Genomic DNA, 51,497 nt, shown 5'->3' with positions numbered 1-51,497 from the left:
CCTGATACCAAACTTACTATCAGTACCCCTGATAATAGCTTCGGTTTGAACCATACCAACGGCACAGTTAATCTGAAAACCTATATTGGTGGAGGGACAGGTTATATAGGAACCACTACTCCAAACAATCTAAACCTTACGACTGATAATATAGCAAGAGTAACTGTTACCTCTGGAGGAAAAGTAGGTATGAATATGTCCTCTCCCGGAACTACACTTGATGTGAATGGAGCTATTACCAACCGTGAAACTGCTTTAGCTGTTAATGGTAATGCGGTTACCGTTCCTGCCAACGTGAGCCAGGTACAGATTACCGGAGCTGCTACAGCCAATGTGGCAATTTTTGCACCTGCTGCTCCCAACCCAGGGCAAAGATTAATTGTCTATAACAATACCACTGGCGGATTCGGGGCAACACTGGACGGGGTTACCGTTCCTAATGGAAAAGTATTGGAGTTTGTATTCAGTAATTCATTCTGGAGATCTACAGATGGAGGCTCCGTTGGAGCCGCTTCGACTAATATTTATTCCGCAAACGGTACTCTTGCGGGAAACAGGACCGTCACTACCGCAGGGAATTCGCTTTCTTTCACCAATGGATCTAATAGCTTTTCCATTGGAACAGCTGGTACTGAAGGTATTGTGAGATCAGTCGGTTCTTCAAGAGGATCGGTTTTAGCCACCGGAGGAGGTAATACTTTATCGATGTATGCGGATGATAATGGAAAAGCAGTGATGATGACATCCGGTAGTAACACAGGGATGGACATAGGCGCAGCCACAGCAGATCCTGTAAATATTCTTACCAATAATACGCAAAGAATTGTTATAACCGGCTCCGGAAATATAGGGATAAACACTGCTACTCCTGATGTTTCTGCTTTGCTGCAACTCAATGCGAGTAACAAAGGGTTTATGTTACCCAGAGTATTTTTAACATCAATAACAGATGCCACTACTGTTGCTACCCCAGCGAACGGACTTTTGGTTTATAATTACAATGCTGCAACGGCACCCTATGGAACGGGAATCTATTATAATACAGGAACAAGTGCAGCTCCAAAATGGAGTAAATTAGCCCCTCAGACAACTGATTATCAACTTTTAGGAGTTTTTACCGATGTTGCAACATCTCCGGTAAATCAGACAGCAACAGGTAGTGGAGTTATTGTAGATGATCTAAATCTGGGGTTATCTGTTTCCGTTACAGTTCCTGCCAATAGCACAGCTAAAATTGTTGTAGATTATAGCGTTCCTATGGGTACTACAAGTTCTGCCGGAGCAGAACTTGGTTACTATGGTGTGCGTTTTCTCAGAAATGGTGTAGAAGCGCCAGCAGGCTCGAGAAAATATACTATCCCTGAAGGCGGTAACGGCTCTCAAATGGTTTCCACTAGTGGAAAATATTCAGAGACCTATAATAACACCAGTGCCTCTCCTGTAGTAATAACCTACACTTTAAACGGATATGCTGAAAGTACAAATCATCCAGTTAGGTTTAATATGTGGGCCGCTTCAGGAGCAAACTTCAATTGGGGGGTGGGCTCTATAACTGCTACAGCTTTTGCTAAAGATAATTAATATAAAAGATCAATAATTACATTTAAAAATAACCCCTGAAGCGTACTTCAGGGGTTATTTTTATTTTATAGATTCAGTCAATATAGTATTCAGCTTTATTGACTAATCCCTTTAATTAATACCCGAGATTATTGATTAACAAAGGTTTTCTTATTGATAGCTCTTTAATAAGTTCAGGATGACAGCTCAAATACCAGCCGAAATTTTTAAGCTTTGTCAGGATGAGCCTGTCGAAGCTATTATGACTAAAAGGATAGGCAATAAGTTTATATAAGAAGTCATTGGGTTTTATTTTTTGGGGATAAGCTAATATCATATCCCCCTTCAAAAGGGTAAAAAGTAAATACAGTATGATTTAAAACAGATATCATTTCATTAATTATCTACAAGAGACTTAAGGAATTGATATAGGTCTACATCTGATCCGAGGTTGAGTTTTTTTCTCAATCTGCTCTTTTTTATTTGTACGGATCTGTGCTGCATAAAAGTAAACTCAGCAATGTCTTTAGAAGAAAATCCTAACCAGATTAAAGCACAGAATGCAAGATTATCTTTAGTTAAATCAGGATTGATTACCAAAAGTTTTTGAGAAACATTCGGATAAACTTCATGAAACTTTTCCAAAAAACTAATATCATTATTTTTAGCCAAATGAATTAAATCTTCATGCACTCCTGAAATTCTTCTCTCCAATACTTTAGTTTCATCTTCTTTTCTGGAAATTATTTCTTTACTTTCTAATATCACCTTCTTTTTTTTATTATTCTGATAATATAAATAAACCAGTAATACTAAAATCAAAGAAACTACAAGGGTGCTATAAATGAATATCGTTTTTTTGAAAGATTTATTTTCTTCTGTTTTTTCTCTTTCTATTGTTTTTATAGACAGCTCTACTCCTTTTGTATGCGAGTTTTCCAAACTGTCTTTTAATTTTATATAATACTCCAGATATTCTTTTTCCTTTTCTAAATTTCCGGCATTTTTATAGCATGATATTAAAAGCTTATATATATTTTTAGTATGATCAACAGTTTTTAATTTTTTATTGTACTGAAGAGCCTGATTTAAATATACAATTGCCTTTTCATAGTTTTTTTCCTTAAAAAAATATTGTGCATAGTAGTAATAAAATACAGATATCTGATAGCTGTTGGGTTCATGTTTCTTTGTACTTATTATATGCATTCCCTGATCCAGATAAATTTTAGCTGAATTTTGATTGGGTTGATATTCGATATAATGATTCGCAATTTGAGAGGTCGTGCTTAAGCTTTCATATAATAAAGATGATTGTTTTAAATAATAGAGCGCTGAATCCAGATCTTTTTTCTCATAAAGATGGTTTGCCCGTAAAGTATAAACATAAGATAAAAACTTTTCCTTTCTATCCTTATCCTCAATTTTATTTCCATAATACCCTGCTTTCGAATTATACCTCAGACCTGTATCGTACAGTTTCATGATATAATAAGCCTGTGAATATTCCTGATAGAGCTTAGCAATTGTAAAAAAATCAATCTCATTTTCGTTTTTATGTAATATGCTCTCTGCTATATTTAGATTTTTTATACTTTCTTCTGCATTTCCTAAATTCCAGCTTTGATTTGCAATATTAATATGAGCCCAAATTATTCCTCTCGCATAATTTTCTTTTTTCATTTTTTCTAACATCTCCTTATTCCAAAGAATAATTTTTTCTCTCGGGATATTATTTTTGCCCATTTCTTTAGGCTTATTCAAGAGAATCGAATCATACTCTCTATATTTTAGATTTTGAGAAAATAACAAAACAGATGAGAAAAAGAACCCAACAACAGTTAAATGTTGAAATATATATTTAAAGTATTTCATTGAATGCTAAAATAAAAATTTTTTATAAAAAACCACCAAATCAATTAAATATGAAACAAATTTAGTGTATAAGAATATTTTTATCAACCATATTGATTTAAATTTACATATTTTTAATCTTATTCTGAATATTATTTTATTAGATTCATTGAAGTTGGGAAATTTGTGAACCGGATAAGGAGTAGAATTTGTAACAAAAAATGAAAAGTCTGTGTATAAAAAACCGCTTTAAACGAATGTTTAAAGCGGTTTTTATTATTTGTTAGTATTGGTAATCACTAATTATTTTACTTCTTCAAAGTCTGCATCCTGTACATCTTCAGCTCCAGCGTTTCCACCAGGGTTCTGAGCGCCTGCACCTGCATCAGCACCTGGTTGTTGACCAGCTGCATATAATTCTTCAGAAGCTGCCATCCATGCTGCGTCTAATGCTTCAGTTTTAGCTTTTACATCATCAGCATTTTTAGCTTCGAAAGCTGTTTTTAATTCTGTATGAGCTGCTTCAATAGCTGCTTTTTTGTCAGCAGAAAGCTTTTCACCGAATTCTTTCAATTGTTTTTCAGTCTGGAAGATCAATCCGTCAGCTTTGTTGAATATTTCAACTTCTTCTTTTCTCTTAGCATCTGCAGCAGAGTTTTCCTGAGCTTCTTTCTTCATTCTTTCGATTTCTTCGTCAGAAAGACCTGAAGAAGCCTGGATTTTAATAGACTGCTCCTTGCCAGTTCCTTTATCTTTAGCAGATACACTTAGGATACCGTTAGCATCAATATCGAAAGTTACTTCAATTTGAGGAACTCCTCTTGGTGCCGGTGGAATATCCTGAAGATCGAATCTACCGATTTCCTTATTATCGTTGAACATTGGTCTTTCTCCTTGTCCTACTCTGATGCTTACAGCCGGCTGGTTGTCAGAAGCTGTAGAGAATACTTCAGATTTTTTAGTTGGGATCGTAGTGTTCGCTTCAATTAATTTTGTGAATACTGAACCCATAGTTTCAATACCTAAAGAAAGCGGAGTAACGTCAAGTAGTAACACGTCTTTTACGTCACCTGTTAATACACCTCCCTGGATTGCTGCACCAATTGCTACAACCTCATCCGGGTTAACACCTTTAGATGGTTTTTTACCGAAGAATTTTTCTACTTCTTCCTGGATAATCGGGATTCTTGTAGAACCACCTACCAGAATTACTTCGTCGATATCAGAAGTAGATAAACCAGCATCTTTTAATGCTTTAGCAACAGGCTCCATAGATCTTCTTACAAGATCTGCAGATAATTGCTCGAATTTAGCTTTTGTTAAAGTCTTCACTAAGTGTTTAGGACCTGTAGCAGTAGCGGTGATATAAGGTAGGTTGATCTCAGTCTGAGGAGAAGAAGATAACTCAATTTTTGCTTTTTCAGCTGCTTCTTTTAATCTTTGAAGAGCAATGGCATCAGCTTTTAAATCTACCCCTTCTTCAGCTTTGAATTCATCAGCCATCCAGTTGATGATCACATCATCAAAGTCATCACCTCCTAAGTGTGTATCACCGTTTGTAGATAATACTTCGAATACACCGTCTCCTAAATCAAGGATTGAGATATCGAAAGTACCACCTCCAAGGTCATATACTGCAATTTTCTGATCTTTATGGTTTTTATCAAGACCGTACGCTAATGCTGCTGCTGTAGGCTCGTTGATAATTCTTTCCACTTTAAGACCTGCAATTTCACCCGCTTCTTTCGTAGCCTGTCTCTGTGCATCGTTGAAGTAGGCAGGAACAGTAATTACTGCTCTTGTTACTTCCTGTCCAAGATAATCTTCAGCAGTTTTCTTCATTTTCTGAAGAGTCATTGCAGAAATTTCCTGTGGAGTATATTCTCTATCGTCGATTTTTACTTTTACAGTATCGTTTGGCCCGGCAACTACTTTATAAGGTACTCTTGTGATTTCAGAAGCATCATCTTTAAAGTGTGTTCCGATAAATCTTTTGATAGAGTAAACCGTTTTTGTTGGATTCGTTACAGCCTGTCTTTTTGCAGGATCACCTACTTTTCTTTCTCCGTCTTCCGTAAAAGCTACGATAGAAGGAGTAGTTCTTTTACCTTCTGCGTTAGGAATTACAACAGGGTCTTTACCCTCCATTACAGCAACACAAGAGTTGGTTGTTCCTAAGTCAATTCCAATTATTTTACTCATAATATTTTATATTTTTTCTATTTTTAATTTTATTTACACTCTCAATTTCTCAATATCTGTACCATTTGAAAAATTATGACAAAATGACACAATAAAAATAAAAACCCTTATAAAATGGGGTTTCGTATGATTCAATATGGAAATTTTTTCCTGCAAAAGTTTATCAGAATGCCATCAATAGGACTTTTAGTACTTTTAATTGTTATTTTGAGATTTTTTCTTATAATTTTCTATATAGAAACCATAAACTGTCATGGCTTATCAGATATATTCTATCATTTTCTCCATAAAAAGAAGATCTTATCAATATCAATCGTACAAAAACACACAGATTATCAATGTGATTACCATCAATCTCATCGGTTAATTCACCAATCTTCAAAAATTAATCAAAGTTTAACCTAAGAAATAGAGGAAGAATCTTTGCGAATTATTATTTTTGATAAAACATACACATTTAGAATGTCAATACACTTTAATCCCCGAGATATTACATGGCTTGCCTTTAATGAAAGAGTTTTGCAGGAAGCCATGGATGAAAAAGTTCCCTTACATTTAAGAATACGTTTCCTTGGAATTTTCTCCAACAATTTAGATGAATTTTTCAGAGTGCGTGTTGCCGGATTAAAGCGTGCCATGGATTTCAAGGAAAAAGTAATTTCTGAATCGTTCTATCAGCCGCCCAGCAAAATCCTTCAGCGAATCAATGAAGTTGTAATGAGACAACAGCTGAATTTCGATAAAACCTGGAAAAAGATCCAGACCGAAATGGCTGATCATAAAGTTTCCATTAAAAATTCCAAAAATCTGACTGCAAAACAAAAAGAATTTGTCAGAGAATATTTCGATGAAGTAGTAGAAGCCAATGTGATTCCGATTCTTCTTCACGAAAATACGCCTATGCCCTATCTGAGAGACAAAAGTCTTTATCTGGGAGTAGCCATGAGAAAAAAAGACTGGCAGTATTCCAGTAATTATGCAATTATTGAAATTCCTTCCCGTTTTGTAGGAAGATTCGTATTGCTGCCAACGGAAGATCCTGAAGAAAGAAATGTAATGCTGTTGGAAGATGTGATTACTTTCAATCTGCCCCATATATTCTCTTATTTCGGATATGATGAATTTGCGGCCAATGCATTTAAAGTAACAAAAGATGCCGAGCTGGATCTGGATAATGATATCAGAACCAACTTCGCAGAAAAAATAGAAAAAGGACTTAAAAACAGAAGAAAAGGGAAACCTACCCGTTTTGTTTTTGATAAAGATATGGATAAAGCCCTTTTGGAGCTCCTTATCAGAAAACTGAACCTGACTAAAAAAGACAGTATCATTCCCGGAGGAAAAATTCACAATTTCAAACATTTCATGGATTTCCCCGATGTTTTTGAAAAGTATGAAAGACCTGTGGAAAGAACTTCTTTTACCCATCAGGCTTTTGAACATGGAGAAAGAGTGACAGATGTTATTTTAAAAGAAGATGTACTTCTTACTTTCCCTTACCACAAGTACAATCCGGTGATTGATCTTCTTCGTGAAGCGGCGATGGATCCGGATGTAAAATCAATACAAATTACAGCGTATCGTCTGGCAAGCAGCTCAAAAATCATTAATGCTCTGATCTACGCTGCCAGAAATGGTAAAGAAGTAACGGTAATGCTGGAACTTCAGGCAAGATTTGATGAAGAATCCAATCTGAAATGGAAAGATATGCTGGAACCTGAAGGGATTACCGTTCTTGTTGGCATTCCTAATAAAAAAGTACACGCTAAACTTTGTGTCATCAAAAAGAGAGCACACAATAAAACCATACAGTACGGTTTTGTAAGTACCGGGAATTTCAACGAAAAAACAGCCAGAATATATGGTGATCATCTGCTGCTGACTGCTGACCGCGGCATCATGGCGGATATCAATAAAGTCTTCAATGTATTGAAAAAACCGAAAGATGACTTTATTCCTATTTTGAAAACTTGTAAAAATTTATTAGTTTGCCCTCAGTTTATGCGTGAAAAGATTGTTCACCATATTGATAAAGAAATTGAAGAAGCCAAAGCAGGCCGAAGAGCAGAAATCATCGTTAAAGTAAATTCAATGAGTGACCGTGCTCTGATTGAAAAAATATATGAAGCTGCTAAGGCCGGGGTGGTAACCAGAATGATTGTAAGAGGTATCTATTGTGCCGTAAACCAAAAGGAATTCAAAGAAAAAATAAAAGCCATCAGTATTGTAGACGAATACCTGGAACATGCCAGAGTAATGTATTTTTACAATAAAGGGTCCGAAGATATGTACATTTCTTCAGCAGACTGGATGACAAGAAACCTTGATTACAGAATTGAAGCAGCCGCTAAAATTACTGACAAAAACCTTAAGAAGGAATTAAAAGAGATTCTGGACATACAGCTTAAGGATAACGTAAAAGCAAGGATTTTAGACAAAAAACTGAGCAATGAATACGTAAGAAATGATAAACACGAATGCCGATCACAAATAGAAACCTATAAATATTTAAAAGCTAAAACAAGCAAAAAATGAAGATAGCAGCGATAGACATAGGGAGTAATGCAGCCCGCCTTCTTATCAATGAAGTAAAGATCAATAACAGAAAGCCTGAGTTCATCAAGCTAAACCTTCTCAGAATTCCCCTGAGACTGGGAATGGATGTTTTCACCATAGGAAAGATAGGTCCGGAAAGAGAAAAAATGGTCATTGATTCCATGAAAATCTTCAGTGACCTGATGAAAATATATAAAGTAGAACACTACAGAGCCTGTGCTACCAGTGCTATGCGTGATGCTGCCAATGGTAATGAAATTATCAATCTGGTAAAAGATACCTCGGGAATCAATATCGAAATTATTTCTGGTGATGAAGAAGCCACTTTGATCTACGAAAATCACGTTGCAGAAGGTCTTGATAAAGAATTTGCCTATCTATATATTGACGTTGGTGGAGGTTCTACAGAGCTTACCTTCTATGAAAATGGTAAAATGGTCTATGAAAAATCTTTCAATATCGGAACGATCCGCCTTCTCAACAATCTTGTTACAATGGACAACTGGAAAGAAATGAAGGATGAAATCAAGAAAAATATTGTCAGTAAAAAACCAATTGTTGCCATCGGATCAGGAGGAAACATCAACAAAGTATTCTCTATGAGTAAAACCAAAGACGGAAAACCTATGTCTTTGTCTCACCTGAAAAAGGTTTACAAAGAATTCAATGAACTTTCCGTAGAAGAAAGAATGACCAACTACAATCTTAGAGAAGACCGTGCAGACGTACTGGTGCACGCACTGGGAATTTTCAACAATGTGATGTCATGGTCTGATATTAACAGAATTTTTGTTCCTAAAATCTCTGTAGCAGACGGACTGATCCATAATATTTACAGTCAGCTGCAGCATAAAACATAATCATAAGCAATACTATTGAAAGCCAGCCGTTTTGTGCTGGCTTTTATTTTGGCATCTATTTCCAGCAATGACATTGCGAGGAGCGAAGCGACGAAGAAATCTATACAGTCTCTTCTTTTATTAAGTTTTGGCTATTTGTCATTTTTAAAGATGGATAAAGCCCACCCATATTGAATTTTAACATCATATCTTTTATCTTAATAAAATTTTTCTGAATTTTTAAAGTAAATCTCCATCCCTATCCGTCATTCCTATATCAATAGCAAAGCAAATGAACCCAATCAAAATAATTCTTACAGGCGCTACAGGAATGGTAGGTGAAGGTATTTTAATGGAATGTCTTGAAAATCCAGAAGTTTCTGAAATCCTGAGCATAAGCAGAAAACCCTCTGGAAAAACACATCCCAAGTTAAAAGAATACCTTATCCCTGACTTTCTTTCAATCGCCCTTCATGATGAAAAACTGAAAGGGTATGATGCCTGTTTTTTCTGTGCAGGAATCAGCAGTATAGGTATAAATGAAGAAGACTACACCAAAATTACTTACGATACAACCCTTCATTTTGCAAAAGCTGTTTTGAACCAAAATCCTGAAATGGTGTTCAACTATGTTTCCGGGGCAAGCACAGACAGTACAGAGAGCGGAAAACTGATGTGGGCACGCGTAAAAGGCAGAACGGAGAATGATTTGAAAAGAATGAATTTCAGAGGCACATATAATTTCCGTCCCGGATTTATGAAACCTGTTGAGGGTCAAACCAATGTAAAATGGTTTTTTAAACCTTTTATTTGGATTTTCCCTGTATTTTTTCAGTCAAAATCATTAACTTTACAGGAGGTAGGTAGAGCAATGATCTATGTGACACAAAAAGGATACCCTACATCTACTTTAGAAATTAGAGATATAAAAAATTTAGCACTATGAGAGGCATGTTAAAAAGAATTGTTCTGGTTATTTTTGTACTGTTGCTTGTGACTGCTGTTTCAGGATATTTTTATATGCAGAAACATCCTTTGGAAGGAAATAAATCAGAAAGGATTTTAAACTTTTCCGGAAAATCAGAAAAATAATCTCATTCTGAAATTTCTCATTCGAATATCATCTTATCTTTATCGGAAATAAACCTATTTTTTAAACATTTCTTAAAATTCCATTAAAATAATTGCGAAACATAAAGTTCATTTTTGTATTCATCTAATTGAAACAAAAAATGATCAACAACTACCTATTAAAAGGGTCTGTAATTGCCACATTCTTCTTTCAGAGCAGTCTTTTCGGGCAGACACTGATTCATTACTGGAATTTTAACAATAATACTTCTGCGGCTACTGTTACCACACCCACTTCTACTATGGTGAATGGTTCTCTTGCAGCTTTGGCAGGAGGTACAAGTATAATTGATTTTGCCGGCGGTACCGGACAGAATTTCAGCCTGCAAAATTTAAATGCCAGAAATGGTGATGGTTCAGGTACCCACTTAAGATTTAATAATCCGATTGGGGGAGCTTTGCAATTTAATCTTCCTACAACAGGTTACAATAATGTCATTATTAAGTTCACGACCAGAAGATCCGGCCAGGGAGCGGGTACACAGGCCTGGTCTTACTCCACAGACGGAAATACTTTTATACCATTCCAGACTGTGAGTCCTCAGGATGCCGATCCACAGCTTGTAACTCTTGATTTTTCTGCTATACAGTTAGCGAATAACAATCCTAATTTTAAATTAAAAGTAGAATTTTCTGCAACCGGAGGCGGAACAGGAGGAAATAACCGTTTTGACAACTTTACAGTAGATGCTACTCCTGCAGGTAGTCTTGACACTACTCCACCAACGGTTACTTATCTTCCTGCTAATAGTAATAATAATGCTTCAACTACTGTAAACCCTACGTTATCTTTTAATGAAAATATAAGATTAACAGATAATTCCGCAATCAATAATTCTAATGCACAGAATCTTATAGATTTCCGTCTGGGAAATTCTTCAGGTACACAAGTTCCTTTCACCACGACTTTTACTAACAATACCATTACGGTAATTCCTGCTTCCGGACTTGTGCCAGGGCAAACCTACTATTTAGCTCTTAAACCCAATATGGTAGAAGATTTTAATGATAATGGAATTACGGCTGTTACTTCCAGTACTTTTACCACTGCCGGAACTACAATTTCTTTGGAAAAGAATTTCGTCAAAGTCAATGAAAATGCCGGAAATCTTACATTAAAAATTAATATTAACAATCCTTCGACCTCTTCGGTAAACCTTGTTGTAAAACCAACACCTTTCAGTACAGCAGACAGCAATGATTTTACACTGGCCAATCAGACTATTAACATCACTCCGTCTACAACGAGTTATACCGTTAATATCCCTATTATTGATGACACAGTGTCAGAACAGCAGGCCGAATATTTTGTTGTGAGTCTTGAAAATCCTGTTGGAGCAACTATTTCAGGAGACAATTCTGCAACCGTTTATATTGTAGACAATGATAAACCGGCTCCGGTTCCTTCCCATCAGATTCAGCTGAATTATCTCCTAAGTTTTGATCCTTCAGGAAATAATAACAGTTCTACGGAAATTGTAGTTCATGATCCGTCAACACAACGCTTATTTACGATCAGCTCCATTACGGATGTTTTTGATATTATTGATTTCAGTAATCCTTCAATACCCTCAGTCATAAAAACAGTGAATATGGCTCCTTATGGAGGTATTACAAGCATCGCCGTGAAAAACGGAATCATTGCAGCCGCATCTCCTAACACTGATCCTCAGCAAAATGGATCTGTAGTCTTTTTTGACATCAACGGTAACTTCCTAAAGCAGGTAACTGTAGGAGCTTTACCGGACATGGTAACATTTTCCCCTGACGGGACAAAAGTAATTACTGCCAACGAAGGTGAGCCTAATGATGCTTATACAATAGATCCTGAAGGTACCATCAGTATCATTGACATTTCCGGAGGTGTCGGAAACCTTACCCAAAGTAATGTAACGACTCTTAACTTCAATAGTTTTGATTCTCAGATAGCAGCATTAACAGCTACCGGTTTAAGAAAAGTAAGAACGAATAATACCCTTTCTCAGGATCTGGAGCCTGAATATGTAACCATCAGTGCCGACAGTCAGAAAGCATGGGTTACGCTTCAGGAAAACAATGCGATTGCTGAGATTAATCTGGCTACCAAAACGATCACAGGCATCTGGGGATTGGGCAAAAAAGACATGAGCATTCCGGGTAACGGATTGGATGCTTCAGACAATAATGGTGAGGTGTTAATTTCCAACTGGCCGGTAAAAGCCTATTATGTACCGGATGCAGTACAAAATTATAAGGTAGGAAACACCAACTATATTGTAACCGCTAATGAAGGTGATGAAAAAGATCTTTCAGGATTCAGCGAAAGAACGACTGTGGGAGCTAATAATTATACTTTAGACCCTGTATCTTTCCCTAATTCAAGCATCTTAAAAGCATCTTATAATCTTGGAAGATTCAGGGTTTCCTCTGCGACAGGAAATACAGACGGAGATACAGAATTTGAAGAAATTGCAGCATTAGGAGCTCGTTCATTCTCCATTTTCAATGCAGATACCAAGCAGATTGTTTACGATAGTGGTGATCAGTTTGAACGGTATATTGCAGCTTATCAGTCCTTAATTTTCAATGCGGATAATGAATCCAATGCTGTCAAAAACCGAAGCCGTGCTAAAGGTCCTGAACCGGAAGGAGTGGCATTAGGAAATATCAACGGGCAGACTTATGCTTTTATTACATTAGAAAGAACAGGAGGTGTTATGGTTTATAATATTACAGATCCTAATAATCCTACTTTTACAGATTATAAGAATTCGCGTTCTACCTCCGCATACGGAGGAGATAATGGTCCAGAAGGAATCATTTACATCGCTCCTGAAAATACGACTACCCATAAAGGCTATGTGATTATTGCCAATGAAATCAGCGGAACTTTATCCATGTATGAAGTAGCCACGCCTGCAACACTTGGATCTGGTGAAATAAAAGCTGAACAGGCGACCTTCAATATATTTCCAAACCCTGTCAACAAAGGAAATACGCTTTATTTCAACAGAAAACAGAATTATGAATTGTACGATATGTCCGGAAAATTAATCAGAAAGGAAAAGAATGCTTTAACCATAAGCACTTCCAATCTTTCTACTGGGGTTTATCTTGTAAAAACTTCGGAAGGACAGATCAAGAGAGTTATTGTAAAGTAAATATATATTATAAAACGCCATTCTATTGTAAAGCTTCGGAAAATCCGAAGCTTTTTTGTTATTGAATCTACAATATGCCGTATGAAGACTCTTTATTTACAATGATTTAACTTTTGAAATGCCTTCACAAAGCATTTTATATCTATATTTATCCTGAACAAAAACCCAATTCACAATGAAAAATATTAAAACTGCAGGAATTCTTTGTTTCCTGCTGCTGGGAACAGCTACTGCTTTTTCACAATCCAGAAAAGCAGAATCTACAAAAGGGGTAGAAAAAACAGAAAGCGATAAGGTTGTACATGTAGAAGGTGTGGGCCACAAGCTCAATTACACTCTCAATGGAGGCGTTGTTGAGGTAGAAGGTGGTGACAACACCTTAACAGTGAAAGGAAGTGCTAAAAAAATTACGGTTTCAGGAACAGGTAATCAAGTATATATCGATAAAGTGGATAAAGTTTCCATGGAAGGCGGCGGCAATATGGTCTACTACCGGACTTCCGGAACAAAATCGGGAAAGCCGGATGTTTCTATTACGGGAGTAGGAAATAAGGTTGTAAAACAATAAACATAGTTAGAAAAGCCTCATTGCATGTTTGGATTTGCATTAGATACTGGAAATTGTCCTGAAATTATCACATTAATAGATCAGGTAAAGAATATTGAAGGAGCTAACCCTATTGCTTATAAAAAAGTAAGACTAATGAATGTTCATAACGTACCCAGTCTTATTTCTGCTATAGAAAATGCCTCTGAAATTTATGAAAACAATGGTTTCATTTACAACCTTGATCAGGAAAATAATATTATATCGGGTACTTTTATCAGTAATATAAAAATAAGCAAATCCAAAAAAAATATCATTTTAAATGGTTTTGCATGGACTAGGCCTAAAGGATATCAAAAAGCTACTGATATGAAACTCAATAATGAAATGATTGAAAAAAATATCTGGAAAAACTTTAGAAAAGACGAACTTCAGGGATGGCTTGTTTATTCTTTACATTTTTGTAAACCTGAAATAATCAGAGAAAATATTAACATTCAAATTGATGGAAATGAATTTCACAGCTTAGATGGTTTTTTCTGCACACTTGGAGAAGAAATCCATGGAATCACAGGATATTTCGGACGCAATTTACCTACCCTTTCTGATTGTCTCAGTGGTGGCTTTGGGATAAAATCTATTTCAGAACTCCATTGGGTAAATCATAAAAAAAGTAAAAAATTACTGAAAACAAAGTTTAAACAAATCGTTGAGATTTTTGAAGATCATAATATAAAAGTTCTCCTGAACTGATTTTATCATCGGAAACCTGACGGGTTTTAAAAACTCGTCAGGTTTGGGAAGCTTAGCAGACTAAATATGCAAATAAAAAGACAGGCCTTAAAAAAAGCCTGTCTCATAAAAATATCTCAGATATATTTTACTCTACGTTGATTACCTTTTCGATTTCCGGAGCATGTTGCTTGATTGTATTTTCAACACCTAGTTTTAAGGTTGAAAAATTCAATGAACATCCGGAACAGTTACCTAAAAGTTTCACAAACACCTGATTATCTTTCACATCAATAAGCTCAATATCACCTCCGTCTTTATTCAAAAACGGTCTGATGCTTTCCAGAGCTTCCATTACTCTTGTTACGATATCTTCGTGTGTTATGTTTGTTTCCATATTTTTTCAGTTCAATTCGGTTTTTTCAAATTTTATTGAAATTATTATTATTTTGCTTTTGGTGAGCATCCTGCCATCGTGGAAATCTTCACCGCTTCAGTAGGAGGAAGATTTTTATTTCTTTCCACTAAACTTTCTACCATTTTTCTGGCAGTTTCTGTGTAGATATCTGCAATTTTAGATCCTTCCTGAAGCGCTGCCGGTCTTCCGACGTCTCCTGCTTCTCTGATGCTCTGGATCAATGGAATTTCTCCCAATACCGGAATTCCAAGATCTTCCGCTAAATATTGTGCTCCCTGGTTTCCAAAGATATAATATTTATTGTCAGGAAGTTCTTCCGGCGTAAAATACGCCATATTTTCGATCAAACCAAGAACCGGGATATTGATACTTTCCATCTGGAACATAGCAATTCCTTTTCTTACGTCTGCCAATGCAACATGCTGAGGTGTACTTACAATGACCGCTCCTGTTACCGGCACTTCCTGAATAATTGACAAGTGAATATCCCCTGTTCCCGGAGGAAGGTCAATTAATAAAAAATCCAGTTCTCCCCATGCAGCATCTCTGATCATCTGGTTTAAAGCTTTTGATGCCATTGGCCCTCTCCATACTACAGCCTGATTGGCTCCTGAGAAGTATCCTATTGAAAGCATTTTTACCCCATAATTCTCGATAGGCTTCATCAGATTCTTACCATTCACTTCTACAGAAATTGGTTTTTGCCCCTCTGTATCAAACATGGTAGGCACTGAAGGACCATAGATATCGGCATCCAATAATCCTACTTTAAAGCCCATTTTAGCAAGCGTTACTGCCATATTTGCAGAAACGGTAGATTTCCCTACTCCTCCTTTACCGGAAGCAATAGCGATAATATTTTGAATTCCCGGAATTTGTTTTCCTTTGATCTGACTTTGCTGAATTTCACTAGGCTCCGGAGAAACGATTTTAAGTTTTAAATGAATGTCTTCTCCAAACTCACTGGCAAAAGCCTGTTTCATGGCAGCCTCCAGCTTTTTCTTTTCGTGCATGGCAGGCGAATGGGCAGTCATGTCGATATAAACATCGTTACCCATAATCTGAAGGTTATTCACCAAATCGTCTACTTCTATTTCTTTAAGGAATTCCTGAACCTTTTCTTTCGTCAACATATAAATATAAATTGTTTACAAATTTACGGATTTTTTCGGTAATTTAGAATCAATAAAATCTATAATATCAGGTGATAAATCAGATCGTTAAAAATTTCTTATTCTGTTTTTTTATTCTGGTACCACGCCAACTCTGGAAAACAGCTGATATGAAAACAAGCCGTTATCCTTCCCAATAGGCATAGCCAAAAGGAATTTCTATGGTTGGAATATAAAGTTCAAATGGTATGACCTCGCCGGTGATCCTTCAAAAGCTTCCCAGCAGGACATTGATAATGCACAATTGTGTATGAAAATACTTAAGAAAACTTTAAAAATATGAATACAGATTATCAGTTGGCTCTGTTTTTCTCATCAAACCTTACATTGCGTTCCGTTCCTTTTACTTTTTTATTTCCGAAAGTATAGGTTGCTGATACAGTAAGTCTTCGGGCATCGTAGTAATTGTTGTAAGAATGAGTTCCTGTGGTATAATAAATTTCACCCAGACTTTTCCCCTGCTTTAAGATATCTGAAACAAATACATTAAGCTGAAGGCTTTTTTCCATAAGATTAAGCTTCAGACCTGAGGTAAGATTTCCTGCAAACTTCATATAGGAATTTCCTGAATTGGAAGGCAGACGGAACCAGTAATTTAAGATAAACTGTACTGTTTTTCCGGTGTTGAGCGATATATTATTCTGAAAATCGAAATCATAACTATTTCCTTTTCTGGAAAGGGCATCCGTTGCAAAGACATCTGAGCTCATATAAGAATAATTGGCAGAAAAATTGGCTTCCCATTTTTTGAAAAAAGTATCAGAATAGGTAAGCGAAGCTCCCATACTGTTCTGATGGTAATAGTTTTCAAAAGTACTTACCCTGTTTTCCCCTTTCAGATTGGCCAACTGACCGAATGCTTCTACGGTTCTCTGAAAATACGCTGATGCCGATAATTTTCCTTTATACACATAGGAAAGTTCAAAATTATGATTGATAGAAGGCTTCAGGAAAGGGTTTCCGGTAAAATAAGAATTGATATTGATGTACCAGCGGTATGGATTAATCGCCCGGAATCCCGGTCTGTTGATTCTTTTGGAATAATTCATATTAAAAGTGTGATTTTCATTGCTTTTATAGCTGATATAGGCCGTAGGAAAAAATTTTCCGTACGAGTTTTCAGTCTGCTGTCCGGAAGTTAAAGAGTTTCCGTTCACCACAGAATATTCATAGCGTAAACCCGCTTTTGCAGACCATTTTTCACTGAATGATTTTTCAAAACTGATATAAGCTGCATAATTTTTCTCGTTATATTCAAATTCATTGCTTTTCAGAGGATCTGTGATATATTGTCCGTTCGTTAAGTTCTGATAGAATATACTGGAATTATTATCAAAATTAGTGAATTTCACTCCTGTTTCTATCTTTGCAAACTGATAAGGCAGTGTAAGATCCGCCTGTCCGGAATAAATTTTATACTTTACCATAGACGGTGATTTTACTACAAATTTATCTCCTGAATTTTCTGTAGTAGCAAAATCAATAATACTTTCGGGAGTGTTGGAAAAATAATTTCCGGTAATACTCAGCTTATGATCCTGCTTTCCGAATTTCAGATCATAATAAGCACTGGCAGTATGTTGTCTCGCCGTAGCTCTGTGCTCCGCATCAGTCAGAAGTGTATTCGTATAAATTCCATTCTGAAAATAGTTGGAAGTATTCCTGATATCCATATTGGAATGTCCGAAACCGAAATCATAAATAAATCCGATATTGGACTTCTTATTAAGCAGATAATCCAGACTCAAATTGGCTCCAAGTCCATCTCCGAAATCTCTTCTGTTATCATTACTTTTAAGGCCGTCTGCTCCTTCTATCCAATAGTTTTCATAGGAATGTTTTTCATTTTTATTCTGCCTCAGCTTTAATGAAGTACGAAGTTTTTCATTCTGATAATTGGCTGTTACACTGTTTGAAGTCCCGGTATAAGTCTGCTGCTGAAGACTGCTGGTAAAACTTCCACTCCACCCGAGGTTTTGATTTTTCTTTAAAACAATATTAATCAGGCCGCTGTTTCCCTGCGCTTCATATTTGGCGGGAGGTGCTGTGATGACTTCAATTTTTTCAATATTTTCGGATCTGAGACTTTTCAGGTAGGTGACAAGTTCTGCATCAGATAAATTCAGAATTCTGTCGTTAATCATTACTGCAACTCCACTTTTCCCGACAATGGAAACACCGGTGTGATCATCTACTTTTACCAGAGGAGTTGCCGCAAGAGCATCCGCCGCATCCATTCCCTGTGAGGCAACAGAGTTGGATACATTAAAAACCAGTCTGTCTGCTTTTCTTTCGATCAGTTTTTTTCTGGCAGTAAGTGTAACCCCTTCGATTTGTTTTTCATTCTTTTTTTCAATAAAAAAGTCCTGTTTTACTGTTCCGTTGATCGCAATATCTTGATTGGATATTTCAATACCATCCCGGATAAGCGTAATATTATAGTTTCCGTTTTCTGAAAGTCTCAGTGAAAAATTTCCTTTTTCATCCGAAATAACGGTTTGTTTTTTCTGATTTTTGACCGCAATTACCTCAACGTAAGGAACAGGATTTCCGGTTTGAGTGATTTTCCCTGTTATCCTTTGAGCTAAGGCAACAGCGGGCAGCAGCATGATCACAGCAAGTACTATCTTCTTCATGAATTATATCGTTTTTAATAAGACAAACCGTGATTATCTTTTATTACATCACTTTTACTGTTTTTCAATATCTTCGCTTCATAAAATCAGAACATGAAAAAAGGCCTTATTGCATTTTCTCTATTTATTACCCAAATTATTTCTGCACAGAATTATTCCCAATATGTTAATCCGTTTATCGGAACCGGAGGCCATGGCCATACTTTTCCGGGTGCTATTGTTCCTTTCGGAATGGTGCAGCTGTCTCCGGATACAAGAATAGACGGCAGCTGGGACGGATGCAGCGGATATCATTATTCGGATTCTGTGATCTATGGTTTTTCTCATACCCATCTGAACGGGACAGGAGTTTCAGATTACGGTGATATTATGCTAATGCCCACCATGGGAAATCCAAGCCTCAGCAGCAAAGATTATTCGTCAAAATTTTCGCATAAAAACGAAAAAGCAACAGCAGGATTTTATGCTGTCAAGTTAGGTAAGAACAATATTGATGTTCGCCTTACCACCACCAAAAGAGTTGGTTATCATGAATACACCTTTAACAATACAGGAAATGCCAATATTATCTTAGATCTTAACCACAGGGATAAACTTCTGGAAGGTGAAGTAAAGATTATTGATGATAAAACGATTGAAGTGTTCAGAAGAAGTGAAGCATGGGCAACCAACCAAAACATCTACTCAAGAATTGAGTTTTCAAGACCGATGAAGATTTCAAAAAAAGAGGCTAACGGAAAACAGGAAAACAATCTTTTTACCGGAACAAAGCTTGCCCTGGCATTCTCCACCAATGTTAAAAAAGGAGAAAAGATCAATGTAAAAGTTGCTATTTCTCCTACAGGCTATGAAGGTGCAGAAAAGAATATGCTGGCAGAAGGAATATCTAATGATTTTGAAGCAGTAAAAAAACAGGCAGAAACGAATTGGGATAAAGAACTTTCCAAAATTGAGGTGAAATCTGATGATAAAAACAAATTAGCCGTTTTTTATACCGCTCTTTATCATGTTTTCACACAACCGAACATCAATATGGATGTTGACGGAAAATACAGAGGCAGAGATAACAAGCTTTATACTGCCAATGGTTTTGATTATTACACCGTATTTTCCCTTTGGGATACCTTCAGAGGTGCTCATCCGCTGATGACTTTAATCGACAGAAAAAGAACTGCTGATTTTATCAATACCTTCATCAAACAATACGAACAGGGAGGAAAACTTCCGGTATGGGAGCTGGCTTCCAATGAAACAGAATGTATGATTGGCTACCACTCTGTTTCTGTGATTGCAGATGCTATGGCGAAAGGAATTCAGGGATTTGATTATGAAAAAGCGTTTCAGGCTGCCAAAGGATCGGCAATGCAGGATATTTTTGGATTGAATGCTTATAAACAGAATCATTACATCAGCATAGATGACGAACATGAAAGTGTTTCCAAAACTGTAGAATACGCTTATGATGACTGGTGTATTGCTCAGATGGCCAAAATTTTAGGCAAGAAAGAAGAGTATCAGAATTTCATGCAACGTTCTCAGAACTGGAAAAACCTGTACAATCCTAAAACAGGGTTTATGCAGCCTAGAAAAAACGGAAACTGGTATGAGCCTTTTGATCCAAGAGAAGTCAACAACAATTATACGGAAGGAAATTCGTGGCATTACTCTTATTCTGTACAGCAGGATATTCCCGGGCTTATTGCAGCTCATGGAGGGAAAGAAAAGTTCGAACAGTTCATTGATGCCATATTTACCGCTCCAGATAAAACAACAGGAAGAGAACAGGTAGACATTACAGGATTGATGGGACAATATGCTCAGGGAAATGAACCAAGCCATCATATTGCCTATCTGTACAATTTTGTAGATAAGCCTGAAAAAACAGATGCCAAAATCAAATACATTCTTGATCATTTTTATAAAAATACACCTGACGGCCTCATCGGAAATGAAGACTGCGGCCAGATGAGTGCATGGTATGTTTTAAGCTCAATGGGAATTTATTCTGTAACCCCGGGATTACCGGAATGGGAAACCACAACGCCCTATTTTGACGAAATTAAAATTCATCTTGAAGACGGCACTACAAGAACAATTACTAAAAATACCGGCAGAGCTGAACTTAAAAAATTAGGATTCGAAAATATAAAACCTGCTAAAGATTATAAATATGCTGAACAAACCGCTTCACCAGTAATTGCTGCAGACAGAATTTTTGATTTTTCTACCAAAGTTGAAATCACTCCATTGAACCCAAATGACAAGATATATTATATGACAATGGATGACAGTGACAGCAATAAAAGAAAGACGTTCTCAACTTATAAAGGACCATTCTCCATCACTAAAACTACTCAGGTAATGGCTTACGCTGAAAGAAACGGAGAAAAAAGTTCTGTAACCACAGCTCATTTCAACAGAAGACCTAATTATTGGGATATTAATATCCTGTCAAAAGTAACTCCACAGTACAGCGCTACCGGAAACCTGGCTCTTATCGACGGAATCAGAGGAGATATTAACTGGAGAAAGGGTGAATGGCATGGTTATCAGGGCCAAAACTTTGAAGCTATTATTGATCTTAAATCCCCTCAGAACATAAAATCATTATCTTCCACTTACCTTCAGGACAGCAGAGCCTGGATTCTGATGCCTAAAAAAGTAGAATATTATGCCTCCATGAACGGAAAAGATTTTGTCCTTCTGAAAACCGTCGACAACGATGTTGATCCTAAAGACGAAAAAGTACAGGTCAAAAACTTTTCTACAGAAATTCTTCCTACCGAAGCCCGGTACGTTAAAGTAAAAGCGTACTATTTCGGAAAACTTCCGGAATGGCATCAGGGATCGGGTGGTGATGCTTATATTTTTATTGATGAGATTTCTATGAAATAAAAAAACATAATTATAGATGAAAAAATTATCATTACTATTCTTTTTACTTTTAAGTCTCATAAAAGTTTCAGCCTGTAAATGTGTATATGAAACCTTAGCACAGAATTATCAAAATTCTAATTTTGTAGGTATTATCAAAATTTTGAAAGTATATGACGAAAACACTGAGCAAAGAACCTATAAAGCAGATATTGAAATAGAAAAAGTATATAAGGGAGCTAAAAAATTCAAAACAATGAATGTGAGAGGACTCATTGGAAATTCCTATTCCGGAGCTTGTGAAATTGATGTACTTCCTAATGAAAGATATCTGATCTTTTTAAACCAATATAATAACACGTATTCCATTTCATCCTGTACTCCAAAATCAAAACTGGAAAATAAACCAACAAAAGATGAAAAATCGTGGCTTAAAAATCTGGAAAAAGCCTTTACCTATTTAAATAATAATACATTCAGGTTTATAGGCTTACAGTTTACCCGTTGCTATGATGAATTTCACACTGAATATAGATCTGATTTATCAAAGATCAGTGGATTCAAGCCTAAGCAGCCTTTTGCTATCTATAAAGTAAAAATAGATGATACATCAAAAATTCAGGAAATTACTCCTGTTACAACTTTTGGAAGTAAGGATAGTATGATCGAAAATATACTGAAAACAAAGATGAAAGTCTCCACACCGACATCTTTCTGGATTCCCAATTCAAAAGAAGGTTTGCTATTTCTCTATTATCATAAAGAAAATATAGACAAGTCGTATGGTGAAATCATATCCTGTGATTAAAACCCAAATAATTACTTCTTCCAGCATCCCTCTTCCTGCAATAAAAATCGCCCTTCTAAAATTGAAAGGGCGATTTTTTATCCATTCATTCTTTCCGACCATTGCAGGACTTCGGGAAGTTCTATATCAGAAAATTCGATATGAATGACTCTTCTTTTCTTTCCGTTGGTGGTTCGGTTGGAACCATGAAGCGTTAAAGGTTTCATCAGCATAATTCCTCCTTTTTTAACGTTGCAGATTTCTTCTGTTTCTACAGCCCAATCAATAGTCTCGGGTCTGTAAATGCCTTTTGCATGAGATTTGGGAACTACCTTCAATGCTCCGTTATTTTCATCGGTATCATCCAGATGAATTCTGATGGTGTAGATATTTTCCAGAATATTCAGTGGAGGCTGTACCGCGAACTGATTTTGTTTGGTAGTCCATGGACCAAAGTTATCCAGTTCCAGTTTTTTATCTACAGAAATAGTCAGATCCTGATGATAAGCTACATACCAGTTGGAGGTTTCAGGCTTATCAAAATAAATAGTTTTGACCACAAAATATTTTTCTCCGAAAATTTCCTTGATTATTTTCTGAATATTTCCATTAAAAATCAGGTCTTTGATTTCCGGAACTTCTTTTAAAAACTGTCTTATGGCGAAAAGATCTTCAGACTTTCTAAAGTTTTCTTTGGAAGTGTCTATATTGTGCAGAACATGGCTGATGTCTTCTAACTCTTTCTGCGAAAACATATTATTGATAACAGCAAAGCCATATTCTTCAATATGGCTTTTATGATTTTCTAAGTTTTTTAAACTCATTGATATTTAAATTTTGTCTAATGGTTCTGTTAATTGTCCTTCCCATTTTGAAACGGCTGTAGTTGCCAGTGTATTTCCTAATACGTTGGTCATACTTCTACCCATGTCACAGAAATGATCAATTGGTAAAATTAAAGCAATACCTTCCGGCGGAATACCGAACATTGAACAGGTTGCCACGATAATCACCAGAGAAGCTCTCGGAACTCCTGCAATTCCTTTTGAAGTGAGCATCAATACCAAAAGCATGGTGATCTGCTGTCCAAGAGTCATTTCAATTCCGTAGATCTGGGCAATAAAGATTGAAGCAAATGTCATATACATCATACTTCCATCCAGATTGAACGAATATCCTAAAGGTAAGATAAAAGATACCACTCTGCTGTTACATCCAAATTTTTCTAATTCTTCCACCAATTTAGGGAATACCGCTTCTGAACTTGTAGTAGAGAAAGCAATCAATAATGGCTCTTTAATTCTTTTTAAAAGGTCAAAAAGACGGTTTCCTAAGATAAAATATCCTACCAATAAAAGCACCAGCCAAAGAACAGCTATAGCAAAGAAGAAGTCTCTTAAATAAATAGCATATACTTTAAAGATTTCAAAACCATTGGTGGCCACTACGGCTGCAATAGCTCCCAATACTCCAAGCGGCGCAAACCACATGATATATCCTACCATCTTAAGAATAGCATGAGCAATAATATCAAAAAGCTTTACTACAGGTTTAGCATATTCTTCTCCTAAATTAGCCAGTGCAACTCCGAACATTACCGCAAATACAACAATCTGCAATACTTCATTGGTAGCAAAGGCTTCAAATAAACTTTTAGGAATCATGTGTTTTACAAAGTCTTCCATGGAAAAACTTTTGCTGCTTTTAAGAAGTTCATCAGCAGAAGCCACATCCTGAATTGGTAATTTTGTAACATGTCCCGGCTCCAGCCAGTTAACGAGGATCAGCCCGATAAAAAGGGAAATCAGAGAAGCTGAAATAAACCAAAGCATGGCTTTTGTACCTACTCTTCCGATCATTTTGATATCACTCATTTTGGCAATCCCCACTACTAATGTTGTAAAAACCAATGGAGCAATAATCATCTGTACCAATCTGATAAAAACTGTTCCCAACAGTTTTATATTTTTAGAAAATGGTTCTGCACTATCCGGATAGCTTACGTGTACAATACCTCCAATTCCTACACCCAGAAGAAGTGCTATGATAATTGCTATAAAAAGTTTATTCTGTCCTTTCATATATATAGTTCAATTTGCGCAAATATAATGGTTTTTCAATTGGCAGAAGATTTTCTTCTACAGAGATAATTTTTCCATTAAGTTTTTAATCTCAAAAAATTAATTCCCTGGTTTAGAAAATATTGTAAAAAAATTAAGAAACATTTATTGAATTTTTATTCTTTTGGTACAAATTTTATTATTACATTTGAGTGTATAACAACATTAATAAATATACAATATGAAAAAAACTATTGCAATGGCTGCATTAGCTGTAGCTGTATCTTTCGGTGCTATTTCTTGTAAAAAGAAAGTTTCTGATGCCGACCTTCAGACTCAGGCTACAACTATAGTAACTTCTAATCCCAATGCTTCTGTGGAAGTAAAAGAAGGTGTAGCTCACTTAAGCGGTACTTTTGCAGATCAACAGTCGAAAGATGCGATGATTGCAAAACTAAAAGCAATTAGCGGAGTAAAAGACGTAATGGATATGTCTACTATAGCAGCTGCCCCTGCTCCTGCCCCAGTGGAAACTACTTCTGCTGTAGATCCTGCTGTTCAGAAAAAAGTTCAGGATGCGGTGAAGGATTTCCCTTCTGTAAAAGTAGAAGTTGTAAACGGACAGCTTACTCTTACAGGAAATGTTTCCGGCTTACAGGCTAGAAAAATCAAAGAATCTGTAGATGCTTTGAAAATCGGAAAGTATAACAACAACCTAATCGTAAAATAATTTAAGATGAGCGAATTACAAGATAAATATTCAAGCGTAGTTTCAGCGGCACAGTCTGCAGGGATTTCCAATCTTCAGGTTCAGGAGCAGGACGGAATTCTTTACGTTTCCGGAAATGCTTCCAACACTGCGGCTAAAGATGCGGTATGGAATGCTCTGGGAGCTATTGATTCTACTTATTCTGCTTCAGATATCAATATTGATGTACAGGTTGCAGGTCTTGCTTCAGGAGCTTCTTTAACAGTGGCTACTGAAGAGTCTAATCTTAATATCAGACAAGAACCTTCTACTGAAGCTGCCGTTGTAGGTAAAGCTGCCAAAGGCTCTTCTGTGACTCTTATTGAGCAAACTTCTGATGACTGGTGGAAAGTAAAAAATGCTGACGGCCAGGAAGGATATGCTTACTCAAGATATTTAAGAGCATAATTTTTATTAAAAAATAATAAATTTTCACAAAAAAAGCATAGAAACATCCCAGCTTTGGGATGTTTTTATATTTTTACGGCTCTGAAAAAAAACTAATGAAGAAAACTCTGTTGCTATTGACTTTGATGTTCACAGTCATTATTCTGCACGCCCAAAAACTACATATTGACGGAAAAATATCAGATTCTGAAAAGAAAGCGATAGAAAATGCCACCGTCTATCTTTTAAAAGAAAAAGATTCATCCATTATCAATTATACGGCTACCAATAGGGAAGGGAAATTCTCGCTGAAGATTGATGATATGAAAGAACCTTCCATTCTTAAAATTGATGCTGATAAATTATCTTCCTATTCAAAAAAATTTGAGAAAATAGATCAGTCATTATCGCTTGGAGATATTCAGCTTGAGAAACAAGGGATTGTGAATACAATTGATGAAGTAAAAATCACCGTTTCTCCGGTAAAAATCAAAAAAGATACTATTGAATTCAATGCTGCAGCGATCAAAGTACGCCCTGACAGTAAAATTGAGGAACTTCTGAAGCAGATCCCCGGTGTGGAAATCAGCAATGAGGGAAAAATTACCGTGAATGGCAAAGAAGTAGACCAAATTATGATTAATGGAAAACCTTTCTTTGATAAAGATGGGAAAATCGCCCTTCAGAATTTACCGGCAGATATTATTAAGAATATTCAGTTTACCACCACCAAAACAAAAGAGGAAGAACTCAGCGGAAAAGCAGCCAAATCTCAGAATACCACCATCAACTTTAATATTGATGAAAAGAAAAATAAAGGTTTGCTGACCAGACTTACGGTAGGCTATGGATCAGACAAGCGATATGAAGCAAGCGGACTGGCGAGTTATTTTAAAGGGGATACGAAAATAAGTTTATTGGCTTCTTCCAATAACATCAATTCACAGGGATTTTCCAGGGATGAGGTTTTTGACAGTATGGGAAATGGCCGGAATGCCTGGATGATGCAGGGAGGATCTGTCTCAACGGTAGGAAATGTGACTTACTATAGCCAGGGTGGCGGTGCAAAAGGTATTCAAAGGTCTACAACCATTGGATTAAACTATAGTGACAAGCTGGGAAAAGATGCTGACCTGGATTCTTTCAGTCTGATGCATTCCGATTCCAATATGGAAACGAGATCTAAAGTTTCAAGATCTACACTTCTCCCCACTTACACCCTTCAGACCAGTTCTGAAAGCAATGGAGAAAATGAATCCAAACAATACAGTTTTGATACTTCGGTTAAAATAAAGCTGGATTCTATGACTAGCATCTATCTTTCTCCAAGATTTACGAAAAACAGCAGTTTTAATTTTAATAATTCACGTTCATCTACTTTAAATAATGGCAAACTTGTGAATGAAAGTAATGCTTATTCAAGTAATGATTCGGAAAGCAGTTCATTCAATCCATACCTCTACTTTTCAAGAAAGTTTAAGAAAAAAGGCCGTTCCATTTCAGCCAATATGAACAGTTCCATTTCAGAATCCAGAAGGGATAACCTGAACCAGTCCCAAAACACTTTCTATCAACCCAGTGGGACAACGGCAGACAACAGGGATCAGTTAGCCAAAAATAAAAATCAGAACAGCAGTTTCAATTTCAGTGCAGGATATACGGAACCTGTTTCCGATTCTTCCAGTGTAAGTTTTGAAGTAAAATATGAAACCCGATCTTCCAGAGATTTGAGAAATGTAAATGATTTTGATAATACAACCGGAGATTACACTAAATTCAATCAGCTTTTATCCAACAATATGAAGCAAAGAATTAATCAGATATCTCCTGAGTTCACTTATCAAATCAGCAAAAAGAAACTGAATTTCTGGGCTTCCATGAACCTTGATATTTCAGATATGAAAGTAAATTCAATCTATAACGGTCAGCAATATGATCTGCAGAAAAATTTTGTACTACCCCAATATAATGTGAACCTTTACTATCAACTGTCAGAAGGAAAAACTTTAAACTTTTACAACTATTCCAACTTCACCATTCCGACAGCAGAACAACTGACTCCCTATAAAGATGAATCCAATCCTTTAATTAGCTATCAGGGAAATCCGAATTTGAAAAATACCTGGACCAACAATCTTTATCTGTATTTCAATAATTATAATAAAGTAAAAGATCTCAGCTACTATTTCAACGTTGGTTTTACGTACAGAAATAATGACATCATCAATTTTTCTACCTATGATAATGCAGGAAAACAGGTGATCACTTACGACAATGTAAGCGGAAATAAAAGCATCAATGCCGGCGGAGGTTTCAGTAAAGTATTGAAATGGAAGAATAATAAACTTATTATCAATCCAAGATTCACCATGAATTATGCTTACAATAATGGTTTTATAGACGGACAGGCTTTTACCAGCAAAACATATAGTCTTAACCCTGGACTTAATCTTACCTATGAAATTAAAGATAAAATGACGATTAAGCCTTCTTACAGACTTGGATACAATTTTTCAAATTATACCAATTACAATATAACGAATGTAAATACAGCCAATCAATCCTTAAAACTGGAACTGACGAATTATATGCTGCAGGGCAGATTTGTATTTGGAAATGATTTTGAATACAATACCAACTCCAATATTGCTCCGGGCTTCAAAAAGGATTTCTACTTCTGGAATACCAGCCTTGGATATTCATTCTATAAAAAACAGTTTACGGCAAAGGTAAAAATCTACGATGTCTTGAATCAAAATCAAAGCGTGAGAAGAACCATTACCGATTCTTATTTTGAAGACCGTGAAGACCTCATCCTGAAACGATACATCATGTTCTCCATCAGCATGAAACTGAATAAGTTTGCAGGTAAAAAGACGCAGTAAAGCAACACTATACTTTTATATATATTTTTGATAATGGCCGGATCTTTCCGGCTATTTCTATGAATAAACAAAATTGAACCCTGAATACAATCACCACTGAAGATGTAAAATTCCCCTCCTCCGGAGGGGTGGCGAAAATTCAAAGAATTTTTGACGGGGTGGTTTAGCATAAACACATTCCAATAAATACTAATGTCTTTTAGTCAATAACCGTGTTTTTATTTTTAAATTAGCATCAAATTTTTTTTATGAAAATCCATATTTCAGTATTATGTATTCTTTTTTTCATTCTTGGAAAAGCTCAGAAAACGGAACAGAAAGACAATTTCGTTAAAGACAATTTCACCAAGAAAGAATTTTATATTCCAATGCGTGATGGCATGAAACTTTTCACAGCAGTGTATATCCCAAAAGATATATCGAACAAGAACAAATACCCGTTCCTGATGCAGAGAACCTGCTACAGCATTGCCCCTTACGGAGAGAGTGAATATAAAACAAAGGTAGGTCCCAACACTTATCTGATGAAAGACAAGTATATTTTCGTGTATCAGGATGTACGCGGAAGATATATGAGTGAAGGTACTTTTACCAATATGACACCACAGGTGGAGCGTAAAACCAAAAAAGATGTTGATGAAAGTACAGATACGTACGATACCATCGAATGGCTTTTGAAAAATGTGAAAGATAACAATGGTAAAGTAGGCCAGTTTGGAACATCATATCCCGGATTTTATACCGCTGTAGGAACGTTGTCACAGCACCCGGCTTTGGTAGCTTCTTCACCACAGGCACCTATTTCCGATTTCTGGAATGACGATTTCCTTCACAACGGAAGATTTATGCTGGGATACTTCAGAACGTTCCCGGTTTTTGGTGTTCAGAAAACGCAACCGGAAAAACAGGCATGGTATATGGATTCTTTCATTAAGCAGACTTCTGAGGATGGATTAAAATTCTACAGAGATATGGGTACGCTGAAAGACGGATATGAAAAATATTACAAGAATAACTTCTTCATGACAGAAATTATGAATCATACCAACTATGATGAATTCTGGCAGAAAAGAGGTCTCCTTCCTCACCTGAAAAATATCAGCCATGCTGTAATGACTGTCGGCGGATGGTTTGATGCAGAAGATCTTTCAGGACCATTGAATATTTATAAAACTATCGAAAAAACAAGCCCTAAAGCTAAAAACACCATCGTTATGGGACCATTCTCTCATGGCGGCTGGTCTCAGGAGCAGGGAAAACACTTCCACAGTGAAACTTATTTTGGCGACAGCATTGCTACGTACTATCAGAAAAATATTGAAACAAAATTCTTCAATCATTATCTGAAAGGCAATACCAAAGAAGACGCAGGACTTCCTGAAGCATTAATGTATGACACCGGTGCTAAAGCATGGAAGGAATTTGCTTCTTACCCACCGAAAAATGCTCAGAAAGTGAACTTCTATCTGGCTGATAAAACCTTGAAAAAAACATCAGGACAAGGATATTCTGAATATTACAGTGATCCTAACAATCCTGTTTTAAGCTCAGATCATTTAAAAGATTTTAATGGCTTCACTCCAAAAAATTATATGTCGGAAGACCAGAGATTTGCTGTAGGAAGACCAGATGTATTAACGTTTACTACCGATGTACTGACTGATGATATTACATTTGCCGGAGAGATCATGGCTAAACTGAATATTGCATCCACTTCTACAGATGCTGATTTTGCCGTAAAATTAATTGATGTTTATCCTGAAGATTTCAAACCTGCAGAAAAGAAAGATGGAGTGATCTATGGGAACTATCACCAGATGGTAAGAAGTGAGATCATGCCTGCAAGATTCAGAAATACAAAAGAAAAGGGAGAAGCCTTAGTTCCGAACCAGAAAACGGCTGTTAATTTCAGACTTCAGGATGTGGTTCATACGTTCAAAAAAGGACATAAAATCCAGATTCAGATCAGCAGTACTTGGTTTCCGCTTTTCGCAATCAACCCGCAGAAATTTATGGATAATCCGAATTTTGCCAATAAAGAGGATTACACCAAGGCATTTATTAAAGTATATGATGACAGCTCTATTGAAGCTGATGTTTTAAAATAAATTGAAAGAGGCTGTCTCAAAAGTGTCATTCTGAACGAAATGAAATGTAGTGAAGAATCTCATATGTTTGGTTATCAATGAGATTCTTCCTTCGTCAGAATGACAAAAGCCAGATTGTTTGACTTTTGAGACAGCCTCTTTTATTTCTGAGGAGTTGAAGTTTTTGTTTTTAGCTTTTGGCTAAAGCCGGACGAATTTATTCTTTTGTTTAAGTGGGCTAAAGCCCACTTCTATTGATGGAGATGAAAAGCTCAATTCTTTAAAATCTGCGTGAGGTCTGCATCATTAGATCAGCATCATTTGAGACTCTACGGAGTGACAAACGTATGGATAAAATTTTTCCTAAAAATTATTCCTCAATGGTTCTGAAGGTAAGGTTTACTCTGGGAGTTTTCACTTTTGTAGTGGGAGGAAGTCTGTGCAGCCAGTGGTCCTGAGTGGTTCCTTTCATAATTAATAAGCTTCCGTTTTCGAGGAATATTTCTGCCTTTTCTTTGGTTGTTTTATGTTTGAATAAAAACTTTCTTTCCGCTCCAAAGGTCAGAGAGGCAATTGCTCCATGCTTTTTCAGATCTGTTTCACCATCGCTGTGATAAGCCATGCCTTCGCTTCCGTCATGGTATAAATTAAGCAGACAAGAATTGTAAGTTTCTCCTGAAACTTCTTCACATTTTTTCTTCAGTTCCAGTAATTCGGGAGTCCAGAATTGGGCATATTTTGTTCTTTTCGAATAGGTATATTCAAAAGCTTTCTCTCCAAACCAGGCTACTTTCCTTTTGGTTACAATCAATTTTCCAAAGATTAATGCCTCATCGTTTTCCCATGGAATCTGGCTGAGCAGATAATCATAGTAAAAATCTGATTGTTCTTTGGAGAAAACCTTACCGTAATAATGAACAGTTCCATCGTGTGGAAGGATATTTAGGGGATAATCGGATATTTCTTCGAAGAGACTCATCATAACTTTTTAATTAAATGCTTTTATATTTAAACACAAATGGCGCTAATGTCTTTCACAAATAACACGAATTCTTATATCAATAGAAACGGGCCTTATCCATTTTAAAAAAAGACTGTCATTAAACACAAATGGCACCAATGTTTTTCATAAATGACACGAATTTTATATCAATAGAAACGGGCCTTATCCATTTTAAAAAAAGACTGTCATTAAACACAAATGGCACCAATGTTTTTCACAAATGACACGAATTTTATATCAATAGGAATGGGCTTTAGCCCATTTAACAAAAATAATCTAATCCATTGGCTTTAGCCAAAACTTAATAAAAGAAGAATCCTTTTGTATCTTTTGTGGTAAAAATACGTTACGAGTACATTTGTGAACCCTCCCAACCAACAATCAGCTGTTTCCTATCACTTCCCCATCTGTAGCCGCCAAGATGCCCGGTAGACTGAATCACGCGGTGACATGGAATAAGAAATGCAACCGGATTACTTCCAATAGCCGTTCCAACAGCTCTGGAAGCTTTAGGATTTCCAATTTTTTCTGCCAGGCTACCATATGTAGACAATTTTCCCATTGGAATTTTCAGCAGACTTTCCCATACTTTCAGCTGAAAATCGGTTCCTTTTAAATGTAATTTTATGGTGTTGAGTTTTGTCCAGTCTTTATCGAATATGGACAATGCATTCTTTTGAAGAGTATCTAGTTTTTCAATAAAAAAAGCATTGGGGAACTTCTGTTTCAGTTCCCCGAATGCTTTTTCTTTATTATCTTCAAAAGCCATATAGCAGATTCCTTTTTCTGTAGAAGCTACTAAGATATTTCCGAAAGGACTCTCGGAAAAACTGTAATGAATACTAAGACTTTTTCCTCCGTTTTTATATTCTGCCGGAGACATTCCTTCTATTTTCACAAACAGATCATGCAGCCTGCTGGTACTGGAAAGTCCTGTCTCATAAGCGGTATCAAACAAACTTGCCTTTTCTTCCTTCAATAAATTTTTAGCATGTTCAAGACTGATGAACTGTAAAAATTTTTTCGGACTTGTTCCTGCCCAATCTGTAAAGATCTTCTGAAAATGGGCCGGACTCAGGTGAATATTCTCTGCCACTTCCTCCAAACTTGGCTGAAGCCTGAAATTGCTCCGGATATATTCTATCGCCTTGGCAATTCTGTTATAATCTATCTGACTTTGTGTGGACATTGTATTGTTATTTTACCTCACAAATTTCCAAAGAATATACGGCAGAAAAAATCCGATTCTTGCGGAATTAGTTGTTGTTATAAATATCGTAGTAAGCAAGCATTTTGTAATATAACTTCGCAGAAAGGAAAGCCGTTGGCTTAGCCATTGGAGAATCCATTAATTCTACAATATCAAATGCTACTACGTTACATTTTTCAAATACTTTTCTTAATAATTCCAACGTTGGATACCATTGTAATCCACCTGGCTCAGGAGTTCCTGTAGATGGAGCAATTGAAGGATCGAAAGCATCTAAATCAATAGTGATATACACATTTCCTGATACTTTTTCCAATACATCATTGATCCAGTTCTCGTTGTTTGCGATTTCGTGAGCAAAGAATACTCTTCCTTCCGGTAAATATTCAGCTTCCTCAGCATCCATAGAACGGATTCCCACCTGTACTAAGTTATGCTTCTGATTAGCTTCAAACACTGCACAAGCATGGTTGGAAGTAGAACCGTGGAACTCAGGACGTAAATCTGTGTGAGCATCCAACTGAAGAACAGTAAGGTTTTCAAACTTCTCTCCTACCGCACGGATAGAACCGATAGAAACAGAGTGCTCTCCTCCAAAAAGAGTAAATAATTTACCCTCATTGTTCAAAAGTTCTTTTGTTTTCTGATAAACCGCCTCTGTCATTGCTTCAGGAGAAGAATTTTCAGAAACTTCACCAGCTAAGTAAACTCCCTGTAGATAAGGTTCTGTTTGAGTTTCAATATCATAAAGCTCCATGTTTTCAGAAGCGTTTAAAAATAATTCCGGACCTTTATCAGCTCCTTTACCCCATGTTGAAGTTCCATCGTAAGGAACAGTTACCAACATTACTTTCGAATTCTCTAGTGTTGCGTTTTCCTCGGGAATTCCTGCGTATGTTCTCATGCTTTATTTAAAAATTTTAATGTTTTAAAATTGAAATATTGACCACAAAGATACGAAGATTTATGAGTTGAAGAGTAAGAGCGTCGGAGAGTTTGTAAATGATAATTATCCTTGAATATTTGCCAGGAAGCCGGAGGCTAGAAGAAGGAAGTAATGAATGTTTAAAGAATCATTTTGAGTTCAATTTAACAAATACCTTCAATCTATTTATTATCGATATATTGAAATTTTTCATAGAATAACTTCCTGCTTCCCTCTTCAGACTTCCTGCCTTATTGAGTTTTCCCTTTTCAACTCAATTTCCTATTTTTGTACAAAACTCATAATATGCCTTTAAAAGCTGTTCTTTTCGATATGGATGGTGTGATTGTAGATACAGAACCATTACATAGAAAAGCTTATTTCAAAACGTTTGATGAACTGGAAATTGCTGTTTCTGAAGAGCTTTACACCTCTTTTACCGGAGCATCTACTAAAAGAGTTTCTGAAACTCTGATTAAGGAATTTAATCTAAATCAGACTTACGAATCCATTGCAGGAATCAAAAGGTCTCATTTCAAAGATTATTTTTATAATGATGACGAATTTGATTTAATTCCGGGAGTAAGAAAACTGATCGAGCATTATCACGAAAATGGACTCAAGCTGATTCTGGCTTCTTCTGCAACAATGGTAACCATCAATATGGTTTTTGAAAAATTTGGACTGGAACAATATTTCAGTGGAAAGATCAGCGGGGCGGATTTAAAGGAATCAAAACCTCATCCTGAAGTTTTTTTACTGGCGGCAGAAATGGCGGATGAACCTGTTGAAAACTGTATGGTGATTGAGGATTCTACCAACGGAATTCTTGCTGCACACCGCGCTAAAATTTTCTGCGCTGCATACAGAAGTCCACATTCTAAAAATCAGGATTATACATTGGCTGATACGGTAGTTTCAGATTATGAAGATCTGGAACTGGATAAAATTTCAAAATATTTTTAAACAAAAAAGAGGCTGTCTTAAAAGTCAAACAATCTGGCTTTTGTCATTCTAACGAAGGAAGAATCTCATTGATAACCAAACACATGAGATTCTTCACTACATTTCATTTCGTTCAGAATGACACTTTTGAGACAGCCTCTTTTGTTTTCTATAAGTTTTGGCTAAAGCCCATTGACTTTTCTATTGATTGTAAATGGGCTAAAGCCCATTTCTACTGATCATAAAATTATTAATAACCAAGAAGTTTCAATACATCTTCCGGTTCCTGCTTTTCACGGAAAATCTCATATTTCAGTTCACCGTTTTCATCTTTCTGAATCAGGACATGTCTCGGCTGAGGCATCAGACAGTGGTGTACTCCACCATATCCTCCGATGGTTTCCTGATAAGCCCCGGTGTGGAAAAATCCGATATACAAAGGTTTTGTATCACTGAAAACAGGCAAATAAATTGCGTTGGTATGTTGTTCCGAGTTATAATAATCATCTGAATCGCAAGTTAATCCTCCAAGGAAAACTCTTTCATAAGTATCTTCCCAACGGTTAAGCGGAAGCATGATAAAGTGTCTTGAAATAGCCCACGTATCAGGAAGAGTGGTCATGAAAGAAGAATCAATCATATTCCATTTTTCTCTGTCGTTCTGACGTTTCTGAGAAATGATTTTATAAAGATTCGCTCCACTTTCTCCTACGGTAAAGCTTCCGAACTCAGTGTAAATATTAGGTTCTTCTACTCCTTCCTCTTCACAGAATTTCTTGATCTGAGAAACGATTTCTTCCACCATATACTGATAGTCATAATCAAAGTTCAGAGAAGTTTTGATTGGGAAACCACCACCGATGTTCAGTGAATCCACTTCAGGAGCGATTTTCTTCAAACGTGCATATACACGCAGACATTTATACAATTCGTTCCAGTAATATGAAGTATCCTTAATCCCTGTATTGATGAAGAAGTGAAGCATTTTCAATCTTGCATTCGGGTGTTCTGCGATTTTCTGACTGTAATAAGGGATAATATCTTTATACCCGATCCCTAATCTTGAGGTATAGAATTCAAACTTCGGCTCTTCCTCTGATGCGATTCTGATTCCGATATTAAAGGTAGAATCGATGCTTTCTGTAAGTTTATCCAATTCTCTGTAATTATCAAGAATCGGAGTAATATTTTCAAAACCGCTGTTGATCATATCTGAGATCTTTGCCAGATAATCATCAGTTTTGAAACCATTACAGATGACTTCAATATTTTTATCTACTTTCTCTTTTTCATAAAGAGACTTTACAATATCCATATCATAAGCAGAAGAAGTTTCTATTGAAATGTCATTTTTCAATGCTTCTTCCAATACAAAATTAAAATGACTGGATTTTGTGCAGTAGCAGTAGGTATAATTCTTTCTATATTCGGTTTTTTCAAAAGCTTCTTTAAACCAGCTTTTCGCTTTCTGAATATTTTGAGAAATTCTCGGCAGATAGCTAATCTTTAGCGGAGTGCCAAATTGTTCAACTACGTCCATCAGTGGAACGTCGTGAAACAACAAATTGTTCTCAGATACATTAAATTCCTCTGTAGGGAAGTACAATGTCTGATCAATAAGTTCCGAGTACTTTATTTTCATTTCTAAACAAGTGAATTAAGAAATGCAAAATTGCTAAAAAACTTTCATTTTTAGGTGTTAAAATTGTTATAATTTTAATTTAGGACTCAATATTAAATCTTACAAAAATTTATCTCTGATAATCAATAGGTAAACTTTTGAATATACCCGCTTCTTTTGGCATCTGAAATCCCTAATACCTCATTAATATAAGCATCTGTGGAGCCATATTTTTTGTTGATCTCTTCAAATGCAGCATCAAGGTATCTTTTTTCTACCCAGCTCAGTTTTTCCAGCACCTTCAGATCCATCTTTGGATAAAGGAAATGAAGGTTATTGGCCAGACGAAGTCTCTTCAGGATAAGATCTTTCCTGTAGTTATTAGATAAAAGATATTCGTTGTAAATAGTTTCTTTATCAAACTTCAGAATCGTAAGAATTAATGCTGTCGTAATTCCTGTTCTGTCTTTCCCTGCTGTGCAGTGGTAAAGGATAGGATCTTCAGATTCCAGAATCTCCGTAATAATCCTTTTAATCGTTTCCGGATTTTCAGTAACGTACTCACGGTAGAAATCAATCATTCTTTTGTCTGCATCAGATGCATTCACTTTGCCTTTAAGGACCAGTTTTTTGGCCTGAGCCAGCTGATCTCCTTCATCTTCAAATGCCGAGAAATTTCTGTAAACACTTTCTGACGGCAGCTGATCCGGCTTCTGAGCAATTTCCCTGGAATTTCTAAGATCAATAATTTCTTTGATTCCCAGCTTTTCAAAAGCGTCAAAAGATTTCTTTTTAAGTTTATTTAGATGAGCACTCCGGTACAGTTTTCCTTCCTTCAATGTCCTGCCGTCTATATTTTTGATGTTTCCTACCGTCCGGAAATTGGCAACTTTCTTGACATGAATTACTTTTTGAGTTTCATTTTTTCCATATTCGGGTGTTTCAAAATGCTGTGTTTTGCATGAGAAAATACAGCACAATGAAATGATGAAAACTGATATTTTGATTAGTTTATTCAATGGTTTTTGATAGGTTTTGGCTAAAGCCAATGGATGTATTTATTTTTATTAAACGGGCTGAAGCCCGTTTCTATTGATGTATAAATTCGTTCCATTTGTGAAAAACATTGGTGTAATTTGTGTTTAATGACAGTCTTTTTTTTAAATGGGTAAAACCCGTTTTTATTGATATAAAATTAGTACCATTTGTGAAAAATATTAGTGTAATTTGTGTTTAATGACAGTCTTTTTTTTAAATGGGTAAAACCCGTTTTTATTGATATAAAATTAGTGCCATTTGTGAAAAACATTGGTGCCATTTGTGTTTAATCACAGTCTTTTTTTTAAATGGTAAGGTTCGTTTCTATTGATAATAATCACCTTAATAGATTGCCGGATATTCTATCTCCTTCATTCCTACAAAAAACAAAACATCTCCTGATTCATATTCCACGGAAACTTCATCTTCAACGGCAAAATTTCGGGTTCCTATTCTTGAAGTGATGCTTAGACTTTCATTGGTCAGCGGCCAATTGAGACCTTTTGTTGTTATATTATTCACTGATGGAAACGGATAAATAGAAATCATTCTATTTTTCACTCCTTTCAGTGTAAAATGATTGGGAATAAAATAATATTCTGAAAACCCGTCATAAAACTTTATTTTCAGCTGGTCTTTGAATGTATATGCAACAGTAAGATTTCCCAGAAAATGATCCTGTTCACCTCCACTTCCTCCAAAAACATCAACCTCTGAAAAGCCTTTTCCCAGAATGATTTCCAACGCTTTATGAAAATCTGTTTTTTCCTGATCCAGTGTAAGGATAAATTTCCCTTCATATATATCTTCATCTGATCCGGAATGCGAATCAAAATCACCCGATATAAAATCCAGCTTATCCAAAGGAAATCCCATTCTTTTCAAATAATGGAAAGCACCGTCTGTACAGGCAGTTAAACCATAATTTTCCGGATCGGGTAATAATTTTGGAGCATCTCCGTTGATGAAAAGTAATGCTTTATCTTTCATTCGGATTCCAGTATTCTTCTGGTTCGCTGTTCAGTTTTGAAATATATCTGGCCAACACAAAAAGATAATCTGAAAGCCTGTTTAAATATTTAATCAGTTCGGGACGTACTTCCTCTGATTCATTCAGAAAAACCAATGAACGTTCTGCTCTTCTGCAGATGGTTCTTGCTGCATGTAGAAAAGTTGCAGATTTTCCACCACCCGGCAGGATAAAATACTGAAGCGGTTCCAGTTTTTCGTCAAAAGCATCCATCCACTGTTCCAGCTCTTCAATTTCTGTTTCTGAAATAATGATCGGAAGACGGGATTTCCCATTGGCAAGCATCAGCTTATCCACAGGTGTTGCTGCCTCTGAACCTACAGTGAACAGATCGAACTGTATTTTCTTCAGCTGTCTCAGCACTTCTTCATCTTCAATATGGCTTTTTGCAATCCCGATAAATGAATTCAGCTCATCTATATTTCCATAACTGTCTACTCTGGCACTGGCTTTGGAAACTCTTGTCCCACCGTATAACGCCGTCTGACCTTTATCTCCTGTCTTTGTATAAATTTTCATAGGACTAAAATACTTTTTTTTATACAATGTAAAAAGTAAAATGTAGTAATAGCTTCCTATTCGATCTGAAAAAATAAAACTGACACTAGAAATTAATGTCAGTTAATATCTGCCCAGATGGGTTTTTATATTTTTGGAATAGCTGCTCTTTAGTAAGCATCACGAAGCAATACTCATTTCTTTATTTTAAGATTAAAAAGTATAATTAACATTGAACTGAAAAGTTGTTCCGTTAAATCCAAACTGGTTTACTTCCCATGGATATCTGAACCTTCCTCCTAGATCTGTTACCACATCTCCTTTGCTGTCTATTACATCCGGATAAATATTAAATAAATTATTTACCACTCCGGAAACTTTAAGATCATTCGTTATTTTATAGGTTAAAACGATGTCTGTAACTACCTTACCGGAAAACGTCTGATCTTTGGCAGGATCAGTGGCGTGCTGCCAGGTAACAGAACCAAAATACGTATTATTTAAGTTAAAATTAAACTTTGTAATATCATAAGAAAGGCTCAGAATCGTTTTTGTTTTTGGTCTTGCAGAGATAATTCTGGATTGTTCTTTTCTATCAAAAAAGTTTTCTGAATAATCATTTTGAGCTAAAATAGGCGGAACGGCAATATTATCTACTATTTTAGTTTCGTTATAATTAAAAGCAGCAATAACGCCCAATCTTCCTTTCCCAATAGCAGAAGTATAATAATTAGCAACGAAATCCACTCCCTGAGTAACTGTATTGACAGCATTGGTGAAAAACTTCAGGGATGTTATTTTGTTATTGTTTAATATGACTTCCACAGGGTTTGTCAGATCCGGACTTCCCGGAGCACCCGTTTTATACCCAATATCTCCTGAGAAAAGCACCCTGTCTTTGATTTTTATTCTATAATAATCCGCTGTAATAGTAAGGTTTTTAAAAGGTTTTACGGCCAATCCCCCGGTAATGTTAAAGGCTTTTTCAGCATTTAATTTAGGCACCCCAAGATCAGATCTTACAATTTGAGAGTCATTATTAAATGTCCCCTGATTAGCTACTGTATTTCCTGTAATTTTGGTCTGAACATTGGAATAGTAAATCTGGTGTAATGAAGGTGCGCGGAATCCTGTAGAAACAGATCCACGGAAAACTAATTTATCATCCAGCAGCTTATACCTTGCATTTCCTTTCCAGGAAACATTATTTCCAAAATCACTGAAGTTTTCATATCTCACAGTTCCTCCAAGCAGAAGGTCTTTCGTAACATCCCATTCAGTATTTATATAAGCTCCCATATTCTGACGGTTTTTATTGACTTCATTTTGAGGCTGCAGTCCGGGAAATGATTCTGCACCACTTCCTATATAAGATGATTCTTCCCCTGCTTTTGCCTGATAATTTTCATTGCGCACTTCAGCTCCGGCACCTAAAACAATTGCACCAAAATCCCGGCTGATATCTATATTTCCTATAATATTACTGAACTGATGGCCACCTGCCTTAAAACGGGTTGGTGAATTTGCACCCAAAGACGTATTAATAGTATTTCCTACCATATAATCTACTGCATTAGAGCCAAAGGTGGCACTCCCGTCAAAATTCCATTTACCAAACATACCTTTCCATCCGGAAGTTAAATTATAATCATAAACATCTGTTTTAAATTCCGGCTGAAATCCGTTGTAAGGCTGTCCTTTTGGGGTTAATAAACCAAAATCTGAAGCTACCCAGTAGGGTGTTCTATACAAAGCAAAACTAGTCCCGTTTCTGTAAGTGGTCCCCCCAAAAGCATAAAATTTACCTGTTTCACCTGTTGGCAATTCAAAATTGACAAACATATTGGCCACTTTTGTTTCCGGTTGCCCTATAATCATTCCTAAACCAGGATTAGCCTGAGTCCAGGCATTATCCACCCCAAAAAGTTCATCTTTTGTAACAGAACCTGCACGGTTCGTTTTATTTTGAGAGGAAAATCCGAATGTAAGATTCAGACTTCCGGTTTTTGCTACTTTGATTCCTGTATTAAAATCTGCTCCGATATTAAAACCATCTCCTTTTGAAGTAATACCTGAAAAAAGATTGACTGTACTTTTTCCAACACTGTTCTTAAGAATAATATTAATAACTCCCGCAATAGCATCAGAGCCGTACTGTGCAGATGCTCCATCCCTCAATACCTCTACGTTTTGTAAGGCTGCTGAAGGAATACTTTTCAGATCTGTACCCACTTCACCTTTTCCGGGGGTATCATTTACATAAATTAAAGCACTTTGATTTTTTCTTTTACCATTCACCAAAACTAATGTTCTGGAAGGCCCTAATCCTCTTAAATCTGCAGGATCAAAATGAGCCGTTGCATCAGAAACAGTTTGTTGTGATGAATTGAAAGAGGGAACGGCATAGGTTAAAGCTTTATCAAAAGTTGCCTGCCCAGTGGATTTTAATTGTACGGCAGAAATATTGTCAATAGGAATTGCTGAGGTAATGATGGTTCTTGGCTTGGTTCTACCCGTGGTAACCACAACCTCATCTATTTTATTTTGTTTTATGCTGTCCTGAGCATATCCCATTGCACCAGCTCCGCTTAATACTAATGCATAGATTTTTCCATTAAATAAATTATTTTTCATGTCAATTGCTAATTATTCAATAAATCTAATGAAAAAATCAATATTAAATACAAAAATTGAAAATATAATAAAAATACAATTTCATATTTGCGAAAATTATACCATTTCGTAAAAACAATAATTAATCTACAAAACATAAAGTTATTTATTAATATCATGAAAAAAAATAAATCAATAACGCCGTATTTGTATAAAAAAAAATTAATTAGTTATCATCAGAAATAAACATGATTTCATTCTTACTGGCAAGTAGTTTTCAGTAAATTGAGATTGCTTCGTTTATGGCTCGCAGTGAATGGCCACAAAAAATGGCCGGAAGAAACCGGCCATATCCAAATTATTTATTTACCTCTACGTATTGTATGATGGTCTGATTTTTTGGGTTGTAGATAATGGTACTACTGTTAGGAAATCTTTTCAGTTTATAATACTGAATATTTTTGTCGGATTTAAGCTCCTCGAGAACCTTAGTATCAAAAGTATTGTCAGGAAGAAATTTTGATATAAAGCTTAATTTATCAATTATATTCTGGCCATCAATCTTTCTGGCAGTTTTATCAGATTTATTTTCATCCGATGTTGGCTGACCTTCCAAAAATGGCAGTAATACTGCAATATCAGCTTTATATTTAAAAATATATCCTTGAGGTCTTCCGGGAATTCTAATTTTCTTCCCTTTTTCCTCCGAAACAATGGAAGTTCCAGTATCAGGGAAAACGGTATTGAACTTAACATCTTCGGAATTGGTTATAGAATTAATAGATTCATTTACCGTTTTTTTTACTGTTTCCTCAACAACCTGTTGTGTTTTTTGCTGTACAGTTTCGGTTGTTTTCTGAACAGTCTGGTCAATTTTTTCCTCTATTTTATTGCATGATACTAATAAAAAACTGGCAATAACAGGCAAAATATACTTCTTCATAATTCTAATAATAGCGATTTTTTTATTAATATCCTCTTTTCTAACGTAAAAATAGGTCAGGATATTTTAACAAAGAAAAAAATATTTTTTAAATATGAAAAATACTGCTGACAAACTGTTGTCATTCTCCTCTCTTACCTTTGTATCAACAACAAACAAAACAAATACATTATGACAACTACAGCAACAGCCACTAAACAATTCATGACTTCTGAACAGGTATTAAACGAATGGCAGGGACACAGAAATCTGACGAGAAGAGTCATTGAATCTTTTCCGGAAAAAGAGTTATTTGAATTTTCTGTAGGCGGAATGAGACCATTTGCAAAACTTGCAGTAGAACTGATCAGCATTGGCGGGCCTGCTTTAAAAGGAATTGTGGAAGGAAATGTGGAAGCTTACAGTGAAGAAGCTTTTAATCCGAAAACCAAGGAAGAAATTTTGAAAAAATGGGATGAAGAAACTGAAGTGATCAATCATTATTTCAATCAGATTTCTGAAGAGCGTTTTCAGGAAACCTTCAATTTATTCGGACAATATGAATTTCCGGTGTATCAGAACATTCTTTATTTTATAGACAACGAAGTTCACCACCGCGGACAAGGTTATGTTTATCTGAGAGCTTTGGGAATTGAACCTCCTTTCTTCTGGGAGAGATTCTAATAAAAGCAAAATGGTAAAATTGCAGAAAGGATAAACAAAACAGATATCTTTTTTTGCCACACAACCAATGTGTTTAGTTGCAATTTTGCCTTTTAATCAAACCATTTCATTTATTTGCCTCAATTAAGTCTTTTAAACCTCAACAGCTGTCTTGTTGGGGTTTTTATTGATGTCTTTCTGTCATTTTCAGAAGCAGTTCTTTTAATCTTGTACGAAGACTTTCCGGTTCAAGAACCGTTGCATAATCTGCAAAAGTAACAAGCCAGCGGGGAAATCCGTCATTGATCCATTCTGTTTCAAAAGTGAGTTCCATCCCATGTTCGGTTTCTACTTCTTCTATCAATCCGTAATATTTTTTAGAATTTACCAGATGAGACATTATTTTTTTATCTACTAAAAGTCTGGCTCTGACTTTATTTCCATTGGCTTTTTTACGGTAATCATTCACCTGCCCATATTCCTGCAGGAAAGGATTCTGTGTTTTTGAAATTTCCAGAATTCTGTCGATACGAAACTGTCTGAAATCTTTTCTCAAGGTACAGTATGCCATGATGTACCAAATATTAAATTCGAAAAACATCCCGACCGTTTCAATAGTTCTGTTGCTTACTCTCTCATCTACGGTCTTATATCTGATATTGAGCTGGGTTTTCTCCGCAATACTTTCCAGGATAATAGGAATTACGTTTTTCAGTGAATCTCCGGAATCCGTATGAAAACTGAAAACATCAATCTGCTTTTCAATATTTTTAATCAGATTTTTATCAGAATATTTCAGTACCGAACGTACTTTTTCCATAGCAGCCTGATAATGGCTCCCTAAGCTTTGGTGGGAAAATTTCTGCATCAGCTTTTCTGCGGTAATGAAACTTAACACTTCTTCTTTGGTAAACATAATCGGAGGAAGTTTATACCCTTCCATTAAAGAATAGCCGTTCCCTGCTTCGCCCACAATAGGAATCCCTGCATTTTCCAGAGTTTTTACATCACGGTAAATGGTTCTGATGCTAACATCGAATTTTTCAGCGAGATCCTGAGCCCGAACAACAGGTTTCGACTGTAATTGGGTAAGAATGGCAGTTACCCGATCGAGTTTTTTAAGATAGTGGTCGTTCATTATATCACAAAACTAAAAATTCTTTTCTGAAGTATAACTTATGAGGGACAGCTTTTTTATTTAAAGGTATTAACGAGTTTATCAAGATTCAGACTGCGGGCGGAGGCATCAAAAATCTCACGGTAAGTTCCTTCTTTATTATAGAGTTCATCATGAGTTCCATTTTCAACCACTCTTCCTTTTTTCATCACATAAATGATATCTGAATCCAGAATCTGTGAGAGTGAATGGGAAATGATAATCACCGTTCTTCCTTCTTTTATGGCATCCAGAGAGTTTTTGATCTGTTCTGTGGCAATGGCATCCAGACTGGCTGTAGGTTCATCCAGAAAGATGATTGGAGGATTTTTAAGGAAAAGTCTTGCAATGGCAATTCTCTGCTGCTGTCCTCCTGAAAGCTGAGTGGCATCATGCTGGTATTTTTCAGGAAGATCCATAATCTGATCATGCAGATAAGCTTTTTTTGCGGCCTCCTGAATTTCTTCAAAACTGGCATTCATATCGCCGTAACGGATATTATCTTCTATACTTCCCTGAAAGATATGATTTCTCTGAAGTACAAGCCCCAGATCACTTCTCAGAAAAGTATTATCAAATTCATTAAGGTTTACTCCGTCCAGAAGGATTTCTCCAGAATCCGGAAGATAAAATTTACATAAAAGATTGATCACCGTTGATTTTCCTGCACCGCTCAATCCTACCAAAGCTGTCGTCTTTCCGTTTTCAATTTTCATGGAAACATTATGTAAAGCTTTCGTACCATTGGGATAAGTGAAATCAACATTTTTCAATTCAAAAGTTCCTTTGATTTCTTTTTCTACAAAGCTTCCGTTGGATTCTGTTTCATGATCTGCATTCAGAATATCAAAGTACCCTTCGGCATAAATCATGGCATCATTCATATCATCATAAATTCTGTGAAGCTGACGGATAGGCGCTGAGACATTGTTAAAAAGCATAATATGAAGCATGATAGCACCGATAGTCATCTGCTGATCAAGCACCAGATAAACAGTTAAAAGGATAATCAAAACAACTCCAAATTGTTCAATGAACGTTTTTAAACCATCATAAATAAAATTGGTTCTCCTTGTGATCATCTGACTTTCCATCAGCTCCATCTGAAGGTGATATTGTTTTTTCCCTTCAAATTTTTCACGGACAAAGCTTTTAATAACCATAATAGAATTAATCAGGTTCAAGAGTCCTGATGTCTTCTTTTCTCTTTGATTTCTAAGCTGGCGTCTTACTCCGCCCAGTTTTTTGGCCTGCAGGGAGCTGATGTAGAAATAGATAGGAACAATAATCGTAGAAACCAGTCCCACATACACATTCTGCATATACATAATGATGAGGGCAATAATGGCATTGGAAAAAAGAGGAAGGATATCAATAAAAAAGTTCTGAACCAATCTGGTAAGACTTTCTATTCCACGATCGATTCTGATCTGTAATTTTCCGGATTCATGGTTTTCATCATTAAAATAAGCGACTCTGTAGGTTAAAATCTTATCAATGGCTGATTGCGCCAACACGGAGCTTACATTAATCCTGATTTTTTCGCCATAAAATTTCTGCCCGAAGTTGATGAAGATATTTAACAGTTCTTTCCCCAGTAAAATAATGGAAATGATAACGAGAATATGAATTCCCTCTGACATCGGATGTGGAAGATGCGTAAGTTTAGTGACTTCATCCACCGTGTATTTCAGAACAATCGGGTTCACCTGTGCTGCGAGAGCTCCCAGAAAAGTAAGAAACAAAGTTCCGTAAATCATGGGTCTGTAAGGTCTGATGAAGGGGACAAGCTGTTTATAGATTCCGAATAAGGTAACGGTTCTGTTAAAAGGTTTAGCCATAAAAATCATTTTAAATGAAAAACGTACCGCTTTCAAAAGAAAAAGGTACGAATTATTATTAAACCGATCATCTAGGATTTATTTAAAAATCTTTCATTGTGCCATCGTCATTTATGTATTTGAATTGATGGCATGGGTCAATAACCTTTCCCCCCATTTGTACAAAAGATCCCCACATTCCTGACCAATCTTCAAAATCATTTTCTACAGATGTATCCCAACGAACTACGGTTGAATTTTTATGAAACTTTACATTTACTATAATACCGTATTCATTATCCAAAAAAACCTTGGTTCCTACTTGAAAATCTTCATATTTATAAAGATGATCCATTTATCCTTCAAACAAATAAGTTGTAAGGTAATGAAGTTCTTTTCTGCTGGCTTCTTTAGATTCTGCTTCTGCCTGTTCTAAAGAGTATTGGGAATTAATTTCCTTTTTCTGCAAAACAAATGAGTTGTTGGCATTCTTATCCACTACCTCATTAAAAATATGCTCAATTTCAGAATTTGCTAAGGTAGCAAAGCTGATCTCTTCAAAGCCATGTAATAATCTAAGATCATCAAACTGACTGAAATTTTCATTGACAAATGCCTGCAGCTGTGCTTTGGAATCAAAGTTACCAGCCCAGATATTATAAGCGTATTTCTTCTTTTTAGGTTTATCTAAAATACTTTGATACACGAAGTTTTCACCCAGATAGGCTTCTCTTACCTGCGGATCGTTTGCAAGATCTTCCGGAAGTCCTTCTTTCAGGATCTTTCCTTCAAACATAATATAGGTTTTGTTCGTAATCGCCAGGGTTTGCTGTACGTTGTGGTCGGTAATCAGAATTCCGATATTTTTATCAACAAGACTTCTTACGATTTTCTGAATATCTTCTACAGCAATCGGGTCTACCCCTGCGAAAGGCTCATCCAGAAGAATGAAGTTCGGGCTTGTGGCAAGACAGCGTGCAATTTCTGTTCTACGTCTTTCTCCCCCGGAAAGAAGATCTCCTCTGTTTTTACGAACGTGCTGTAAAGAAAACTCTTCAATCAGTTCATCACATTTGATCTGCTGTTCACGTTTTGAAAGCTTGGTCAGCTGTAATACGCCCATAATATTTTCCTCTACAGACAGTTTTCTGAAAACCGAAGCTTCCTGAGCCAGATACCCGATTCCTTTTTGAGCACGTCTGTACATGGCATCGGTAGTAATCTCCTGCTTGTCCAGAAAAATTTTTCCTGAAGTAGGCTTAACCAACCCTACAATCATATAAAACGATGTGGTTTTTCCTGCTCCGTTCGGACCCAGCAAACCAACAATTTCTCCCTGTTGAACCTGTACAGAAACGCCTTTTACAACTTTTTTAGGACCGTATTCCTTGATTAAGTTTTCTCCTCGTAAAATCATAGGGCAAATATATCAAAAATATAAACTTCACTTATAGGTTAATATCAACTTGTTTAGGTTAAATGCAAACTTATTCATTTACAATCCATTGTAACTTTTCTTCAATTTCATCTACTTATAGTAAATATATCAAACAATTATAAATAGTAAGCAATGGAAAATTACGGGTATACAAAAACAGAAAATATGCAAAACCAGCAAAGCAATGTTCCTTACCGTTCAGAAAAGAAAATCCCTGCCGCTATATTGGGAATTCTTGTGGGATGGCTGGCTTTAAATAAATTTTATCTGGGTTATACAAAAGAGGGAATCATTCAATTGGTGCTGAATGTTGTTACTTTTGGTGCTGCCTCTGTTATTCCTTTTATCGAAGGTATTTTATATCTTTTTATGAGTGATAAACAATTCGATGATACGTATGTGTATGGAAAAAAAGGCTGGTTATAAGAATTATAAATATCATCATAAAAATTCCGGCTGCTCTTTTCAGAACAGCCGGAATTTTATTTTAATACACGCAATCTTATTTATTCAATAAAATAGCCGCTTCTTTTGCAAAATAAGTAAAGATCATATCTGCTCCTGCTCTTTTGAAACATGTCAAGCTTTCAAGGATCGTTTTATCATTATCCAGCCAGCCGTTTTGAGCAGCAGCTTTTACCATGGCATATTCTCCACTTACATTGTATACTGCGATGGGAAGATCAATAGCTTCACGTACTTTGGAAACGATATCCAGATAAGGAAGACCCGGTTTAATCATGATTACGTCTGCTCCTTCATCAATATCTTTAAATACTTCATTCATGGCTTCACGGGTGTTGTGAAAATCCATCTGATACGTTTTTTTATCTTTCGGAATTTCCATATCATCTTTCGGTGCGCTATCTAATGCACTTCTGAAAGGTCCATAGAAAGAACTTGCATATTTGGCAGCATAGCTAACAATTCCTACATCTGTAAATCCGCTTTCTTCCAATGCTTCACGGATAACCATTACTCTGCCATCCATCATATCACTTGGTGCTACAAGATCTGCTCCTGCTTCTGCATGCGATACTGACATTCTTGCCAGTGCTTCATTGGTAGCGTCATTTAAAACTTTTCCGTTTTCAATGATTCCGTCGTGTCCGTATATTGAATAAGGATCTAAGGCTACATCCGGCATTACAATCATTCCCGGAACGGCATCTTTAATTGCTTTGATGGTGTTCTGCATCAAGCCGTCTTTGTTCCAGGCTTCTTTTCCTGTATTGTCTTTCAGATGTTCTGACACTTTCATGTACAAATTGACAGCTTTCACTCCCAAAGAAAATAATTCCTTACATTCCTTCACTGTTAAATCTATACTCCGCCTAAAAATTCCCGGCATAGACGGGATTGCCTCCTGCTTGTTTTCGCCCTCCATTACGAAGATCGGCATTACAAAATCATCAGTTGTAAGCACATTTTCTCTTACCAGACTTCTGATAGATTCATTAACTCTAAGTCTTCTATTTCTTGAATGTATCATTTTTGGAATACTTTTTGAATAAGTTTCTACAAATTTAATATAAGTTCTACAATAAACTATTGTATGAAATTGTAGAATTTGTTACATTTGTTACATATATTCGAGAAATTATAAATTTGATGAAAAAACTTTTACTTTTATTTCTATTTGCAGGCACTTTTGTTGGGTTTTCCAACAATTTAAAAGCTCAGCTGAGAGAGCCGGCTTCCACCACTCAAAAGGCGGATGATGGTGTATTGCTTGCCTATCCAAATCCTGCAAAGGATTTCCTTATTATTAAGGCAAAAGATTCTTCTTTAAGAATCAAAACCGTGACTTTTTATTCAATTTTGGGTATGCAGGTCGCCAATTATACGGTGAATATGAACTCCGGAGAGATTAATATTGAAAAATTAAAGCCCGGAAAATATATGATCCGATATATTTTAAGTGACAACACGCAGAAAGTTACTCAAATCGTGAAACAATAAATTAAAATCCTGATAATCATCAGGATTTTTTCTTTTACATTAAATCTGTTTTAATATTTCCGTAACTTTCGGGACTTTTTCATACTAATAGTAAAAAAGAACAATTTAATGCTAAAAGCTGAACATATTAAAAAGACCTATAATGCCGGAAAAAAGGTCGCCCTGGATGATTTTAGCATCCATGTTCCAAAAGGCAGTATCTATGGCCTTTTAGGTCCCAACGGAGCCGGGAAAACTTCTTTCATCCGTATCATTAACCAAATTACTCAGGCAGATTCTGGAGAAATCCATATCAATGGTAAAAAACTGAACCCAGGCCATATTAAAGATATTGGCTATATGCCTGAAGAAAGAGGACTGTACAAAAACATGACTGTTGGTGACCAGATCCTCTATTTCGGAGAACTGAAGGGAATGAGCAAAAGTGATGCTTTGAACGAAGCTAAAAAATGGTTTGAAAAACTGAACATCGATCAATGGTGGAAGAAAAAGCTTTCCGAACTTTCTAAAGGAATGGCTCAAAAAATCCAGTTTGTAGTTACTGTTCTTCACAGGCCTCATTTATTGATTCTTGATGAACCTTTTTCAGGTTTTGATCCTGTAAATGCCAATTTAATCAAAGATCAGATCATCGACCTTAAAAATAACGGAACAACCATCATTCTTTCTACCCACAGAATGGAAAGTGTGGAAGAAATGTGTGATTATGTTGCTTTGATTAACAATTCAAAGAAAATTATTGACGGAAGGGTTTTTGATGTAAGGGAAAAATTCAAGAAAAATATTTTTGGGATTACGCTTTCTGAGGTAAACAGTGATCAGTTTGAAAATTTCAGAAACAAACATGAGATCTTCAACCTATCCAATGAAAATAATCTTGTTTCTTTTGACCTGAAAAATGAAGAGAGCCAGAATAAAGTTCTTCTGGATCTTGTACAGGTAGGTAAAGTAAGATCATTCGACGAAAGAATTCCCAGTATGAATGAAGTGTTTATTAATGCTGTAAGTAACCATTCTTAATTTTATGAATAATATTTTTTTAATTACCAAGAGAGAGTTTCTTACCCAGGTTAAGAAAAAGTCTTTCATCATATTAACCCTTCTTGCCCCTGTCTTGATTATTGCTTTCGGAGCAGTTGTAGGATTAATGTTTAAAGCGAATGAGTCACACAGTATCATAGAAGTGGTTGATAAGAGTGGATTGTTTACCAATCAGCTTAAATCTAATGATAAATTAAACTACGTTTTTGTTTCTGCAGCGGATGAAAAGTCCAAGATTAACAATTTAAAAGGAAATGAATCTCTGGACGGCATCCTGATTCTTCCTGAATTGAAAAATCAGAATTTTGATGGCCTTGAAAAGGAAACCAGACTGATTATCAACAGTAAGATAGGGTTTGATACCAAACAGCAAATTGTATCTGATATCAGCAATGTTGTCCGAAAAGAAAAAATAAAGCAACTGGGTATTCAGGAAACTCAATTAAATGATCTTGATAAAAACTTTACTTTAAAAACCATTAATGTTTCAGATAACAATAAAGAGGATTCTGATCTTGCTTTTGGAGTGAAATCCGGATTAAGTATGGTACTGATGTATGTTACTTTTATGTTCATCATTATTTATGGGGTAAGGGTAATGCGAAGTGTGCTTGAAGAGAAAAATAACCGTGTTGTAGAGATCATTATTTCGTCTGTAAAACCTTTTGAACTGATGATGGGTAAGATCCTGGGAGTAACCATGGTTGCATTGACCCAGTTTTTGATCTGGATTACCATGTCTGTTATAGGTGCATTGGTACTCAATACAGGCTTTTCTCCTCTTCAGAAGAATATTCCGGGTGGAAATGAAGAGATTGCAAGTAAACTGGATATGGGACAACTTGCGACTCAGATTTCACATAGTTTGCTGGAGTTGAACTTCCCACTAATCATCTTTGTATTCATCGTATTTTTCCTTTTAGGATATATTTTCTATAGTTCTATTTATGCAGCTATTGGTTCTGCAGTGGATAACGAAACTGAGACACAGCAGTTT

40 protein-coding genes and 1 pseudogene (1 of these 41 running past the window's edge) are annotated in these 51,497 nt (G+C 36.0%); 20 read left to right on the top strand and 21 right to left on the bottom strand.

The window, feature by feature from the left end; genetic code table 11:
- Positions 1 to 1,581, top strand: a 1,581-nt coding sequence (locus tag C8D70_RS20800) for a hypothetical protein (RefSeq protein ID WP_110367175.1), incomplete at its 5' end; no start/stop codon positions are given.
- A 375-nt stretch (positions 1,582 to 1,956) separates the two neighbouring features.
- Here C8D70_RS20800 and C8D70_RS09790 read toward each other — a convergent pair.
- Both C8D70_RS09790 and dnaK read right to left on the bottom strand, forming a co-directional pair.
- A complete protein-coding gene (locus C8D70_RS09790) occupies positions 1,957 to 3,435 on the bottom strand; it encodes a helix-turn-helix transcriptional regulator (RefSeq protein ID WP_110367174.1) in 1,479 nt (492 codons plus the stop codon).
- 282 nt (positions 3,436 to 3,717) lie between these two features.
- On the bottom strand, positions 3,718 to 5,616 hold the full coding sequence (dnaK, locus tag C8D70_RS09785; protein ID WP_110367173.1) for a molecular chaperone DnaK: 1,899 nt from the start codon (positions 5,614 to 5,616) through the stop codon (positions 3,718 to 3,720).
- 462 nt (positions 5,617 to 6,078) lie between these two features.
- Between dnaK and ppk1 the strand changes: the two genes are divergently transcribed.
- The 7 genes from ppk1 to C8D70_RS09755 all read left to right on the top strand — a co-directional run bounded on the left by ppk1 (position 6,079) and on the right by C8D70_RS09755 (position 14,582).
- Positions 6,079 to 8,151 (top strand): polyphosphate kinase 1, encoded by a 2,073-nt coding sequence (gene ppk1 / locus C8D70_RS09780; protein WP_110367172.1) that lies wholly within the window; start codon positions 6,079 to 6,081, stop codon positions 8,149 to 8,151.
- Entirely contained in the window at positions 8,148 to 9,032 is an 885-nt protein-coding gene (locus tag C8D70_RS09775; protein ID WP_110367171.1) for an exopolyphosphatase, read from the top strand. Before ppk1 ends, C8D70_RS09775 begins: the two co-directional genes overlap by 4 nt.
- 271 nt (positions 9,033 to 9,303) lie before the next feature.
- A complete protein-coding gene (locus tag C8D70_RS09770) occupies positions 9,304 to 9,957 on the top strand; it encodes an NAD-dependent epimerase/dehydratase family protein (protein ID WP_076596544.1) in 654 nt (217 codons plus the stop codon).
- Positions 9,954 to 10,103 (top strand): hypothetical protein, encoded by a 150-nt coding sequence (locus C8D70_RS20795; RefSeq protein WP_181416117.1) that lies wholly within the window; start codon positions 9,954 to 9,956, stop codon positions 10,101 to 10,103. The genes C8D70_RS09770 and C8D70_RS20795 overlap by 4 nt, the downstream gene beginning before the upstream one ends.
- Before the next feature lie 140 nt (positions 10,104 to 10,243).
- Positions 10,244 to 13,282: a choice-of-anchor I family protein gene (locus C8D70_RS09765; RefSeq protein WP_110367170.1), complete on the top strand. Its 3,039-nt coding sequence runs from the start codon at positions 10,244 to 10,246 to the stop codon at positions 13,280 to 13,282.
- A gap of 175 nt (positions 13,283 to 13,457) precedes the next feature.
- Positions 13,458 to 13,850, top strand: coding sequence for a DUF3060 domain-containing protein (locus C8D70_RS09760; RefSeq protein ID WP_110367169.1), 393 nt, complete (start codon positions 13,458 to 13,460; stop codon positions 13,848 to 13,850).
- A gap of 24 nt (positions 13,851 to 13,874) precedes the next feature.
- Complete coding sequence (locus tag C8D70_RS09755) at positions 13,875 to 14,582, top strand: barstar family protein (RefSeq protein ID WP_076596546.1); 708 nt, start codon at positions 13,875 to 13,877, stop codon at positions 14,580 to 14,582.
- 127 nt (positions 14,583 to 14,709) lie between these two features.
- Here C8D70_RS09755 and C8D70_RS09750 read toward each other — a convergent pair whose 3' ends face one another.
- The 3 genes from C8D70_RS09750 to C8D70_RS09740 all read right to left on the bottom strand — a co-directional run bounded on the left by C8D70_RS09750 (position 14,710) and on the right by C8D70_RS09740 (position 18,787).
- Positions 14,710 to 14,958 carry a NifU family protein gene (locus tag C8D70_RS09750; RefSeq protein WP_076596547.1) on the bottom strand — a complete coding sequence of 83 codons (249 nt, stop codon included), beginning with the start codon at positions 14,956 to 14,958 and terminating at the stop codon, positions 14,710 to 14,712.
- Between the two features lie 47 nt (positions 14,959 to 15,005).
- Positions 15,006 to 16,112: an Mrp/NBP35 family ATP-binding protein gene (locus C8D70_RS09745; RefSeq protein ID WP_062674106.1), complete on the bottom strand. Its 1,107-nt coding sequence runs from the start codon at positions 16,110 to 16,112 to the stop codon at positions 15,006 to 15,008.
- Positions 16,113 to 16,444: 332 nt separating this feature from the next.
- Positions 16,445 to 18,787 carry an outer membrane beta-barrel family protein gene (locus C8D70_RS09740; protein ID WP_110367168.1) on the bottom strand — a complete coding sequence of 781 codons (2,343 nt, stop codon included), beginning with the start codon at positions 18,785 to 18,787 and terminating at the stop codon, positions 16,445 to 16,447.
- A 93-nt stretch (positions 18,788 to 18,880) separates the two neighbouring features.
- On the opposite strand from C8D70_RS09740, the gene C8D70_RS09735 reads away from it, so the two are divergent.
- Together C8D70_RS09735 and C8D70_RS09730 are read left to right on the top strand one after the other, a co-directional pair.
- Positions 18,881 to 21,682, top strand: a complete 2,802-nt coding sequence (locus tag C8D70_RS09735; protein WP_110367167.1) for a GH92 family glycosyl hydrolase — start codon at positions 18,881 to 18,883, stop codon at positions 21,680 to 21,682.
- A gap of 16 nt (positions 21,683 to 21,698) precedes the next feature.
- Positions 21,699 to 22,469 carry a hypothetical protein gene (locus C8D70_RS09730; RefSeq protein WP_110367166.1) on the top strand — a complete coding sequence of 257 codons (771 nt, stop codon included), beginning with the start codon at positions 21,699 to 21,701 and terminating at the stop codon, positions 22,467 to 22,469.
- Positions 22,470 to 22,546: 77 nt separating this feature from the next.
- On the opposite strand, the gene C8D70_RS09725 is transcribed toward C8D70_RS09730, so the two are convergent.
- Positions 22,547 to 23,272, bottom strand: a complete 726-nt coding sequence (locus C8D70_RS09725; RefSeq protein ID WP_110367165.1) for a phytanoyl-CoA dioxygenase family protein — start codon at positions 23,270 to 23,272, stop codon at positions 22,547 to 22,549.
- Between the two features lie 6 nt (positions 23,273 to 23,278).
- A complete protein-coding gene (locus C8D70_RS09720; RefSeq protein ID WP_110367164.1) occupies positions 23,279 to 24,529 on the bottom strand; it encodes a dicarboxylate/amino acid:cation symporter in 1,251 nt (416 codons plus the stop codon).
- Positions 24,530 to 24,749: 220 nt separating this feature from the next.
- On the opposite strand from C8D70_RS09720, the gene C8D70_RS09715 reads away from it, so the two are divergent.
- From C8D70_RS09715 to C8D70_RS09700, 4 genes are all read left to right on the top strand, one after another.
- Positions 24,750 to 25,238, top strand: a complete 489-nt coding sequence (locus tag C8D70_RS09715) for a BON domain-containing protein (protein ID WP_047434427.1) — start codon at positions 24,750 to 24,752, stop codon at positions 25,236 to 25,238.
- A gap of 6 nt (positions 25,239 to 25,244) precedes the next feature.
- A complete protein-coding gene (locus tag C8D70_RS09710) occupies positions 25,245 to 25,664 on the top strand; it encodes an SH3 domain-containing protein (RefSeq protein WP_076596553.1) in 420 nt (139 codons plus the stop codon).
- A gap of 95 nt (positions 25,665 to 25,759) precedes the next feature.
- The gene (locus tag C8D70_RS09705) at positions 25,760 to 28,528 is read left to right on the top strand and encodes a TonB-dependent receptor (RefSeq protein ID WP_110367185.1); all 2,769 of its coding nucleotides are present in this window, start codon (positions 25,760 to 25,762) and stop codon (positions 28,526 to 28,528) included.
- 248 nt (positions 28,529 to 28,776) lie between these two features.
- The gene (locus C8D70_RS09700; RefSeq protein WP_110367163.1) at positions 28,777 to 30,636 is read left to right on the top strand and encodes a CocE/NonD family hydrolase; all 1,860 of its coding nucleotides are present in this window, start codon (positions 28,777 to 28,779) and stop codon (positions 30,634 to 30,636) included.
- A gap of 349 nt (positions 30,637 to 30,985) precedes the next feature.
- Here C8D70_RS09700 and C8D70_RS09695 read toward each other — a convergent pair whose 3' ends face one another.
- The 3 genes from C8D70_RS09695 to speB all read right to left on the bottom strand — a co-directional run bounded on the left by C8D70_RS09695 (position 30,986) and on the right by speB (position 33,732).
- On the bottom strand, positions 30,986 to 31,594 hold the full coding sequence (locus C8D70_RS09695) for an alpha-ketoglutarate-dependent dioxygenase AlkB family protein (RefSeq protein ID WP_076596616.1): 609 nt from the start codon (positions 31,592 to 31,594) through the stop codon (positions 30,986 to 30,988).
- A 370-nt stretch (positions 31,595 to 31,964) separates the two neighbouring features.
- Positions 31,965 to 32,807 carry a bifunctional helix-turn-helix domain-containing protein/methylated-DNA--[protein]-cysteine S-methyltransferase gene (locus C8D70_RS09690; protein ID WP_076596555.1) on the bottom strand — a complete coding sequence of 281 codons (843 nt, stop codon included), beginning with the start codon at positions 32,805 to 32,807 and terminating at the stop codon, positions 31,965 to 31,967.
- A 67-nt stretch (positions 32,808 to 32,874) separates the two neighbouring features.
- Positions 32,875 to 33,732, bottom strand: a complete 858-nt coding sequence (gene speB, locus C8D70_RS09685) for an agmatinase (RefSeq protein WP_076596556.1) — start codon at positions 33,730 to 33,732, stop codon at positions 32,875 to 32,877.
- Between the two features lie 327 nt (positions 33,733 to 34,059).
- Here speB and C8D70_RS09680 point away from each other — a divergent pair, with 327 nt between their 5' ends.
- Positions 34,060 to 34,719, top strand: a complete 660-nt coding sequence (locus C8D70_RS09680) for an HAD family hydrolase (RefSeq protein WP_076596557.1) — start codon at positions 34,060 to 34,062, stop codon at positions 34,717 to 34,719.
- Positions 34,720 to 34,948: 229 nt separating this feature from the next.
- On the opposite strand, the gene C8D70_RS09675 is transcribed toward C8D70_RS09680, so the two are convergent.
- The 6 genes from C8D70_RS09675 to C8D70_RS09650 all read right to left on the bottom strand — a co-directional run bounded on the left by C8D70_RS09675 (position 34,949) and on the right by C8D70_RS09650 (position 42,441).
- A complete protein-coding gene (locus tag C8D70_RS09675) occupies positions 34,949 to 36,340 on the bottom strand; it encodes an arginine decarboxylase (protein ID WP_076596558.1) in 1,392 nt (463 codons plus the stop codon).
- A gap of 122 nt (positions 36,341 to 36,462) precedes the next feature.
- Positions 36,463 to 37,338: a tyrosine-protein phosphatase gene (locus C8D70_RS09670; RefSeq protein ID WP_110367184.1), complete on the bottom strand. Its 876-nt coding sequence runs from the start codon at positions 37,336 to 37,338 to the stop codon at positions 36,463 to 36,465.
- Positions 37,339 to 37,699: 361 nt separating this feature from the next.
- Positions 37,700 to 38,347, bottom strand: a complete 648-nt coding sequence (locus C8D70_RS09665; RefSeq protein WP_110367162.1) for a thiamine diphosphokinase — start codon at positions 38,345 to 38,347, stop codon at positions 37,700 to 37,702.
- On the bottom strand, positions 38,337 to 38,906 hold the full coding sequence (locus C8D70_RS09660) for a cob(I)yrinic acid a,c-diamide adenosyltransferase (protein WP_076596560.1): 570 nt from the start codon (positions 38,904 to 38,906) through the stop codon (positions 38,337 to 38,339). Before C8D70_RS09660 ends, C8D70_RS09665 begins: the two co-directional genes overlap by 11 nt.
- A 192-nt stretch (positions 38,907 to 39,098) precedes the next feature.
- On the bottom strand, positions 39,099 to 41,519 hold the full coding sequence (locus C8D70_RS09655; RefSeq protein WP_110367161.1) for a TonB-dependent receptor plug domain-containing protein: 2,421 nt from the start codon (positions 41,517 to 41,519) through the stop codon (positions 39,099 to 39,101).
- Positions 41,520 to 41,856: 337 nt separating this feature from the next.
- A complete protein-coding gene (locus C8D70_RS09650) occupies positions 41,857 to 42,441 on the bottom strand; it encodes a hypothetical protein (RefSeq protein WP_110367160.1) in 585 nt (194 codons plus the stop codon).
- A 171-nt stretch (positions 42,442 to 42,612) separates the two neighbouring features.
- Between C8D70_RS09650 and C8D70_RS09645 the strand changes: the two genes are divergently transcribed.
- Entirely contained in the window at positions 42,613 to 43,104 is a 492-nt protein-coding gene (locus tag C8D70_RS09645; protein WP_076596563.1) for a DinB family protein, read from the top strand.
- A gap of 163 nt (positions 43,105 to 43,267) precedes the next feature.
- On the opposite strand, the gene C8D70_RS09640 is transcribed toward C8D70_RS09645, so the two are convergent.
- The 4 genes and pseudogenes from C8D70_RS09640 to lptB form a co-directional block, all read right to left on the bottom strand.
- On the bottom strand, positions 43,268 to 44,221 hold the full coding sequence (locus C8D70_RS09640; RefSeq protein ID WP_076596564.1) for a helix-turn-helix transcriptional regulator: 954 nt from the start codon (positions 44,219 to 44,221) through the stop codon (positions 43,268 to 43,270).
- 56 nt (positions 44,222 to 44,277) lie between these two features.
- Positions 44,278 to 45,999: an ABC transporter ATP-binding protein gene (locus tag C8D70_RS09635; RefSeq protein ID WP_110367183.1), complete on the bottom strand. Its 1,722-nt coding sequence runs from the start codon at positions 45,997 to 45,999 to the stop codon at positions 44,278 to 44,280.
- Between the two features lie 163 nt (positions 46,000 to 46,162).
- Positions 46,163 to 46,414 carry a hypothetical protein gene (locus C8D70_RS09630; protein WP_076596565.1) on the bottom strand — a complete coding sequence of 84 codons (252 nt, stop codon included), beginning with the start codon at positions 46,412 to 46,414 and terminating at the stop codon, positions 46,163 to 46,165.
- 336 nt (positions 46,415 to 46,750) lie between these two features.
- A pseudogene (gene lptB, locus C8D70_RS09625) lies at positions 46,751 to 47,476 on the bottom strand (LPS export ABC transporter ATP-binding protein); the annotation flags it as partial.
- A 186-nt stretch (positions 47,477 to 47,662) separates the two neighbouring features.
- Between lptB and C8D70_RS09620 the strand changes: the two are divergent.
- Positions 47,663 to 47,923 (top strand): TM2 domain-containing protein, encoded by a 261-nt coding sequence (locus C8D70_RS09620; protein ID WP_110367182.1) that lies wholly within the window; start codon positions 47,663 to 47,665, stop codon positions 47,921 to 47,923.
- A gap of 76 nt (positions 47,924 to 47,999) precedes the next feature.
- Here the strand turns inward: C8D70_RS09620 and hemB are convergent, their stop codons facing one another.
- Entirely contained in the window at positions 48,000 to 48,989 is a 990-nt protein-coding gene (gene hemB / locus C8D70_RS09615) for a porphobilinogen synthase (RefSeq protein WP_076596568.1), read from the bottom strand.
- A gap of 119 nt (positions 48,990 to 49,108) precedes the next feature.
- On the opposite strand from hemB, the gene C8D70_RS09610 reads away from it, so the two are divergent.
- From C8D70_RS09610 to C8D70_RS09600, 3 genes are all read left to right on the top strand, one after another.
- On the top strand, positions 49,109 to 49,459 hold the full coding sequence (locus C8D70_RS09610) for a T9SS type A sorting domain-containing protein (RefSeq protein WP_076596569.1): 351 nt from the start codon (positions 49,109 to 49,111) through the stop codon (positions 49,457 to 49,459).
- A 108-nt stretch (positions 49,460 to 49,567) separates the two neighbouring features.
- A complete protein-coding gene (locus C8D70_RS09605; protein WP_076596570.1) occupies positions 49,568 to 50,479 on the top strand; it encodes an ABC transporter ATP-binding protein in 912 nt (303 codons plus the stop codon).
- 4 nt (positions 50,480 to 50,483) lie between these two features.
- Positions 50,484 to 51,497, top strand: partial view of an ABC transporter permease gene (locus C8D70_RS09600; RefSeq protein ID WP_076596571.1) — the 5' portion only. It continues 297 nt past the right edge of the window; 1,014 of the gene's 1,311 nt are visible here — the first part of the coding sequence; the start codon lies at positions 50,484 to 50,486; the stop codon falls past the right edge of the window.

The organism is Chryseobacterium sp. CBTAP 102 (genome assembly GCF_003201365.1).
GTDB classification, from domain to species: domain Bacteria; phylum Bacteroidota; class Bacteroidia; order Flavobacteriales; family Weeksellaceae; genus Chryseobacterium; species Chryseobacterium candidae.
The sequence above is the reverse complement of the archived record's forward strand: the minus strand, read 5'-3'. Positions and strand labels throughout refer to the sequence as shown.

Bases quoted from the DNA above. Each gene is read 5' to 3' on its own strand.
- C8D70_RS09725 (WP_110367165.1), bottom strand. From the start codon at position 23,272: ATGAGTTTAAAAAACTTAGAAAATCATAAAAGCCATATTGAAGAATAT.
- C8D70_RS09605 (WP_076596570.1), top strand. From the start codon at position 49,568: ATGCTAAAAGCTGAACATATTAAAAAGACCTATAATGCCGGAAAAAAG.
- C8D70_RS09645 (WP_076596563.1), top strand. From the start codon at position 42,613: ATGACAACTACAGCAACAGCCACTAAACAATTCATGACTTCTGAACAG.
- hemB (WP_076596568.1), bottom strand. From the start codon at position 48,989: ATGATACATTCAAGAAATAGAAGACTTAGAGTTAATGAATCTATCAGA.
- C8D70_RS09750 (WP_076596547.1), bottom strand. From the start codon at position 14,958: ATGGAAACAAACATAACACACGAAGATATCGTAACAAGAGTAATGGAA.
- C8D70_RS09715 (WP_047434427.1), top strand. From the start codon at position 24,750: ATGAAAAAAACTATTGCAATGGCTGCATTAGCTGTAGCTGTATCTTTC.
- C8D70_RS09765 (WP_110367170.1), top strand. From the start codon at position 10,244: ATGATCAACAACTACCTATTAAAAGGGTCTGTAATTGCCACATTCTTC.
- C8D70_RS09790 (WP_110367174.1), bottom strand. From the start codon at position 3,435: ATGAAATACTTTAAATATATATTTCAACATTTAACTGTTGTTGGGTTC.
- ppk1 (WP_110367172.1), top strand. From the start codon at position 6,079: ATGTCAATACACTTTAATCCCCGAGATATTACATGGCTTGCCTTTAAT.
- C8D70_RS09610 (WP_076596569.1), top strand. From the start codon at position 49,109: ATGAAAAAACTTTTACTTTTATTTCTATTTGCAGGCACTTTTGTTGGG.
- dnaK (WP_110367173.1), bottom strand. From the start codon at position 5,616: ATGAGTAAAATAATTGGAATTGACTTAGGAACAACCAACTCTTGTGTT.
- C8D70_RS09660 (WP_076596560.1), bottom strand. From the start codon at position 38,906: ATGAAAATTTATACAAAGACAGGAGATAAAGGTCAGACGGCGTTATAC.
- C8D70_RS09665 (WP_110367162.1), bottom strand. From the start codon at position 38,347: ATGAAAGATAAAGCATTACTTTTCATCAACGGAGATGCTCCAAAATTA.
- C8D70_RS09695 (WP_076596616.1), bottom strand. From the start codon at position 31,594: ATGAGTCTCTTCGAAGAAATATCCGATTATCCCCTAAATATCCTTCCA.
- C8D70_RS09690 (WP_076596555.1), bottom strand. From the start codon at position 32,807: ATGTCCACACAAAGTCAGATAGATTATAACAGAATTGCCAAGGCGATA.
- C8D70_RS09675 (WP_076596558.1), bottom strand. From the start codon at position 36,340: ATGAAAATAAAGTACTCGGAACTTATTGATCAGACATTGTACTTCCCT.
- C8D70_RS09770 (WP_076596544.1), top strand. From the start codon at position 9,304: ATGAACCCAATCAAAATAATTCTTACAGGCGCTACAGGAATGGTAGGT.
- speB (WP_076596556.1), bottom strand. From the start codon at position 33,732: ATGAGAACATACGCAGGAATTCCCGAGGAAAACGCAACACTAGAGAAT.
- C8D70_RS09740 (WP_110367168.1), bottom strand. From the start codon at position 18,787: ATGAAGAAGATAGTACTTGCTGTGATCATGCTGCTGCCCGCTGTTGCC.
- C8D70_RS09650 (WP_110367160.1), bottom strand. From the start codon at position 42,441: ATGAAGAAGTATATTTTGCCTGTTATTGCCAGTTTTTTATTAGTATCA.
- C8D70_RS09745 (WP_062674106.1), bottom strand. From the start codon at position 16,112: ATGTTGACGAAAGAAAAGGTTCAGGAATTCCTTAAAGAAATAGAAGTA.
- C8D70_RS09700 (WP_110367163.1), top strand. From the start codon at position 28,777: ATGAAAATCCATATTTCAGTATTATGTATTCTTTTTTTCATTCTTGGA.
- C8D70_RS09680 (WP_076596557.1), top strand. From the start codon at position 34,060: ATGCCTTTAAAAGCTGTTCTTTTCGATATGGATGGTGTGATTGTAGAT.
- C8D70_RS09730 (WP_110367166.1), top strand. From the start codon at position 21,699: ATGAAAAAATTATCATTACTATTCTTTTTACTTTTAAGTCTCATAAAA.
- C8D70_RS09775 (WP_110367171.1), top strand. From the start codon at position 8,148: ATGAAGATAGCAGCGATAGACATAGGGAGTAATGCAGCCCGCCTTCTT.
- C8D70_RS09635 (WP_110367183.1), bottom strand. From the start codon at position 45,999: ATGATTTACGGAACTTTGTTTCTTACTTTTCTGGGAGCTCTCGCAGCA.
- C8D70_RS09720 (WP_110367164.1), bottom strand. From the start codon at position 24,529: ATGAAAGGACAGAATAAACTTTTTATAGCAATTATCATAGCACTTCTT.
- C8D70_RS09710 (WP_076596553.1), top strand. From the start codon at position 25,245: ATGAGCGAATTACAAGATAAATATTCAAGCGTAGTTTCAGCGGCACAG.
- C8D70_RS09705 (WP_110367185.1), top strand. From the start codon at position 25,760: ATGAAGAAAACTCTGTTGCTATTGACTTTGATGTTCACAGTCATTATT.
- C8D70_RS09655 (WP_110367161.1), bottom strand. From the start codon at position 41,519: ATGAAAAATAATTTATTTAATGGAAAAATCTATGCATTAGTATTAAGC.
- C8D70_RS09620 (WP_110367182.1), top strand. From the start codon at position 47,663: ATGCAAAACCAGCAAAGCAATGTTCCTTACCGTTCAGAAAAGAAAATC.
- C8D70_RS09760 (WP_110367169.1), top strand. From the start codon at position 13,458: ATGAAAAATATTAAAACTGCAGGAATTCTTTGTTTCCTGCTGCTGGGA.
- C8D70_RS09630 (WP_076596565.1), bottom strand. From the start codon at position 46,414: ATGGATCATCTTTATAAATATGAAGATTTTCAAGTAGGAACCAAGGTT.
- C8D70_RS09735 (WP_110367167.1), top strand. From the start codon at position 18,881: ATGAAAAAAGGCCTTATTGCATTTTCTCTATTTATTACCCAAATTATT.
- C8D70_RS09640 (WP_076596564.1), bottom strand. From the start codon at position 44,221: ATGAACGACCACTATCTTAAAAAACTCGATCGGGTAACTGCCATTCTT.
- C8D70_RS20795 (WP_181416117.1), top strand. From the start codon at position 9,954: ATGAGAGGCATGTTAAAAAGAATTGTTCTGGTTATTTTTGTACTGTTG.
- C8D70_RS09755 (WP_076596546.1), top strand. From the start codon at position 13,875: ATGTTTGGATTTGCATTAGATACTGGAAATTGTCCTGAAATTATCACA.